The organism is Aquisalimonas sp. (genome assembly GCF_007120195.1).
Classification (GTDB): Bacteria; Pseudomonadota; Gammaproteobacteria; order Nitrococcales; family Aquisalimonadaceae; genus Aquisalimonas.
Window position 1 is genome coordinate 1 of sequence record NZ_SKOG01000223.1, and the last position, 55380, is coordinate 55380.

63 protein-coding genes (1 of these 63 only partly in view) are annotated in these 55380 nt (G+C 63.5%); 23 read left to right on the forward strand and 40 right to left on the reverse strand.

All coding sequences use genetic code 11. The features are described 5' to 3' along the window. From nqrM to QZT63_RS15810, 8 genes are all read right to left on the reverse strand, one after another. Positions 1-143: (Na+)-NQR maturation NqrM (gene nqrM / locus QZT63_RS20130; RefSeq protein WP_366637351.1), on the reverse strand; the 143-nt coding region annotated here is incomplete at its 3' end. Then, on the reverse strand, positions 143-1183 hold the full coding sequence (locus QZT63_RS15780; protein WP_290652450.1) for an FAD:protein FMN transferase: 1041 nt from the start codon (positions 1181-1183) through the stop codon (positions 143-145). The genes nqrM and QZT63_RS15780, both read right to left, overlap by 1 nt. A 1-nt stretch (position 1184) precedes the next feature. Next, a complete protein-coding gene (gene nqrF / locus QZT63_RS15785; protein ID WP_290652451.1) occupies positions 1185-2417 on the reverse strand; it encodes an NADH:ubiquinone reductase (Na(+)-transporting) subunit F in 1233 nt (410 codons plus the stop codon). Then, positions 2417-3037, reverse strand: coding sequence for an NADH:ubiquinone reductase (Na(+)-transporting) subunit E (gene nqrE, locus QZT63_RS15790; RefSeq protein WP_290652452.1), 621 nt, complete (start codon positions 3035-3037; stop codon positions 2417-2419). Before nqrE ends, nqrF begins: the two co-directional genes overlap by 1 nt. A 16-nt stretch (positions 3038-3053) precedes the next feature. After that, entirely contained in the window at positions 3054-3722 is a 669-nt protein-coding gene (locus tag QZT63_RS15795; RefSeq protein WP_290652453.1) for an NADH:ubiquinone reductase (Na(+)-transporting) subunit D, read from the reverse strand. A 10-nt stretch (positions 3723-3732) separates the two neighbouring features. After that, entirely contained in the window at positions 3733-4530 is a 798-nt protein-coding gene (locus tag QZT63_RS15800; RefSeq protein ID WP_290652454.1) for a Na(+)-translocating NADH-quinone reductase subunit C, read from the reverse strand. Between the two features lie 4 nt (positions 4531-4534). Further along, entirely contained in the window at positions 4535-5776 is a 1242-nt protein-coding gene (locus QZT63_RS15805; protein ID WP_290652455.1) for an NADH:ubiquinone reductase (Na(+)-transporting) subunit B, read from the reverse strand. Between the two features lies 1 nt (position 5777). Next, complete coding sequence (locus QZT63_RS15810; protein WP_290652456.1) at positions 5778-7124, reverse strand: Na(+)-translocating NADH-quinone reductase subunit A; 1347 nt, start codon at positions 7122-7124, stop codon at positions 5778-5780. A gap of 433 nt (positions 7125-7557) precedes the next feature. On the opposite strand from QZT63_RS15810, the gene QZT63_RS15815 reads away from it, so the two are divergent. Both QZT63_RS15815 and QZT63_RS15820 read left to right on the forward strand, forming a co-directional pair. Beyond that, positions 7558-8025 (forward strand): CBS domain-containing protein, encoded by a 468-nt coding sequence (locus QZT63_RS15815; protein WP_290652457.1) that lies wholly within the window; start codon positions 7558-7560, stop codon positions 8023-8025. 111 nt (positions 8026-8136) lie between these two features. Continuing rightward, a complete protein-coding gene (locus QZT63_RS15820; RefSeq protein ID WP_290652458.1) occupies positions 8137-8616 on the forward strand; it encodes a flavin reductase family protein in 480 nt (159 codons plus the stop codon). 48 nt (positions 8617-8664) lie between these two features. Here QZT63_RS15820 and QZT63_RS15825 read toward each other — a convergent pair whose 3' ends face one another. Next, positions 8665-9057 (reverse strand): hypothetical protein, encoded by a 393-nt coding sequence (locus tag QZT63_RS15825; RefSeq protein WP_290652459.1) that lies wholly within the window; start codon positions 9055-9057, stop codon positions 8665-8667. Between the two features lie 258 nt (positions 9058-9315). Here QZT63_RS15825 and QZT63_RS15830 point away from each other — a divergent pair, with 258 nt between their 5' ends. Next, on the forward strand, positions 9316-9495 hold the full coding sequence (locus tag QZT63_RS15830; protein ID WP_290652460.1) for a hypothetical protein: 180 nt from the start codon (positions 9316-9318) through the stop codon (positions 9493-9495). A gap of 127 nt (positions 9496-9622) precedes the next feature. After that, positions 9623-10744 (forward strand): GTP cyclohydrolase II RibA, encoded by a 1122-nt coding sequence (gene ribA, locus QZT63_RS15835; RefSeq protein WP_290652461.1) that lies wholly within the window; start codon positions 9623-9625, stop codon positions 10742-10744. Between the two features lie 11 nt (positions 10745-10755). On the opposite strand, the gene QZT63_RS15840 is transcribed toward ribA, so the two are convergent. The 4 genes from QZT63_RS15840 to QZT63_RS15855 form a co-directional block, all read right to left on the reverse strand. Continuing rightward, entirely contained in the window at positions 10756-11574 is an 819-nt protein-coding gene (locus QZT63_RS15840; protein WP_290652462.1) for a creatininase family protein, read from the reverse strand. 701 nt (positions 11575-12275) lie between these two features. Beyond that, positions 12276-13409, reverse strand: a complete 1134-nt coding sequence (gene ppk2, locus QZT63_RS15845; protein WP_290652463.1) for a polyphosphate kinase 2 — start codon at positions 13407-13409, stop codon at positions 12276-12278. 399 nt (positions 13410-13808) lie between these two features. Further along, entirely contained in the window at positions 13809-14093 is a 285-nt protein-coding gene (locus QZT63_RS15850; protein WP_290652464.1) for a hypothetical protein, read from the reverse strand. A 422-nt stretch (positions 14094-14515) separates the two neighbouring features. Next, a complete protein-coding gene (locus QZT63_RS15855) occupies positions 14516-15436 on the reverse strand; it encodes an SMP-30/gluconolactonase/LRE family protein (protein WP_290652465.1) in 921 nt (306 codons plus the stop codon). A 413-nt stretch (positions 15437-15849) separates the two neighbouring features. Between QZT63_RS15855 and QZT63_RS15860 the strand changes: the two genes are divergently transcribed. The 4 genes from QZT63_RS15860 to QZT63_RS15875 all read left to right on the forward strand — a co-directional run bounded on the left by QZT63_RS15860 (position 15850) and on the right by QZT63_RS15875 (position 19762). Further along, complete coding sequence (locus QZT63_RS15860) at positions 15850-16026, forward strand: hypothetical protein (protein ID WP_290652466.1); 177 nt, start codon at positions 15850-15852, stop codon at positions 16024-16026. A gap of 760 nt (positions 16027-16786) precedes the next feature. Then, positions 16787-17107: a hypothetical protein gene (locus QZT63_RS15865; RefSeq protein WP_290652467.1), complete on the forward strand. Its 321-nt coding sequence runs from the start codon at positions 16787-16789 to the stop codon at positions 17105-17107. 112 nt (positions 17108-17219) lie between these two features. Then, entirely contained in the window at positions 17220-18608 is a 1389-nt protein-coding gene (locus QZT63_RS15870; RefSeq protein WP_290652468.1) for a serine hydrolase domain-containing protein, read from the forward strand. A 317-nt stretch (positions 18609-18925) separates the two neighbouring features. Beyond that, positions 18926-19762, forward strand: coding sequence for a DNA alkylation repair protein (locus tag QZT63_RS15875; RefSeq protein WP_290652469.1), 837 nt, complete (start codon positions 18926-18928; stop codon positions 19760-19762). A gap of 244 nt (positions 19763-20006) precedes the next feature. On the opposite strand, the gene QZT63_RS15880 is transcribed toward QZT63_RS15875, so the two are convergent. Further along, positions 20007-20165, reverse strand: a complete 159-nt coding sequence (locus tag QZT63_RS15880) for a hypothetical protein (RefSeq protein ID WP_290652470.1) — start codon at positions 20163-20165, stop codon at positions 20007-20009. A gap of 672 nt (positions 20166-20837) precedes the next feature. Between QZT63_RS15880 and QZT63_RS15885 the strand changes: the two genes are divergently transcribed. From QZT63_RS15885 to msrA, 6 genes are all read left to right on the forward strand, one after another. Beyond that, a complete protein-coding gene (locus QZT63_RS15885; RefSeq protein WP_290652510.1) occupies positions 20838-21236 on the forward strand; it encodes an ABC-type transport auxiliary lipoprotein family protein in 399 nt (132 codons plus the stop codon). Beyond that, positions 21233-23296 carry an FUSC family protein gene (locus QZT63_RS15890; RefSeq protein ID WP_290652471.1) on the forward strand — a complete coding sequence of 688 codons (2064 nt, stop codon included), beginning with the start codon at positions 21233-21235 and terminating at the stop codon, positions 23294-23296. Before QZT63_RS15885 ends, QZT63_RS15890 begins: the two co-directional genes overlap by 4 nt. A gap of 374 nt (positions 23297-23670) precedes the next feature. Continuing rightward, entirely contained in the window at positions 23671-23880 is a 210-nt protein-coding gene (locus QZT63_RS15895) for a response regulator (protein WP_290652472.1), read from the forward strand. Further along, positions 23852-24826: a YHS domain-containing (seleno)protein gene (locus QZT63_RS15900; protein WP_290652473.1), complete on the forward strand. Its 975-nt coding sequence runs from the start codon at positions 23852-23854 to the stop codon at positions 24824-24826. The genes QZT63_RS15895 and QZT63_RS15900 overlap by 29 nt, the downstream gene beginning before the upstream one ends. A gap of 24 nt (positions 24827-24850) precedes the next feature. Continuing rightward, positions 24851-25393 (forward strand): peptide-methionine (R)-S-oxide reductase MsrB, encoded by a 543-nt coding sequence (gene msrB, locus QZT63_RS15905; RefSeq protein WP_290652474.1) that lies wholly within the window; start codon positions 24851-24853, stop codon positions 25391-25393. A 3-nt stretch (positions 25394-25396) separates the two neighbouring features. Beyond that, positions 25397-26038 (forward strand): peptide-methionine (S)-S-oxide reductase MsrA, encoded by a 642-nt coding sequence (gene msrA, locus QZT63_RS15910; protein ID WP_290652475.1) that lies wholly within the window; start codon positions 25397-25399, stop codon positions 26036-26038. 783 nt (positions 26039-26821) lie between these two features. Here msrA and QZT63_RS15915 read toward each other — a convergent pair. Next, a complete protein-coding gene (locus QZT63_RS15915) occupies positions 26822-28888 on the reverse strand; it encodes a M48 family metalloprotease (protein WP_290652476.1) in 2067 nt (688 codons plus the stop codon). Continuing rightward, a complete protein-coding gene (locus tag QZT63_RS20135) occupies positions 28888-29211 on the reverse strand; it encodes a diguanylate cyclase (RefSeq protein ID WP_366637327.1) in 324 nt (107 codons plus the stop codon). Before QZT63_RS20135 ends, QZT63_RS15915 begins: the two co-directional genes overlap by 1 nt. Positions 29212-29240: 29 nt before the next feature. On the opposite strand from QZT63_RS20135, the gene QZT63_RS15920 reads away from it, so the two are divergent. Further along, entirely contained in the window at positions 29241-29885 is a 645-nt protein-coding gene (locus tag QZT63_RS15920) for a DNA-3-methyladenine glycosylase (protein WP_290652477.1), read from the forward strand. Positions 29886-29904: 19 nt separating this feature from the next. Here the strand turns inward: QZT63_RS15920 and QZT63_RS15925 are convergent, their stop codons facing one another. The 7 genes from QZT63_RS15925 to QZT63_RS15955 all read right to left on the reverse strand — a co-directional run bounded on the left by QZT63_RS15925 (position 29905) and on the right by QZT63_RS15955 (position 37210). Beyond that, entirely contained in the window at positions 29905-30906 is a 1002-nt protein-coding gene (locus QZT63_RS15925) for an alpha/beta fold hydrolase (RefSeq protein WP_290652478.1), read from the reverse strand. A gap of 83 nt (positions 30907-30989) precedes the next feature. Next, a complete protein-coding gene (locus QZT63_RS15930; RefSeq protein WP_290652479.1) occupies positions 30990-31355 on the reverse strand; it encodes a nuclear transport factor 2 family protein in 366 nt (121 codons plus the stop codon). Between the two features lie 88 nt (positions 31356-31443). Beyond that, positions 31444-33102 carry an FAD-binding dehydrogenase gene (locus QZT63_RS15935; protein WP_290652480.1) on the reverse strand — a complete coding sequence of 553 codons (1659 nt, stop codon included), beginning with the start codon at positions 33100-33102 and terminating at the stop codon, positions 31444-31446. Positions 33103-33139: 37 nt separating this feature from the next. After that, complete coding sequence (locus QZT63_RS15940) at positions 33140-33571, reverse strand: nucleoside 2-deoxyribosyltransferase (protein WP_290652481.1); 432 nt, start codon at positions 33569-33571, stop codon at positions 33140-33142. A 59-nt stretch (positions 33572-33630) separates the two neighbouring features. After that, positions 33631-34209: a DUF2452 domain-containing protein gene (locus tag QZT63_RS15945; RefSeq protein ID WP_290652482.1), complete on the reverse strand. Its 579-nt coding sequence runs from the start codon at positions 34207-34209 to the stop codon at positions 33631-33633. Between the two features lie 102 nt (positions 34210-34311). Beyond that, complete coding sequence (locus tag QZT63_RS15950) at positions 34312-35424, reverse strand: extracellular solute-binding protein (RefSeq protein WP_290652483.1); 1113 nt, start codon at positions 35422-35424, stop codon at positions 34312-34314. Positions 35425-35449: 25 nt separating this feature from the next. Beyond that, positions 35450-37210, reverse strand: coding sequence for a chloride channel protein (locus tag QZT63_RS15955; RefSeq protein WP_290652484.1), 1761 nt, complete (start codon positions 37208-37210; stop codon positions 35450-35452). Positions 37211-37547: 337 nt separating this feature from the next. Here QZT63_RS15955 and QZT63_RS15960 point away from each other — a divergent pair, with 337 nt between their 5' ends. The 4 genes from QZT63_RS15960 to QZT63_RS20140 all read left to right on the forward strand — a co-directional run bounded on the left by QZT63_RS15960 (position 37548) and on the right by QZT63_RS20140 (position 39635). Further along, complete coding sequence (locus QZT63_RS15960; RefSeq protein ID WP_290652485.1) at positions 37548-37850, forward strand: BrnT family toxin; 303 nt, start codon at positions 37548-37550, stop codon at positions 37848-37850. After that, positions 37825-38100 (forward strand): BrnA antitoxin family protein, encoded by a 276-nt coding sequence (locus tag QZT63_RS15965; protein WP_290652486.1) that lies wholly within the window; start codon positions 37825-37827, stop codon positions 38098-38100. The genes QZT63_RS15960 and QZT63_RS15965 overlap by 26 nt, the downstream gene beginning before the upstream one ends. Before the next feature lie 368 nt (positions 38101-38468). Further along, positions 38469-39401, forward strand: a complete 933-nt coding sequence (gene pbpG, locus QZT63_RS15970; RefSeq protein WP_290652487.1) for a D-alanyl-D-alanine endopeptidase — start codon at positions 38469-38471, stop codon at positions 39399-39401. 24 nt (positions 39402-39425) lie between these two features. Further along, complete coding sequence (locus QZT63_RS20140; protein ID WP_366637335.1) at positions 39426-39635, forward strand: hypothetical protein; 210 nt, start codon at positions 39426-39428, stop codon at positions 39633-39635. Here the strand turns inward: QZT63_RS20140 and QZT63_RS15975 are convergent. Both QZT63_RS15975 and QZT63_RS15980 read right to left on the reverse strand, forming a co-directional pair. Then, positions 39562-39795 carry a hypothetical protein gene (locus tag QZT63_RS15975; protein WP_290652488.1) on the reverse strand — a complete coding sequence of 78 codons (234 nt, stop codon included), beginning with the start codon at positions 39793-39795 and terminating at the stop codon, positions 39562-39564. The two genes, QZT63_RS20140 and QZT63_RS15975, sit on opposite strands and share 74 nt — an antisense overlap. An 88-nt stretch (positions 39796-39883) precedes the next feature. Continuing rightward, on the reverse strand, positions 39884-40828 hold the full coding sequence (locus QZT63_RS15980) for a LysR family transcriptional regulator (RefSeq protein WP_290652489.1): 945 nt from the start codon (positions 40826-40828) through the stop codon (positions 39884-39886). Positions 40829-40949: 121 nt separating this feature from the next. Here QZT63_RS15980 and QZT63_RS15985 point away from each other — a divergent pair, with 121 nt between their 5' ends. Then, the gene (locus QZT63_RS15985) at positions 40950-41882 is read left to right on the forward strand and encodes a DMT family transporter (RefSeq protein ID WP_290652490.1); all 933 of its coding nucleotides are present in this window, start codon (positions 40950-40952) and stop codon (positions 41880-41882) included. Positions 41883-42039: 157 nt separating this feature from the next. On the opposite strand, the gene QZT63_RS15990 is transcribed toward QZT63_RS15985, so the two are convergent. After that, the gene (locus QZT63_RS15990; RefSeq protein ID WP_290652491.1) at positions 42040-42867 is read right to left on the reverse strand and encodes a DUF5602 domain-containing protein; all 828 of its coding nucleotides are present in this window, start codon (positions 42865-42867) and stop codon (positions 42040-42042) included. A 194-nt stretch (positions 42868-43061) separates the two neighbouring features. Between QZT63_RS15990 and QZT63_RS15995 the strand changes: the two genes are divergently transcribed. After that, on the forward strand, positions 43062-43463 hold the full coding sequence (locus QZT63_RS15995) for a DUF4168 domain-containing protein (RefSeq protein WP_290652492.1): 402 nt from the start codon (positions 43062-43064) through the stop codon (positions 43461-43463). A 251-nt stretch (positions 43464-43714) separates the two neighbouring features. Then, entirely contained in the window at positions 43715-44155 is a 441-nt protein-coding gene (locus tag QZT63_RS16000) for a DUF6789 family protein (protein ID WP_290652493.1), read from the forward strand. A gap of 16 nt (positions 44156-44171) precedes the next feature. Here QZT63_RS16000 and QZT63_RS16005 read toward each other — a convergent pair whose 3' ends face one another. The 12 genes from QZT63_RS16005 to QZT63_RS16055 all read right to left on the reverse strand — a co-directional run bounded on the left by QZT63_RS16005 (position 44172) and on the right by QZT63_RS16055 (position 52054). Continuing rightward, positions 44172-44489, reverse strand: a complete 318-nt coding sequence (locus tag QZT63_RS16005) for a cytochrome C oxidase subunit IV family protein (RefSeq protein WP_290652494.1) — start codon at positions 44487-44489, stop codon at positions 44172-44174. Positions 44490-44498: 9 nt separating this feature from the next. Continuing rightward, positions 44499-45194, reverse strand: a complete 696-nt coding sequence (locus QZT63_RS16010; RefSeq protein ID WP_290652495.1) for a heme-copper oxidase subunit III family protein — start codon at positions 45192-45194, stop codon at positions 44499-44501. 16 nt (positions 45195-45210) lie between these two features. Next, a complete protein-coding gene (locus QZT63_RS16015; protein WP_290652496.1) occupies positions 45211-45831 on the reverse strand; it encodes a cytochrome c oxidase subunit 3 in 621 nt (206 codons plus the stop codon). Beyond that, positions 45828-47597, reverse strand: coding sequence for a cytochrome c oxidase subunit I (ctaD, locus tag QZT63_RS16020; protein ID WP_290652497.1), 1770 nt, complete (start codon positions 47595-47597; stop codon positions 45828-45830). Before ctaD ends, QZT63_RS16015 begins: the two co-directional genes overlap by 4 nt. A 3-nt stretch (positions 47598-47600) precedes the next feature. Further along, entirely contained in the window at positions 47601-48749 is a 1149-nt protein-coding gene (locus tag QZT63_RS16025) for a cytochrome c oxidase subunit II (protein WP_290652498.1), read from the reverse strand. 131 nt (positions 48750-48880) lie between these two features. Further along, positions 48881-49450, reverse strand: a complete 570-nt coding sequence (locus tag QZT63_RS16030; protein WP_290652499.1) for an NAD/FAD-utilizing enzyme — start codon at positions 49448-49450, stop codon at positions 48881-48883. A gap of 230 nt (positions 49451-49680) precedes the next feature. After that, positions 49681-50106: a host attachment protein gene (locus tag QZT63_RS16035; RefSeq protein ID WP_290652500.1), complete on the reverse strand. Its 426-nt coding sequence runs from the start codon at positions 50104-50106 to the stop codon at positions 49681-49683. Between the two features lie 99 nt (positions 50107-50205). Beyond that, positions 50206-50484, reverse strand: a complete 279-nt coding sequence (locus tag QZT63_RS16040; RefSeq protein WP_290652501.1) for a hypothetical protein — start codon at positions 50482-50484, stop codon at positions 50206-50208. 47 nt (positions 50485-50531) lie between these two features. After that, a complete protein-coding gene (locus tag QZT63_RS16045) occupies positions 50532-50675 on the reverse strand; it encodes a hypothetical protein (RefSeq protein WP_290652502.1) in 144 nt (47 codons plus the stop codon). Between the two features lie 325 nt (positions 50676-51000). Further along, positions 51001-51387 (reverse strand): hypothetical protein, encoded by a 387-nt coding sequence (locus QZT63_RS16050; protein WP_290652503.1) that lies wholly within the window; start codon positions 51385-51387, stop codon positions 51001-51003. Positions 51388-51481: 94 nt separating this feature from the next. Then, positions 51482-51709, reverse strand: a complete 228-nt coding sequence (locus QZT63_RS20145) for a DUF2141 domain-containing protein (protein WP_366637345.1) — start codon at positions 51707-51709, stop codon at positions 51482-51484. Between the two features lie 219 nt (positions 51710-51928). Then, complete coding sequence (locus QZT63_RS16055; protein WP_290652504.1) at positions 51929-52054, reverse strand: hypothetical protein; 126 nt, start codon at positions 52052-52054, stop codon at positions 51929-51931. Positions 52055-52378: 324 nt separating this feature from the next. On the opposite strand from QZT63_RS16055, the gene QZT63_RS16060 reads away from it, so the two are divergent. After that, a complete protein-coding gene (locus tag QZT63_RS16060; protein ID WP_290652505.1) occupies positions 52379-52759 on the forward strand; it encodes a copper-binding protein in 381 nt (126 codons plus the stop codon). Here QZT63_RS16060 and QZT63_RS16065 read toward each other — a convergent pair. Together QZT63_RS16065 and QZT63_RS16070 are read right to left on the reverse strand one after the other, a co-directional pair. Then, the gene (locus QZT63_RS16065) at positions 52756-54912 is read right to left on the reverse strand and encodes a thioredoxin family protein (RefSeq protein ID WP_290652506.1); all 2157 of its coding nucleotides are present in this window, start codon (positions 54910-54912) and stop codon (positions 52756-52758) included. The two genes, QZT63_RS16060 and QZT63_RS16065, sit on opposite strands and share 4 nt — an antisense overlap. 84 nt (positions 54913-54996) lie before the next feature. Continuing rightward, on the reverse strand, positions 54997-55380 hold the 3' portion of the coding sequence (locus QZT63_RS16070) for a TlpA disulfide reductase family protein (protein ID WP_290652511.1). It continues 120 nt past the right edge of the window; 384 of the gene's 504 nt are visible here — the last part of the coding sequence; its start codon lies beyond the right edge, outside the window; it ends in the stop codon at positions 54997-54999.

Sequence of the window (55380 nt, forward strand, 5' to 3'; positions counted from 1 at the left end):
ACGTCACACTCCCCCTCCATGCCGGCCGCACCAAGCCCCCCGCAGGAGCCTCTCACCGGCTTATTCCCCAGGATGACGCCGATGGCCATACCGGCGAACAAGAGTCCGAACAGGACAACCGTTACGAGTACGGTGGTAACCATCAGTCAGTCTCCTCGTCGACATAAGGGGCGAACGCCGGTGTCATCCGTTCCTCGACCGTGTCGTCGTCCCGTACCAGCAACAATACTGCCACATCCTGCTCGCGCGCAAACGCGTAGCCCGCCTCCGGGCCCAATGCCATGATCGCCGTGGCCAGGCCATCTGCCTCCTTGGCGTTGTCGTGGAGCACGGTAACCGAGACAAGCTCCTGCGGTGTGGGATAGCCGGTACGGGGATCAATGGTGTGGGAGAACTCGCGATCCCCCTCACGGAAGAATTGGCGGTAGCTTCCGGAGGTGGCCACTGCCTTGTCGCCGGGCTGGATGACGCTTTGGATCGCCCGCTCCCCCGGGACGGGTCGTTCGATGGCGATGCGCCACCGCTCGCCGTCCGGCTTGCGCCCCCGCACCCGCATGTCCCCGCCGATATCCACCAGGTAGGCGGTGATGCCGCGCGTCTCCAGGCGCTCAGCGATCAGGTCCGCCGCGTACCCCTTGGCGATGGAGGACAGATCCAGGTAGACGCCACCGGGCTGGGTGAGCGCGCGGGTGTCCCTGTCCAGCGCCAGTTGCTGCCAGCCGACCCGCGCCCGGGCCGCCTCGATGGCATCCTCCGCCGGTGCCTCGCTGCGGGGGCCGTCCGGCCCGAAGCCCCATACGTTGACCAGCGGGCCCACGGTGGGATCGTAGGCACCGTCGGTCTGCTCGGCCAATTCCTTCGCCGCGAGCAGCACCACGGTGAAATCCGGCGGCAGGGTGATGGACTCACCCGGCGCCGCCCGGTTGAACCGGCTGATGTGGGAGTCTTCCCGGTAGGTGCTCATCTGCGCGTTCACCCTCTCCAGCGCCGCCTCGATGTCCGCGCGCACAGCGGCAACGTCGTCTTCGCCCGGCGCCGCCACAAACTGCACCGACCAGGTGGTGCCCATGCTGGCGCCCGACAGGGTCTGGACCTGCGGGGGCTGCCCACACGCGACAGCCAGCAGACAAATGGCCGGCAGCAGCACGACGCGCAGGCCCCGCATGCACCAGCGCACGGCCATGTCAGCCTCCGAAATCGTCCAGGAGAATATTCTCTGGCTCCACGCCCAGATCCGTCAGCATCTTGATCGCTGAGGCATTCATGATCGGCGGGCCGCAGAGATAGTACTCGCAGTCCTCCGGCGCCGGGTGATCCTTTAGGTAGTTGTCATACAGCACCTGGTGGATGAAGCCGGTGAGGCCCTCCCAGTTGTCCTCCGGCAGCGGGTCGGACAGGGCCAGGTGCCAGGTGAAGTTGTCGTACTGCGCCGCCAGCCAGTCGAAGTCCTCCACGTAGAACGCCTCCCGATAGGAGCGCGCGCCATACCAGAAGGTAATCTTGCGGTCCGTCTTGATGCGCAGGAGCTGGTCGAAAATGTGCGAACGCATGGGGGCCATACCGGCCCCCCCACCAATGAACACCATTTCCGCGTCCGTATCCTTGGCGAAGAACTCACCGAAGGGACCGAACACCGTGAGCTTGTCCCCTGGCTTGAGACTGAAGCAATAGGAGGACATCTTGCCCGGCGGAATGTCCTTGCTGGCACCCGGCGGCGGGGTGGCAATGCGGACATTGAACTTGAGGATGCCCCGTTCTTCCGGATAGTTGGCCATGGAATAGGCACGCACCAGTTCAGCGTCGCTCGAGCACTCCAGGTCGAACAGGTTCATCCGCTCCCAGTCCCCGCGGTATTCCTCGGGCACGTCGAAATCACGGAACTTCACATGGAACGGCGGGGCTTCCATCTGCACGAAGCCGCCGGCACGGAAATCCACTTCTTCTCCTTCCGGGAGCTTTAGCACCAGCTCCTTGATAAACGTCGCGACGTTGTCATTGGAAATCACCTCGCAGTCCCATTTCCGCACCTCGAAGAACTCCGGCGGCACCACGATCTTGAGGTCCCGCTTGACCGGCACCTGGCAGGACAGGCGATAACCCTCGCGGATCTCCTTGCGGGTAAAATGATCCTCTTCGGTGGGTAGAATGTCGCCGCCGCCCTCCAAGACCTGGCAACGGCACTGGCCGCACGTCCCCCCGCCGCCGCAGGCGGAGGACAGGAACACACCCTTGGCCGCCAGTGTGCCGAGCAGTTTTCCGCCGCTGGAGGTCTGCAGGCTCTTGTCGGGATCGTCGTTGATTTCGATGCGCACATCGCCGCTGCTCACCAGGCGCGAGCGGGCGACCAGGATCACCAGCACCAGCGTCAGCACGACCGCGGTGAAGGTGGCTACCCCGAACAGGATCTCGAAAATCATCAGAGCTGAACCCCGGCGAAGGACATGAAGCCCAGGGACATCAGCCCCACGACGATAAAGGTAATGCCCAGACCTTTGAGTCCGTCCGGCACATCGCTGTACTTGAGCTTCTCCCGGATGGCCGCCAGCAGCACGATGGCGAGCGCCCAGCCGACGCCTGCGCCGAAACCGAACACCACACTCTCACCGAAGCTGTAGTGGCGCTCCACCATGAACAGGCTGGCACCGAGAATGGCGCAGTTGACGGTGATCAACGGCAGAAAAATGCCCAGGGCGTTGTAGAGTGCGGGCACGTACTTATCCAGCGTCATCTCCAGGATCTGCACAATGGCGGCGATGACGCCGATGTAACAGAGCAGCCCCAGAAAGCGCATATCCAGGTTCTCCAGGGCGGCAATGCCGGTCCAGGCCAGCGCGCCTTCATCCAGCAGGTGCTGCAAGAGGAGGTTGTTCACAGGCACAGTGATGGTGAGTACCACGACCACCGCTATACCCAGCCCAAGCGCCGTCTGCACCTTTTTGGAGATGGCCAGAAACGTGCACATACCCAGGAAGAAGGCAAGCGCCATGTTCTCCACGAACACCGCGCGTATGAACAGGCTCAGGTAGTGCTCGAACACGGTCCGCTCCTCCCCGTCAGAACGCCTCACTGGTGCGCGAGTTCGGCGCAATCTTGAACGGCTGCTCCTCCACCTGCTCCGATTTCCAGGCGCGCAGCAGCCAGATGAAGCCGCCGATCAGGAAAAACGCGCTGGGCGGCAGCAGCATCAGGCCGTTGGTGTAATACCAGCCGCCCTCGGTGACCGGCTGCAGAATTTCCACGCCCATCAGCGTGCCGGAGCCGAACAACTCGCGGCTGACACCCACGAACAGCAGCACCACGGAGTAGCCCAGGGCGTTGCCGAACCCGTCCACCGCTGAGAGAAACGGCGGGTTGTTCATGGCAAAGGCCTCGGCACGGCCGAGGATGATGCAGTTGGTGATAATCAGGCCGACAAACACTGAGAGCTGCCGGCTGATGTCATAGGCATAGGCCTGGAGTACCTGATCGACCAGAATAACCAGCGAGGTAATGATGGTCATCTGCACGATGATACGGATGTTGGCCGGCACATGCGTGCGGATGGCGCTGACGAAAAAGTTGGAGCAGGTGAGCACAAAGATCACCGCCAAGCACATGGTGATGGTTGTCTGTAGCGTGGTGGTAATCGCCAGCGCCGAGCAGATGCCGAGGATCTGCAACGCGATGGGGTTGTTGTTAAAGATCGGCTGAAAGAAGACGTCCCTCGCCTTTGCTTCTGCCATGGTTACCTCCTCAAAGCGTCCTGGAACCCCGGGCGCCATTACGCTGGTACGCCTCGCGCATACGCTCCAGGTACGGACCAAAGCCGGCCTCACTCACCCAGAAGCGCACCAGATGATTAACACCATTGGCCGTGAGCGTGGCGCCGGACAAGCCGTCGATCTTGTGCTCCTCATCCGGTTCGCCGTCACCCACGGCACCCTTTACCACCCGGATGGCCACCTCACCGTCCTCGTCGAACAACCGTTTGCCTTCCCAGTTCTGCTGCCAGCGCGGATTGTCGATTTCGCCTCCCAGCCCCGGCGTTTCTCCATGCTCGAAAAACCCGATGCCGGCCACGGTATTGGCGTCAGGCTCCAGGGCGAGGAATCCGTACATCGTGGACCACAGGCCGTAGCCATGAACCGGCAGGATGATGCGACGCACCTCGCCGTCCTCGCCCCGGGCCAGAAACACCTCCGCAACCTGGGCCTGGCGGCGAATGCCTGCCGGATCCGGGCTCACCGGTCGGCTGAGTTCCGGATCGCGGGCGGCCTGCCGCTGGTCGTAATCATCAGGCTTGTCCACGTACTCGCCGCTGTCGATATCCACAAAGCGGCGTTCGACGGTCTCAAACGCCGCGCGCACGTCCATGCCGGGCTCGTACAGGCCTGCGGCCTGAAGAACGTGGATCTGGCGGTATTGCATGAAGTTCTCGTGCTGCAGCGGGCGCAGCCCGACAGCCGCTGTGGCGACCACCACCGCACACACCAGGCACACGAACAACGCCACCCGCAGGGTGTTGCCAATCGATTCCTTGTCCACGGCCATAACGCTAACCCTCCCTTCGCCGCATGCGCCGCCGGATGTTGGCCTGCACCACGAAGTGGTCAATCAACGGCGCACAGAGATTGGCGAACAGAATCGCCAGCATCACGCCCTCCGGGAACGCCGGGTTCACCACCCGGATCAGCACCACCATGACGCCGATCAGCGCCCCGAAAATCCATTTGCCGGCATTGGTCATGGAAGCCGATACCGGGTCTGTGGCCATGAACACCAGGCCGAAGGCAAACCCGCCCAGGGTGAGGTGCCAGTACCAGGGCATCTCGAACATGGGGTTCGTGTCGCTGCCGATGATGTTCAACGGCACCACCATTGCCACCATGCCCAGGAACACACCCAGCATGATGCGCCAGGAGGCGATCTTGGTGACCAGCAGCACCACGGCCCCCAGAGCAATCAGCAGTGTCGAGGTCTCGCCGATGGAACCCTGGATACCGCCCAGGGAGGTCTGCATCCAGGTCAGATCCACACCATTGACGCTCGCGGCAGGCTCCGTCAGCCCGACGGAGTAGTCGATTTCCCCCGCTGCGGCCAGGGCCAGGGGTGTGGCGCCGGAGAAACCATCCACCGCGGTCCATACCGCGTCGCCGGACATTTGCGCGGGATAGGCGAAAAACAAAAACGCGCGCCCCACCAGGGCCGGATTGAGGAAGTTCTTGCCGGTACCGCCGAAGATCTCCTTGCCCACGACCACACCGAAGCTGATGCCCACGAATACCATCCACAGCGGGATGGTGGGCGGCAGAATCAGGGTGAACAGGATGCCGGTGACGAAAAAGCCCTCGTTGACCTCGTGCCCGCGCTTCCACGCGAACAGCCCTTCCCAGATGAAGCCGCCCAGGTAGGTGACGATGAAGATGGGCACGTAGAATACGGCGCCGTGGAGAAAATTGGCGGCCGCGCTGGTGTAATTGAAGCCGGTGAACAGCATCACGACGTCGGTGCGCCAGCCGGGGATGGGATCGTAGCCGAACTCGGTGATCTGCAGGTTGGCCTGGTAGCCGGTGTTGTACATGCCCAGAAGCAGCGCCGGCAGGGCCGCGAACCAGACCGTCATCATTACCCGCTTGAGGTCGATGCCGTCACGCACGTGGGCGCTGGTGCGGGTGGTGTTGGAGGGGCTGTACAGCATGGTATCGAACATCTCGTAGAAGACGTAATACCGCTGCAGCCTCCCGCCTTCGTGGAAGTGCGGGGCGATCCGATCATCGATGAACTTCCTCAGCCCCACCTCAGCCCTCCACTTCGATGCGCGTCAGGTTGTCCCGCAGGATCGGGCCGTACTCGTACTTGCCCACGCAGACGTAGGTGCATAACGCCAGGTCTTCTTCCACCAGTTCCAGCGCCCCCAGGGCCTGGGCCATCTCCGTATCGCCCACAACCAGGTAGCGCAGGAGCTGCGTGGGCAGGATGTCGAGCGGCATCACTTCCTCATACTGGCCCAGTGGCACCATGGCACGCTCGCTACCGTTGGTGGTGGTGGTGAAGTTGAACCGCTTCCACGGCATAAGCCGCGACAGGTAGATGTTCAACTTCGAATGCCGCTCGATGCCGGGTGACAGGTATCCCAGCAACTTGCGCTCGTGGCCTTCGCGCAACACCGTGACCTGATTCGCCAGCCGACCCAGGAAAGCCGTGGGCCCCTTGCCGCGATGCCCGTTGAAGACCGAACCGGAGATGATCCGATTCTCGCCCGGTTCCAGCTCGCCGGCGGCCAGATCGTCCAGGGAGGCACCCACGCGGGTGCGCACCAGCCGCGGCTGCCTGACCTGCGGCCCGGCCAGCGCGACAACCCGGTCCGTGTAGAGCCGGCCGCTGGTGAACAGCCGGCCCATGGCAATCACCTGCTGGTAGCCCACCACCCACACCGTGCGGTTCATGTCCACTGGGTACAGGAAATGGATATGGGTGCCGGGGTTGCCCGCGGGATGCGGGCCGGCGAATGACTCCTCGCGGACCTGGTCGCTCGCGAAGGACGGCAGCGTCGAACCGGCGGCGCGGCAGACCCACACGGGGCCGTCGGTCAGGCGGCTGAGAACGGTCAGGCCATCACGGAAGGCACGCAGCTCCTCGCCGATGATGATATCAGGACTGGCGGCCAGCGGATTGGTGTCCATGGCCGGCACGAAGATCGCGTGCGGGGCGGAACCAGGCGTCGGAACCTTACCGAAGGGACGCGTGCGAATTGCCGTCCATTCGCCGGAGGCGATCAGTTGATCTTGCACCGTGCCCCGGTCAAGACGCGCCAGGGTCGCGGCGTTGTGCGCGGTAAACGGCTCCTCGCCCTCGCCCCCGGCGAGGTCGATCACCACCGACAGCAGCACCCGTCGCTCGCCGCGGTGGATGGCACTGACCCGACCCGCTGCAGGCGCGGTGTAGCGGACGCCTTCGACCTTCTTGTCTTCGAACAAGCCCTGCCCGCGCCGCACCTGATCGCCCTCCTGGACAAACATGGTTGGCTTCAATCCGGGATAGTCGGCCCCAAGCAATGCGACGGAGCGTACCTTCCGACCCCGTTCAATCTCTTGGCGCGGCGTACCGGCAATCGGTAAGTCAAGACCCCGCCTGATTCTGATCATGGTGTTCGCCCAAGGCGTAATCGCCTGGGCAGAGAGCTCTCTGGACGACTGGAAAACTTCAGGCTGGCGGCACTCGAGGCGCTTGTTGACGCCGCTGTGAACCACCGATAAACGACAAAATTGCGCGTTGCTCCTCCCTGGTCGCGCAGCACACCGCCGGGGCACCGGCACGGCGAATGAACTGCCTGGCGTTGAGAAGCCGCTGAGCGATTTCTCGCGACCACGACCACGACCGCGATGAATAACTCGCGCGCCCTGACAGAAAGTATTGCCGTAAGATGCCGCTGTTACCAGTGTAAACCGTTCTGGCGCCGCGCAAAGGTTCGGGTCATACGCGGCCGAGACGGCCCGCACCACCTGAACTATGCTTTCCGAGAGCGCACAACGAGAGTGACCACCAACGAAAACTCGCCTGTGAAGGGAGGACAATCCAATGGAGACACCTTTGACGGTCGTCCTGGAGGAAAAAGCGCGGCTTCTGGCAAGCAAGGGTGCCACCCTGTATAGCGTGTCACCGGACACCCCGGCCTCTGATGCCATCCGCATCATGTGTGACGGCAACGTCGGCTGCGTGCTGGTCCTCGAGGACGGCAAACTGGCCGGTATCTTCTCCGAACGCGACGTGATGCGCCGCATCGCCGACGCCGGCGTACCGCCGGCGTCGGCGCCGGTGCGCGACTTCATGACCACGAAGCTTTTCACTGTGCAGCCCTCCATCACGGTGGAGGAGGCGCTCGTCCATTGCACCGATCAGCGCGTCCGGCACCTGCCGGTTACGGAGGACGGAGAACTCCTGGGCCTGCTGTCCATCGGCGACCTGGTGCGCTTCGTGGTGCAGGACAAGGACCGCGACATCGCCGATCTCGTCGATTACATCCACGGGCATCAGATCCAGATCTGAACGCCAACCCGGCAAGGTAAGGCACCAGCTTCCGCACTTTCGGGGGCGATGCGTTGGCGCGTGTGCGCTCGGGGTAGCCTTGATGGCGTCCAGTGGACGCGGAACACATCCATGACGGACATTGACTCGGACACACTACGCAAAAGCCTGGGCGCCTTCGCCACGGGGGTCACCGTTGTGACCGCTCGTGACCCGGCCGGCAACGCCGTCGGCATGACTGTCAACAGCTTCACCGCGGTGTCCCTGGAACCACCGCTGGTGCTGTGGAGCGTGGCTCGCGGCGTCGGCCCCGTTGACGCGTTTAGCACCGCCAGCCATTATGCCGTCCACGTGCTACACGCCGACCAGGAAGCCCTTGCCGACCACTTCGCGCGGGACCGGGACGACAAGTTCGCCGACATCCCCTTCACCAACGGCATCGCCGGGCTACCCCTGCTGGACGATTTTACCGCCCGCTTCCAGTGCCGGGTGGAGCAGCGCCTCGACGGCGGCGATCATGTCATGCTGCTCGGGCGGGTGCTGGCGCTGGACCACCGGCCGGGTGAACCACTCATCTTTCATGCGGGTGGTTACCGGCGGCTCTCGATCTAGTGTCCTGTAACCCCTGACCCACACGCTTCACCGACGCATGACCTGAATCTACCGACCCGCGAGCAGGCTTTGGGGGTTTTCGATGGGCTGGTACTCACTCAACCGTGACAGCCCCACGACGCAACGGACGATTGTCCAGATCATCAGCGCCAGCAAGATGAGGAAACCCACACCGATAACGGACAACACCACCCCCAGCAGGCCCACCGCCAGGGAAAGCCAGAAGGTGCGAATCTGAAAGGTATAATGGGACTGCACCCATTCCGGAGCGCTATTCCGGTTCACGTAGGCGAACACCACGCCGATGAGCGTCGTAATGCCGCTGGTGAGAAACCCGACAAGATAGAGAATGTAGACAACCATGGGGATTTGCCGAAGATTACTCGCTACGGTTGTCTGAGATTCGTCGCTGCCACGCGTGGCGGGCTTATGTTCGCTCATGGACTCGTGCCTCCTGCATCGCGGATGCGTCAAGGCAGCGATTGTTGCAGGGCGGCGTCCAAACGCCAAGCCCGACCGAACGCGCCCTTCGGTTCAGGCGTTGCCCTGGTGTCCTGTGGAACCACGCCCCTGGCCGATGCACGCGCCGGCTCGCTGGAATGCATCGGGGCATTGCCGTTGCAGCGCCTGCGAGGCTCCGGGGCTGGCGAACCGACTGGATGCCGCGCAACGCGTCGCGACCGCGCTGGAGGACCTCCCTTGAACACCCACGCAGGCGCCGAGTGGCTCGCCCGGCGTGAATCGCCGGATCAAATGGCCCGGCCGGCTGCACTGCTACCGCCCCTGATGGCGTGGGTGCCCGCGGCCCGGCAACAGGCGCCGGCGCAACAGCGCCGGGGGCAGGGGCTGCAGCGTCGACCGGCTTCGGTTCGAAACTAACGCCGCGCTCAGGTGATAGCGATTGGCGCATATCCCCCGGCCAGTCACATGACGGAAACGGCCTGATTTCGTGGCACTATGTCCACCTGGGGTCTGGGTAGACTTGCACACGTATTGGACAGCGCATATGCAACAAGCGGAGCGCGCGATCTTTGACCTTCGCCGCGGCCAGCCGGTTCGGGTTGCCGACGGTGGCCCGGGCGTGATGGCGCTCGCGGTCGAAACTCTCACCATCGAGGCGCTGCAACGTCTGCGCACGCACTGTGGCGGGCAGACGGCACTTGTGATCACACCCAACCGGGCGCGCGCCCTTGGCATGGAGCCTGGAAACGCGCCGGCAATCCGGCTGCCGCTGCGCCCGGAGGTCGCCATCGCTGACATTCAGGCACTGGCTACCGTGGTCTCCGATATCGGCCACCACCGCGCCAACGTGGCCCTGGAACCTGCCTCCGACGCGGAATACGCCGCCATGTACCTGGCGCGTGCGGGCAAGCTCATCCCCGCCGTGCTGAGCATCAGTATTGCCGCAGCGGATGGCGATACCGTGGATCAACTCGAGGCAGACGGCACGATTCTGCGCATCGACGCGGAGTCTGCCCTGGCGGTGGCTGCGGCGCCGCGGCTTGAAGTTGTCCACGTCAGCGAAGCAAGCGTACCGCTCGCCGATGCCCGCACAACGCGGTTCATGCTCTTCCGTGAAGCCAACGGCCTACTGGAGCATGTGGCGGTGCTCATCGGGGAGCGGGCGCGATGGCCGGATCCATTACCCATTCGGCTGCACTCCTCCTGCCTTACTGGCGATCTCTTCGGCAGCCTGCGTTGCGACTGCGGCGAGCAGCTGCGCAACAGCGTGCGGGCCATCGACGAATCCGGCGGCGGCATTCTGCTGTATTTGGCCCAGGAAGGCCGGGGGATCGGCCTGGCCAACAAACTGCGCGCCTACACCCTCCAGGACGGCGGCCTGGACACGGTGGAAGCGGACTGTTCGCTGGGATTCGGCCCCGACGAACGCCGCTACGAAGCAGGGGTCGAAATGCTGCAGCACCTGAACGTCAAGCGCGTCTCGCTCCTGACGAACAATCCGCTCAAAATCGAAGCGCTGGAGGATGGCGGCATCACGGTGGTGGACCGCCAGCCGCTGCACGGCTCACTTAACCCGCACAACGTGCGCTACCTCAATACCAAGGCCGATCGCGCCGGCCACTGGCTCGATGAGCTGCTGTCACGGGCACTGCCCGCGGGGCGGTAGCTGCGGCGCGGTCAATCCCCTCGAGCTGGCGGGCTTGACAGGGCGTCCAGCGGGAACGCCCGGGTCTCCTCGATCAGGGCTGCGAGCACGCCGCCGTAGTGCGCGACCAGGCGTTCCCCGGTCGCCGCGTCACCCTGACCGGCATTCCCGACAACGCCCGCCGGATTGAGATCCCGGGCCATCCAGGCGAACGCTGCCGCGCGTCCCGCGCCAAGGTAGCGAAAGTCCCGGGCCAGCAGCTGCCCCAGAGACTCGAAGCGTCCAAGCTCGTCGGTGCGCACCTGCTCCGGGGCAAGGTGGCGCATCATCGCCACCTCCAGTGCGCCACCGTGAATCCCGTGCTGCAGCTCCTCGGCGTCCAGGCAGGGCGGATCGGGCTGCGGAAACCGGAAATAACTGGCCTTGACCACCAGCAGCCCGCTTTCGCGCCGCAGCCGCAGCGCCGCAAGATCCATAACGCCACTATTGCCACCATGGCTATTACTCAGCAGCAGGCGGCGCACGCCCGCAGCCGCCACTGCACGGCCGCATTGACAAACGCAGGCGATGAGCGTCTCGGGTTCCAGGCTGAGCGTGCCGGGAAAATCCCCGTGTTCCATGCTCGCCCCCACCGACAGCATGGGCAGCACCCACGCCGGGTAGTCCTTGGGCAACCGCTCGAAGGCCGCCGCCAGGAGACCCTGGCCGATGATGCAATCCGTCGCCAGCGGCAGATGCGGCCCGTGCTGCTCCACAGCGGCCAGGGGCAGGATCGCCACAGGATCCGTGCCGGGCAGCCGCCCGGCCTCCGTGGTCGTCATGTCCTGCCAGTAGCGCACTCTGCGGCTCATGGCTCACCCCCTCGGGCCATTCGGCCCATTGACCGCCCCGTCGCTTGACGCGGACCGTTTCACGCGCTCGCCTTGCCTGTGTCCATCCGACTGAAGACTCTGCCACAGGCAGTGGCGCTCACATGCACAATTTTTCTTCAGCACCCATCAGGCCGTGAGCACCACCGCTGGATCAACCCCCGCACCCGGACCCGCCCCCTCCGTGGATATAATCTGCGAGACAACAGCAGGGGCAGCGACACCGCCGTGACCCGCAGCAGCTCCGCTTCGACGACGGTCACTCGCCCGGAATGTGTGCCCGTAGCCACCAACCCCCGCACCACGCAGCGCTTGCCCTGTGCGCGGGCACCGCCGAGCGGTCAATTAGGCTGATGTTCGCTTCATTCGACCCGCGTTGCGTTTACCCAGCGGCGGATGGCAGGGCGTCGGCTGTCCGGCCGGAATGGGCTCGACAGTGACGCTGGCCAGCGAGGATATTTCGACGGAGAGCACGCAAGCGGGCAGGCTTTGGGGATGATGGCGGGGCGCGAAGCCCTTCACCACCCGGGGAGGCCCGGTCAACCGGTCGGGAAAAGGGTGTTTATCTCTTTATCCTTGCGATACCCATGGTCAATGGCACTACGGATCCGGAGATGCTGCAATTCTTCCGCAGTCGATTGCAAGTTCCAGAATAAGCGCTACGGCGGTGGATACGGCGGCGATCACAATGTCACTCTGTGCGTCGCGGCTCGACTGACAACCAGCGCGTCTAAAGTGCCTATTCGGTTGATGTCCTTGTTAGTATAGTCGAATTTGTTCAGCACATGACGCATTGCGTTTAATCTCGCACGCTTCTTACAATCTGACTTCACGACAATCCATGGCGATTCAGCTGTATCCGTATGAAAGAACATCGCCTCTTTGGCGACTGTGTACGCATCCCATTTATCAAGAGATGCCCGGTCAACAGGGCTCAGTTTCCATTGTTTCAACGGATGGGATTCACGCTCGACGAAGCGCCTTTTTTGCTCTTCTTGCGTTACCGAAAACCAGAATTTGATCAAATGGATTCCGGATCGAACCAGATTGCGTTCAAATTCAGGAGATTGGCGGAAGAATTCGCGGTACTCTTCATCAGTGCAGAAATTCATCACACGCTCAACGCCCGCGCAATTGTACCAGGAGCGGTCGAATAAAACGATTTCGCCGGCGGTTGGCAGGTGTTGTATGTAGCGCTGAAAATACCACTGGCCTTTTTCAACGTTGGTCGGTTTTTCCAGAGCAATAACATGAGCACCACGCGGATTTAAGTGCTCCATAAAGCGTTTGATGGTGCCACCTTTACCGGCCGCGTCTCTACCTTCAAATAAAATCACCACTTTAGAACAAGTCTCTTTGAACCAATGCTGCAGCTTCAACAGCTCAACCTGCAGATTGTATTTTTGTTTTTCATAGGTTTTACGGCGCAGTCTGTTCTTATAGGGGTAGGGGCTTTCCTGCCAGTTGAGCACCAGTTCATCATCAGAGCTCTGACCAAGCGCCGCTATTTTTTCAAACTCCTCTCGCAACAACACTTTACGAAGCATCGCTACATCATCTGGCGACGCGCCTTGTATTATGGAGTTCAGCTGAGTGCTCAGCTTTTCAACGGTTTGCTCATCGTGCGAGTCGGCGTGGCGGGCAGCAATATCACGCAATACCACTTCAAGCGAAGCCTGAGCAGAGCCCATCCTGTTTTTGCTGGTTTCTTCAGTAATCGCGGCTGGCGCCAAATCAGGCAGGGTGTCGCCTTCGCGAATGGCTTGCCTGTCTTGCGCATTTTTTTTTCGCCGTGGATCATCTGCTTTTTTTGTCACGCCTAACTCCTCTTTTTACGTACTATAGAGTATAGATAAATAGCACGGGACCGCTTTGATCAAAGTCATTTCGGCTACACGTCTTCCATGCTCGCCCCTACCGACAGCATGGTCAACACACACGCGGGATAGTCCTCGGGCAACCGCCCGAAGGTCGCCTTCAGCAGACCCCGGCCGATGATGCAATCCGCCGCCAGCGGCGGATGGGGCCGTGCTGCTCCGTGGCGGCCAAGGGCAGGATCGCCACTGGATTCACGCCGGGCAGCCCCCGGCGTCCGTGGTCGTCATCTCCTACGAGCAGCGCACCTGGCGTTAGCCACCAACCCCTGCACCAGGCACCCCTTGCCCCCGGCATCCAGCTACGCCAATGCGCCCAGCGCCGTGGTCAGCGCGGCAAATTCAGGCCTCCGGCGTCGTCAACGCGGGCGGCCTGGGCACGCGCATGGCGTCCATGCCCGAACAGCACACACCGCGCGCGCGGTGACCTCCGCGAATCGGGGCAAGGGCAAGCCGGCCAGTCCCGCCGATGAACCGCCAACGCCTGCCGAACGCCGGCCAGCGATGGCCTGGGCGCAACGCCTGAATCGCATCATCAACATCAACATCGAAACGTGCCGCGAATGCGGCGACGTCAGGGTCATTGTCTGCGTCAAAGACGCGGCCCCGGTGGTCCAGACGGAGCAACAATGTCGCCTCCATCGCCGGCAAGGCCGGCTTACCCCAGCTGTCCCATAATTCGGCCTAGAAATTCGCCGTTGTCGGCTTCACCAACGCGGTGGCCAGGGAGGTGGCCGCGGAGGGAATTACCGTCAACGCCCTATGCCCGTGTCTCGTCGGCACCGGCAAGTTTCCGGGGGGGGCGGAGGGCTGGCCGTCCGCTGGCGGCAGGAGGGAAAGAGCGAGGAAGCATCATGGGCCCGGCACCGGCAGACCCTGTTGCCGAAGGGCGCTGCGCAGACCCCGGAGGACATGGGGCAGGCAGCCGTGTATCTGGCCTACGCACTCCAAGTCACCGGGCAGGCAATTGCCGTGGACGACGGATTCTCACTCTGACTCCCCGGGTGAGCCCGGTCCAGGCCCTGGTACCCGGACCGGCAACGGGCGTCTCAGTCGGTCAGCCAGTAGCTGGTCACGACGCCGTCAATCATCTGGGGCAGGATCACCAGTCCTCTGTCTTCGACCACCAGGTGATCGGCGAGGCCCTGGCCCAGCTCCAGCAACGCCTCGAACTCGCCGGTCGGCCGGATGCGGTAGAGAACGCCGGACATCCAGTCGGTCACCAGGTAGTTGCCGCTGCCGTCCGGCTGGACGCCGTCCAGGTGGCCGACCGGAGTGCTGTCACCCAGGCTGGTCACCGTGCCATCGTCCAGGTCGACCGTCTTGAGGTGTCCCGGTATTTTCGTCTCGAAGCCGTCGGTGATTACACCCCAGGAGGCGACGATCAGGCGATCCTCCTCCACCAGCACGCCGTTCGGCCCCTCCAGGGCGGCATCATCCACCCAGCGCTCGAAGGCACCGTCGCGCAACCGGTAGATGGCGTCGGTCATCATGTCGGAGACATACACGGTACCGTCCGGACCGGCAGCCACGTCGTTGAGGAACACCGAACCTTCGCCGGCGTGCCGGGCGACAATCTCGCCGCTGGCGAGATCCACTTCTACCAGCTCCTCGATATCCGCGGCATACAGGCGGTCGCCGACGATATCGATGCCCTTGGGCGCGTTCAGTCCGGTCGCCCATTCCAGGGTCTCAATGCTGCCGTCGAGGTTCAGGCGCGTGATGAAGCCCTCCCCGTTCTTATCGCCGGGATCACCATTTACGTTGCTGACGTAAAGCTGCTCGTTCCCGGGGTGGTAAACAATCGATTCGGGCTGCTTGAACACGGCCTCGGTGGTCCAGTGTTCCTCCAGTTCCAGCCGATCGGCCTGGGCCGTCCCCACCAGCAGTCCGGTCAAGCACAGCAGGGCGCCACTGCGCAGTGTCCGGGCTACGGAGCGGGACGAGTCGATGATCTGCTTATGGAACATCGGATCGCGCCTCCTTGAGCAGGCGTATAGGCAGTATAAACCACGTTTTAAGCAGCCGGTGGTCTCTCCTCATCCGTGTCGGCATCTGCGGGCAGCGGTCACTGCGACTGGTCAATCGGCTCTGAGTGGCGTCACGGCCCTCCAATCCACCCCCGACGACGGGTTCGCCGGCGCGCTCTTCACGAGCCCCCTCCCACTCGGCCAGCCGCGACCGTGGCCGGGTCGCAGACGGCACAGCCCAAGGGGCCTCAGCTCTGGGTCATCCCCTCTCGTCGAACACCCCCCGTTGGGGCGGCGCCCGGCCCGGCGGCCGCATAGAGGCTTCGGACCAGCCGGCCAGAGCGGCCGATAAGCCGCCAACGCCCACCGAACGCCGGGCAGCGATAACCTGGGCGCAACGCTCAAGGCGCGTCTTGCACATCGACATCGAAACCTGTTGTGACAGCGACGGCGCCGTCGCAGTCATTGCCTGCGTCAAAGCCCCGGTGGTGATTCACAACATCCGCACCCACCTGAACGAAAAGGCCGCTCCGGAACCACTGGGCCTGTTGCTCTCGGCGCGGGCACCGCCGAGCGGTCCATTTGGCTGAGGTTCCCCTCCGAGATGGGCACATCGGCGCGCACGTCGCCACTGAGGGGTCGTATGCTCTCGCGCTGGCGCCATCGCCTCCATGACCTTGTGCTTGAGCAGCCATGCGATGCGGTAGGAGACTCCCAGATGGCGGCGCAGCTCCAGCGCCGCCGTGTTCGTCTTCGACTGGGTGATCAAGCCGATCGCCATAAACCAGGTGTCCAACGGCAGGTGATTGCGCTCCATCATCGTGCCCACGCGCAAGCTGCACTGATACTGGAAAGCCCGGCACAGCCAGTCGGGTTGGTCGCGGCGCCGAAACGTATGGGCGTCACACCCACCGCAGCGCGGGCACACGAAACCCTGCGGCCAGCAGCAGCTGCGCCAAGGCCGCTCCTTACTGTGCTTCGGTTTCGCAGGCAGCCATGAATCCGCTCAGCGACAGGCCGGGCTGTGTCTGAATGTCATGAACTGCCATGGATCGGGCCACGAGGTATCATGTGCACACACATCCAAGTGTACAAAGGCACGGCACTCGGGCGTGCGCCGACAGCCAAGTTGAACCAAGCATATAATCAGGGGGATGCCTATTGATGGCTCGGGCGAGATTATTATTGGGAAAGCTGGACCGCCTCGTTGGGCAGCTACCGCATTTGATGAAGCCAAGTGTCTTGCAATGGTGGTCAGGCAGACTCACAAGTCATTCCAGGAATTACTAACACGATTGGATTCCGCGATTGCGGATGCCGTTGAAGAACAGTTATTTGTGGACAGAATCAATGGATAGCTTGCAAAATCTCGTACATGACTGCGACCAGATTCCGAGGGCTGGTGTGTCGATCCTTTCTGGCGCCGCCTATTTTGAGATTGAAAATCTTGGTTGGTGCCTGTTTGTTGAAAGGCTGGCAACAGAGGATGACTTGGAAAAAAACCATCATCTTGAAGAAATCGGTGGAACCATTCGGACAACTGCAATTGAAATCAGGTACTGTCCATATTGCGGAGTAGAGCTCCATGATGCGGGGTCTCGGAGTTCACCGGACGAGTTTGGCTATTTTGTCCATATCGATTCATCAGGCTGGTTGAGCCGGCGCCGCTAACACCGAAAAAAAACATAATGGGAGGTGGGTATGGCTACTGCGAGAGCCCGGTGCATGAGGGATACTTTGGAACGGAATTGGACTTGATTTTCGCGAACATCAGGGTTCACGCATGAACAATCAAGAACTGCTGAACTTGATCGACGAACTCGCCAACGAGTTCGGTGTTCCGGGTGTTGCCGCCGGTGTATGGCACGCGGGCAGGACGACTTACGCCCGTCATGGGGTGACCAGCATCGAGAACCCGTTGCCGATCGATGCTGGCACGCTGTTTCAGGCAGGCTCGATCGGTAAGACGTTTACGGCCACCGCGCTGGCTCTGCTGGAGACTGAAGGGCGCGTGGAACTTGACGCGCCGGTGCGCCGCTATGTGCCGGAGCTGCACTTGGCGGATGCGACGGCAGCCGCACAGGTCACGTTGCTGCAGCTCCTGAACCATACCGCGGGCTGGGAAGGCGATTTCTTTCCGGATACGGGCGAAGGCGATGATGCGCTGGCGCGTTTCGTGACTCAGCTGAACGAGGTTCGGCAACTGACTCCGCCGGGCACAGTGTTCTCGTATAACAACGCGGCGTTCTGCCTTGCGGGCCGGGTCATCGAGAACGTCACCGGTGACACCTATGAGGGCGCGATTCGCAGGCTGATACTGCAACCTCTGGGGTTTCGCGAGTCGTTCTTCTTTCGCGACGAAGTCATGACGCGTCGGTTCGTCGTCGGCCACAAGCCTTCGGAAGGCGATGCGTTGGATGTCGCGAGGCCGTGGGCGCTGCCGCGCAACGGCGCGCCGGCCGGTGGGATCGTCACCAGCATCGCAGATCTGCTCACCTGGGCCAGATTCCATTCCGACGATGATCGTAGCGCGCATGGCTTGCAGCAGCTGAGCAGTTCCGGTCTGCGTGCCATGCGCGATCCCACCGTGCATATGCCAGGCTGCGCGTTCGGCGATGCATTTGGTATCGGCTGGTTCCTGAGCGACCTCGGCGGCACCCGGCTGGTGAGCCATGGCGGCAGCACGAACGGCCAGGAGGCCAGTCTGGCGTTTCTCCCTGAACATGACTGGGCGCTTGCGCTACTGACCAATGCAAGTCCCGGTGGTATGGCACTGAACCAGGTGGCCCAGCGACGCGTGCTTGCGGCTTGTACCGGGATCGTCGAGGAGCAACCCCAGCCTCTGTCGGCAGCGCCCGAGGTGCTCACTGCGTATGCGGGGGAATATGGCGCCCGCGGCATGCGTTGCATGGTGGCTGTCGGCGAGGCCGGAGATCTCGTGTTCACGCTGCCGAATGATCCGGAACTGCTCGTACTCATGTTTGAGAACGGCGAAGTGCCGCAATCGACACCAACGGTCCTGCGTGCCGGGCTTGTGAGTAGGCAAGCGGATCGCTTCGTGCTCGCGGCCGGTCCCGTACAGGGCGTCACCGGATACTTTGATCGTGACGGTGATGGCCGCGTGCGGGCGCTGCATCTGTTCGGACGCTGGCTGCCGCGCGTGGGCACATGATGTTCAATACAACTGACGCATTGCCGACCATGTCCCGCCGGACGGCAGCGTCTGCTCTCCACTCATAAAGAGCAACAACACGCCGTCGAATTGTACAATATGGCGGTCAACAGCGAGCATCGCCGCATAAGGTGTTGCCGCCGCGCTGATCTGATCCTTTATTGAGTGCTGCGAGAGCGATGGTGTGCGACTTATTTGGGCGGGTACCGACGTTGCGAACACCGCGGCGCGGCGCACGTTCGAGGCGACTGACGCGGAAGTGGAGGGTGACCCCTACACGGAATAGTGAGTGGAAGCTTTTGCGCTAAGCGTGTTGCGTGGAAGTCGATCAGGATGCCCAACACGCGCATACAGCGCGACGCGGGCTGATGGAATGCGTTGTGCCGCAGCGCACGAAGGATGGCGTTATGCTGAAAGTTGTGCTCACTGAGCTCGAGCAGAACCTGGACCTCGCATACCGATCTCGTGTGCAAAAACATTTCAATATGGATGTTCAAGGATTCATGGGTGTTCCCACACCTGTGGTGCGCAAGATTGCGGCCAGCACCCTGAAAGACATAAAGCCTGCTCCATTCTCGGATGTCCTGGTCCTGTGTGAAGAATTGTTAAAAACAGGTGTGTATGAGTGCAAGATCATTGCATTCGATTTGGTTTTCCGGCGCCGGAGGTCATTAGAGGTTCACCATTTTAGCGTTCTTGAAAGATGGCTTTATACTTATGTCAATGACTGGACCGATTGTGATGATTTGTGTACACATGCGCTAGGTTTTCTGATCGCGGAGAATCCAAGCTTGGCCGAGAGCAGCTTGCGATGGACACGCTCAGGCAATCGCTGGGTGCGTCGCGGTTCAGCAGTTAGCCTGATCTATGGTCTGCGCAGAGGATTCTTGTTGGATGCGGCCCTGCAGTCAGCGGAACGACTACTGAAAGACTCGGATCCCTTGGTTCAAAAGGGCTATGGCTGGATGCTGAAAGAAGCAAGCAAGTGCTGTCCCGAGAGGGTCTTTGATTTTGTTATGAAGTCCCGATGGGAAATGCCGAGAACCTCACTACGATATGCCATCGAGAAGCTTCCCGAGGGACAAAGACAAGAAGCTTTAGCGAAAAGTGAACAACAAGGCCATCCACTTGAGGCTTCTACGTCGCGCAACTGATAGCTGACGTTATGCGACCGCGGTGACGACGCTCCGATTCATGTCGTATGAAGAATTCCCAAAGGGCTTGAGAAACCTGCTGTCTTGGTCACCGCATACAGGCCGGATCCGGCTCGGTGGGACGACAATTTCGTGACGAGGAAATAATCATGGCGAAGCGGGTTAAGAAGAAGTATGTGCATGAGGGCAAGTATGTTGCCGAGCTCGAAGTATCGCTGATTGAGGACGACACGCAGTGGTCTCCCTACCTGACATCGACGATGCATACAAGCTGGACGACGTCCGGGATGCCCTTCGCCAGGGCAATCTCGATGCCGCTGCACGGAATGGCCGAATCTACCAAATGCGGCAGGTAGCCCATCAGTAGCTGCATAACACGGCGCGTGAGGCGACGCTCGCACATACCGCGCGCCTCCCTCAGCTATGCGTTGGGCGCATCACCAGGAACTTGCCCCTCTCCGAGACTCACTGTGCATTGCGTACAGCCTTCTATCCGCTGCGCGCCGACGCCCGAGAGGCCCTGGCTTCAGCGCCATAACTAGAATTGCTGCGTTACTCCCTGGCCCATACTCAGAATTCCTGCACCCGGGAAGGACCGGTTGACCGGTCCGGAAAAGGGTGTTTATCTGTTTATCGTTATACGCAGAGTGCAGTTCCCGAATCGCGGAAATGCCCATTCAGCGTGGGGATAAGCGAACGCCTTGTCGGTACGGTCGCGCACCTGATTGGACGTCCCCCGGTGCAGTGGACAGTCCGGCGCTATGAATTGGCGGTGGGGGGCGCGACAACGCGGATCTGGCAAGCGCCCCAATTCGCGCCTCCCGCTTGGTCGGCCATTCGGATGGTGAACCCGTTTCGACACATGCTGGGTACGCGTCCGACGACCACCGATCGCGGCGGGCGACTCATGGTCTACCGCGGTCGCGAGGGACACGGGAGTTGATATCGTCGGTGTACTGGCCGTCCTCGATAGGGAGGTCGACGGCGGCATCGAGCCGCTCCGGCGGTAAGGACGCGGGCCGTTCGGCTCGCCTCGCTGAGAATTGGGCGGTAACTCAGGAGCGACGGCAGCGTGATGCAGATCAGCGCAGTCGCCGTCATCGATGCGCGCAACAACCTCTGGGCGGAAGAGCGCCATACCCAGCTGCGGCGCAGCCTCGGGCGCCAGCTCGCGCGGCGAATGCTCGAGGTGCGCGTCCTCGACCAGGGCGATCCCTATCCGCCGCCTGGTGACCTCCGGCGCCTGGGGACCGGGGGTTCGACGTTCCAGAGCCGGCATGACGGATTTTCCGTCGTCGGTGGCCAATGGCGCGTACGCGACGGTGACGACCGCCTCCTGGCAGCGTGCCAGTGCCCGGTGGAGTACCCACTCGCGGCGGACGGCCATCAGGCGGTAGTTAAGAGCCTCATCCCGGCATGGCGCAGCGTGGCGGTCGAACTCGCGCCGGCGGTTAAGCGAAGCTGGCCACCGTGACAACGCGTGGCCAGTGGGTTCGTGCCCACCTGACGGACCGGGGCGCGCTGGCGTTCGCGACGCGCACCCTGATCGCCATGGCTCTCGCGATGGCTGCGGCGACCATGTTCGAGCTGGAGCACCCCTACTGGGCCCTGATTTCCGCGGTGTTCCTGCAGATTCGCCCGGAGACCGGCTTCGTCATCGAGAAAGGCATCTGGCAGATCCTGGGCACGCTGGCAGGCGGCGCGGTCGGCGTGGCAATCCTCATGTTCCTCATGCCTTATCCGGCGCTTGCGGTCATGGCACTTGCGATTTGGGTCGGAGCCAATGCCACGGCCTCGGCATTGCTGCGTCGTCTGAACGTGGTCTATGGCTTCGCGATCGCGGGCGTTACGGCCGTAATTGTTGTCACGTTGACCATGCTCGACGCCCCGGCGGCGGATGGCGGGGCAGTGTTCCGGATTGCCGAGGAGCGGGTCAGCGAGATCATCGTGGGCGCAGTGTGCGCGACCCTCGCTGCGAGCGTGCTGTGGCCGGTGCGAGTGAAGCAGGCACTGATGGACCTCGCGCGGAGCGGTATCAATGAGCTGTTTGACTATCTGGATCTGGAGCTGACGGCAGAGAGCTCCGGTGACCAACGCCATCGCAGCGCCGACACTGTGCTGCAGACGATCGTCGCACTGAGTGATGACGCCAGTGCTGCCCTGTTCGAAGGCCCGGAGGGCCCAGGCCGCACACGCGCCGTGAGTCGGCTGTGCCAGAAGGCGCTGGCGCTGATGGCCACCGTCCAGGTGTTCGGCCGCTTCCGGCGGCGCCACCCGGAACTCGTGGGTAGTGAGCTGGACGCAGCGCTCGACAGGCTCCGGCAGGGCATTCAGCAGATGCGGGCCACCAACTCCGAGGCGCGAGCGCGGCGCATCGCCCAGGCCCTCCGGCGCGAGCTCCAGGAGACACCGGCCGAGGGGGGCAAAACGACTCCGGTCCAGCGCATGCTCTTTCGCCTGATGCGCATGATGGTCGGTGACCTCATCGTCGTGCTGCGCGCCAACCACGCCATCGAAACCAGCGATCGCGCGCTGCTGAAGGCGCCGGCCCTGGCGCCGTACCGCGATCCATTGATTGGCGCGGTGACCGGGGGGCGCACGACCCTACTGTTCCTGATCGGGGCCGGAGCGTGGCTCGCGTCCGGATCTCCGGCTACGGTGGTGCTGATGATCCTGCCGGTGATCTTCTCCATCATGTTTGCCCGCCTGCCATCGCCGCCCGCGGCCATGCGGCGACTCCTCGTCGGCGCGCTGATCGCGGTGCCGGTGGCATGGGCGGTCGCGCTCGGGCTGATGGCGCAGGTACCGCAAGGTCTGGCACCGGCCATGGCGATCTTTGGAGTACCGATGTTCGTCGGACTAATGGCGATCTCAGACCCGGACACCCGCCACTACGGCATCGGCTTCGTCATCCCGTACATCCTGCTCATTCAGCCGGGCGGCGACATGACGTTCGTAGCCGGGGAATTCGCCAGAATGTCCCTGGCGATACTTGTGTCCCTCGCTCTCGTCTATCTGGTATTCCGGCTGATCAACGAACCGGGTGCGCGCATAATGCGGCGCCGCCTCGTGGCGAGCACGGCGCGCGACATCCAGCGCCTCGGCGAGCCCCATCGTGCCGAGGGCGAGGACTGGTTCGACGCGCGCATGGCTGAGCGACTGATGCGGCTGTCGGCATACGACCGGAGCTTGCCCGAGCGCGAGCGACATCTCACCGACCTGGGGCTGACCGGCCTCAACCTCGGCCATTCCGCCCTGCGCTTACAGCGCCAGCTCGCGGACGACGACAGTCCCGAGGTCCGCACCACGGCCCGCAAATGGCAGCGATCGCTGGCCCACGCCTACCGGCGCGCCAGCCGCGGCCGCCAAACCAGTGCCTTTCGGCAGCGCAGCGCACACCTGCTCTCCGCCCTGGTTGACTCCGGCAACATTGACGCCGATGGCCGCGCGCTCATCGAAGGGGCGCTCGAGCGGCTGGCATTGACACTCGAGCGGTTGGCCAAGACAGTGCCATCCGCTTCATCGTCGAGGTGAGCGGGTTCATCCGGACGCCGGAAAGCTCCGGGCTGGCAAAGCCGTGCGGGCTCAGTGGCTGCGCCGGTTAACCAGACGTTATGTTCCCTTCGCCCCCCAGCCGCGGTAGCGTAAAGCTATAAGGAGGTAGTTGCGAATCCTACACTTCGTGATTTACCCGTGGAACGGCGGATTCAGCTTGTTAAGGGGTTGTGGCGCTCGCACGACCTATCCTCATTCGTCAGGACGCGTTCTGATTATCAGGGCGCGTAAGGAATTTCGACGCATGCAGGCCATGGGTGCCCTCATACCACGGCCTCCAGGTACCGCGGTCAGTGCCGGTCGCGGTGGGGGGCGGGTACGCGAGTGGATCGGCAAACGATGTAGGACTGCCCTTGAATAGACAGCCGATCCTGATTGTCGAGGACGAACCGAACATCGCCGGTCCGATCGAGACGTACCTCAAGCATGCCGGGTTTGCGACGATCCGCGCAGCCGACGGCCGCCGGGCTCCAGACCTGATTCGCGATGAGAGCCCGTGGCTGGTGATGCTCGATCTACTCCTGCCCGAAATTGATGGCTGGTCGGTCGCGCGAGCTTGTTGAGCGGGTCCGGGCCATACTCCGACGTTACGAGGCCGAGCCCAGGGAAAAGCAACCGGCGGTTCTTCGCGCCGGGGGCCTCGAACTGGATCCGGGGCGCCACCGGGTCAGCCGTGGCGAGGAGGAGATCGAGCTGACGCTGATAGAATTCAGGCTGCTGCATGCCCTGATGAGCGCCCCCAGCCACGTGCAGACCCGCGAGGCTCTAATTGCACGCTTGTACGATGACGAGCCCGACGTAATTGACCGTGTCATCGACGTGCACGTTGGCAAGCTACGGCGCAAGCTGGAAAACGACCCCTCGTTGCCGCGGCTGATCCGCACCGTGCGCGGCGTCGGCTACCGTTTCGCCCCGGAGGACGCTGACCCGGACAAGCTCTCGCGCATCCTGCGCAACCTGCTGGAGAACGCGTGCCGGTTTACACCACGCGAGGGGCGGATCATCATCTCCGGGCGACACAGCGGTGATCGGGTACGCCTCGAGGTTGCCAACACCGGCGCGACGATCCCGACAGCCGATTTGCCCCACATCTTTGAGCGTTTCTACCGCGTCGAACGTGCGCGTTCCCGCGAGACAGGAGGGGCCGGCGTCGGAAAGGACGGTGTGGCGCTGGGCGGCACCGACCCGGTTGCCTATTTCGAAGTCGGAAAACCCGCACAGGGCTCCGTGGATTACAACCATGAATGGCGCGGTGCACTGTGGCATTTCGCGAATACCGAACACCGAGGCATGTTCGCCAAGAACCCGGAGGCCTGCGCGCCGCAGTGCGGGGGATGGTGTGCACGGGCGGCCGCGCGGGGCGATGCCGCAAAGTCGGTGCCGGAGGCGTGGAAGATTGTCGACGGCAAGCTGTACCTCAACTTCAATCAATCCATTCAGCGCCGTTGGGAACGCAATATCGAAGAGTATATCGCCGCTGCCGACGAACACTGGCCCGATATCTTCTGACATGCGGACGCCCAGGAGGAAAGCATGCAGCGTCGCGACTTTCTGATACTCACGCTCGGAACAGGTGCAAGCCTGTTGCTGCCGGTGGGCGCAGCCATGGGCCGCGCCGAGGTGCGCGAGTTCCATCCCGTCACTGATCGGGCATGGGATCTTGGGCTCCTCACGCACGAGCCGGCGTTCTGGCGCGCGCACGTCTCCGATGCCGCATGGGACATCCTGTTCCGCGACGGGACGGAGCGCCCCTTCTCAAGCCCGCTGGACGAGCTCTACGATGACGGCACCTACGTCTGCGCGGCCTGTCACCTGCCGCTGTTCAGCTCCGACACCAAGTACGACAGCCGCACCGGCTGGCCGAGCTTCTACCAGCCCTTCGCGGGTCACCTCGGCACGAAGGAGGATCGCAAGCTCTGGATGGTGCGCACGGAATACCATTGCATCCGTTGCCGGGGGCACCAGGGTCATGTCTTCGAAGACGGCCCCGACCCCACTGGCGAGCGCTGGTGCAACAACGGGCTCGCCCTGCGTTTCGTGCCGGCCGATGAGTCACTGCCACAACTGCGAGGCTGAAGAATGAATCGAAACGTGATTTCAATTCGGGGACTGCTGTCGATCCTTTTTTTGCTGCTGGCCGGCCTGCTTGCTCCTGCAAGCGGTTTCGCCGACGACGAGGAACGAGCCACAGCCCTGTTCGCGGGCGGCTGCTTCTGGTGCGTCGAAGAGGCGTTCGACGCGGTCGACGGCGTAGTTGCCACCACGTCCGGCTTCGCGGGCGGGCATGTCGAGAATCCATCCTATGAACAGGTCGTCGCCGGCGGCACCGGCCACTACGAGAGCGTGCTGGTCGAGTACGACCCCGCGCAGGTCTCGTACGAGGAACTGCTCTACGCTTTCTGGCGCAATGTCGACCCGCTCGACGGCGGGGGACAGTTCTGCGACCGGGGCGACCACTACCGCGCGGCCATCTTTGCCGGCAGCGAGGACGAATACCGGGCGGCCCGGGCATCAAAGGAAGAGCTGGAGCAGTCCGGGCGCTTCGAGGAACCGATCGCCACGGAGATACTCGACCGGAGCACGTTCTACCCGGCCGAGGAGTACCACCAGAACTATTATCAGAAGAATCCGCTGCGTTACCGGTTCTACGTGACGAGCTGCCGTCGCTATGCGCGCCTGGATCAGGTCTGGGGAGACGAGGCCCGGCCGGGGAAGAACTAATCGTCCGCCACACAACGCCGGGACGCCGCATGAGGGGGCAGGCGTCCATCTTATCACCCGCTTAGCGGCGCGAAGCCGACGCGAGCAGGACTGGACGCTGACGGCCCGGAAGATCGTCGCATGGAAGCGTCGGCGAAAACAGGGCTGCAATGACGGCCTGAAGCCGGAGAATGGCGGTGAAACGGCGAAGAGCGAGGCCATCCCATCGGCGGTTGAGAAGGTCCGGCGCAAGGAGGACGAAAAGCGCATGCGCGGCCGGAGACAGGGTCGCGATCGTGGCCGGTAAGTGCGCAGGGGGAGGTGATCAGGGCAGAAAGCACCGGCAGCTGCGGCCGCCCTTGATTGTGCGTTCGGGAAATCTTCAGCCGTCGGTTAGGGCCGTATGCGCATCGGCAAGTGTGATCATCACCGTCAAAGGATCGACCGGCGAGGCCTGAAATCCGCAGCGCTCGTAAAACCGCCTCGCGTCCTCGGAAATCGCATGGACCAGGATCGCCCTGATCCCCGCGATATCGGCTGCCTGCATTGTGCGCAGAATGGCGTCTCGCAGAAGCGCCCGCGAGGCCGCGTCCCTGAAAGTCTGCGTCGATGGCGAGACGGCCGAGCACCATCACCGGCCCAGGGTGCGGCATGTATTGTGGGCACTTTGTGTCTACATGCCGGATGTGCGGTCGCCCGCCCGGACGGCGTCCGAGCGCTCACAGCTTCAGCGCCCAAGCGTGTGCAATGGCTTTTAGGGCGGCGGGTTGCCCGCGTTGCCGGCGCCGGCGCCCAAGCCCGCCATCAGGCCGGGAGCACCGCCGCTGGATCAACGCCCGCATCCGAACCCACCCCTTCCGTGGGTAGAATCAGCGGCACCGGCAGGTGCAGCGACACCGCCATCACCCGCAACAGTTCCGCCTCGGCGACGGTCACCTGCCCGGCATGTGTGGCGGTAGCCACCAACCCCTTCACGAGGCAGCGCTTGCCCTCGGCATTCAGCTGCGCCAATGCACCCAGCGCCGTGGTGAGCGCGGCAACCCAGTCCTGCGGCGTCGGCAACGGAGGCGGTCTGAACACGAGCATGGCGTCCATGCCGGCCTGGTAGGCGCTATGGGCAGCGTCAGCGTCCTCCGGGTGGCCATGACGGGCGAACACAGCCAGCGCGGTCGCCGCGCTGGGCAGGCACTGATGCAGGGCCCGCGGGCGACCCCGCGCCCTCCGGCCGGGCCGGATTAAATCCTGCAACTGAACTTGCAACAACCGCGCCAGGGCGTATTCGTGTACCGCGATTTGGCCATCGGCCCGGACCACACGCCCCACCGCGGCGATCAGGCGACGCACATCGGCCACAGACTGCTCGCGCAGCGCCGGGAAGGCCAGCTCCAGCAGCGGCAATCGGTGCTGGGGCCGGACCACGCGCCCATACTCTGCCAACAGGTGCACCGTCGACGCCCGCACCTCTGCTCCCATCATGTCGCCGACGGCGTCCAGCTGCCGCTGGCGGATCGCGAACTCTTCCGAGAGCAGCAGGTAGAGCACCAGCGGGATCACCTCCTCCGGGGCGTGGGCAGCTGCGTTCAATCGCTCCGGCACACCGGCCAGCAGGGCCCGGGCCTGGTGGATGCGGGCATCGCCCGCCTGCCCGGTCGCGGCCAGGGCGGCGAGCAGTGCCGCTTCACTCAGCGTCCCATCCACCTCGGCGCCAAACCGCCCCACGGTCTGACCATCCGTCCCCGCCGACAGCGGCGCCCGGGCGGCCTGATACTCCGCGCGGTGGTGCTCGCGCATGTCATCGAGCATGGCCTCCCGGACTGCGGCGAGCTCGTTGGCCTGAAACCCGGGGTCGAGTTCGCGAATGCGCTGCATCACCGGCGGATGAGTGGAGAACAGGGGCAACCACGCGTCCGCGAAACCCAGCCCAGGCGCGAAGAGCATGTGGCTGACTTCGCGCCGGCTCGGCGCCAGCAGCGCGGAGCCCAGCCGCCGGCCAGCGGCGATCTTCTTCAGCGCACCCGCAAGCCCTTCGGGCTGCCGGGTGAACTGCAGCGCGGCGGCGTCCGCGAGCCATTCCCGCTGCCGGACGATGGCCGCCTTGATCAGGCGGCTGCACAGAACGCCGAGCAGCCCGATGCTGTAGAGAACCACGCCAAAGAACAGGGTGTCCGGCGCCCGCGCAGACCGGGTGTCGCGCGCCGAACGGCTGTGGGCGCGGCGGTGAGGTGGGCCGCTTAGGTAGGACCCACCGGTGATTGCCAGCACCTCGAGGCCGTGCACAATGGCAATGAGCCGCATGTTCAGGCGGGTATCCCCATTGACGAGATGGCTGAACTCATGGGCGACCACACCCTGGAGTTCCTCCCGGTTGAGCTTCTCGAGCGCCCCGCGGGTGACCACGATCACGGCATCACTGGGTGAGAAGCCCGCGGCGAACGCGTTGATCCCGGGCTCCTCGCGCATGATGTAAACACCTGGAACGAGGACCCCCGCGGCCAGCGCCATCTCCTCGACCACGTTGCGTAAGCGTCGCTCCGCATAATCCGCGGTATTCACCTTGACTGGCACCGCCCCCAAATCCAGGGCGACCACACGCCCCCCGGCGCGCAGCTTCAGGGACATGCGCAGCATACTGACACCGAGCGCGAGCACAATCACGGCTGTAACGACGGCGAGCACCACCGCGGCATCCGCCAGGGCCTCCATAAACGAGACCCGCCCGCGCGCACCCAGCAGCAGCTCCGGATACAGGCTCACCAGCACTCCGGCATTGATCAGGGCGATCAGACCGGCAACCACAATGACAAACAGCACCACCAGATAGCGGGACCGGCGTTGGGCCTGCTCCTGGCGCTCGAAGAAACTGGTCGGCATCAGCAACTCTCCCTGGACTGAGCCGCAACCGCGCTTCCAGCAGATCGATTTCCGCTGCTTCGCACGCTCCATGGCTCCCGTTCGCCGCGTTCGCCGGCGCGCTGGCGCAACACTTGCGCACCGACACGATGCCCGAATCGCTCAATGATGGCCTTGAACTCGTCCACACTTGGCACGATCAGTAACAGTGATTCGTCATCACGTGCGGCTCTGGCCGCCCCATCGGCCAACTGCTGACTCACCTCGCGGCGGTCCTGCAAGCCGGTGCACTGCGCTGTGCCTGCGAAGGCGCGGCGGCTGCCGTGCATTGCGTGTGCTGGCATACTTGGCGAAAGCTCATCCAGGGAAACCCATGAGCGACAACCTGCAAGACCAGCCCCTGCCTTACAACGCGGATGCCGCACAGAGCGAGCTTGCGCAACGCGATCCGTCGCTCGCAGCGATCATCCAGGAGGTGGGGCCCTTGACGCTACGGCTGCGCGATACGCAGGATCCGTTTCTCGGGCTCCTGCGGGCGATCGTCTACCAGCAACTGAGCGGGCGTGCTGCCGGCACAATACATGGGCGGGTCAAGGCGCTGTTTGCCGAACACCATCCGACACCGCAGGCTCTGCTGGCGCTGCCCGAGGCCCAACTCCGCGGTGCCGGGCTGTCGGCGGCAAAAACGGCGGCGGCGCGCGATCTGGCACAGAAAACGGTTGCCGGTGTTGTGCCGAGCGGCCCGGCGCTGGAGTCGCTCGACAACGACGCCATCATTGAACGCCTGACCACCATTCGCGGCATCGGGCGGTGGACCGTGGAGATGCTGCTGATCTTCAATCTCGGGCGCGCAGACATTCTGCCGACCAACGACCTCGGCATCCGCAAAGGCTTCATGGTGACCTACAACACCGACGCGCTGCCGAAACCGGCTGCGCTGCGCGAGCACGGCCAGCAGTGGGGACCCTGGCGCTCCGTCGCCAGCTGGTATCTCTGGCGCGCGGCTGCGTTACGATGAGCCCGGCAAGCGACCTAGATCAATGGCACAAGACGTCTCTGGCCCCTTGACGATCCACCTCGTGACCGGACGGCAGCTCCCCGTCGACATCCGCGAGCCAGGCGTTGATGTCCTCGTGCACCTGTTCCGCCTCGGTGTAACGGGTGAGCATATGGTAGCCGCCCGGGTATAACACCATGCGCCACGGTCGTGTTTGCCTATCGGGCAGGCGCCGGAGCATGAGGCAGATCGGCTCCGCGGGAATGATTTCGTCCTGGTCACCATAGAGAATCAATGTCGGTCCTGGAAGCGCCTGACTGGCCTGCAGCGCGCTATCCATGAGGTCGGACAATCCCTCGATCGTGTCGATGCGGGCCTCACGCTGCACCATCGGGTCCTCACGCAGCTCCTCCAGCACGGCCTCGTCATCGGTGGGCGCGATACCAAGCCCTTGGGCGAGGTCCGCGGACAACCGCATGCCGGGCGTGATGGTCTCCCCGAGCCAGAGACCGAACTGCTGATACCAGGGCATGACTTCCTCCCCCCAGACCGCCGGGGCAATCAGGATGCTGCCGCCCACAGTCGGCGCGTCTTCGTGGGTCAACGCCAACATGGTCACGGCGCCGCCCATACTCTTGCCGACCAGAAACAGCGGCTGCTCGGGGTAGCGCTCCTGCAAGAGCCGCGCGGCAACCATGGCATCGTCGACGAGTCGCTGTTCTCCGGCCCAGATTCCGCGGGGCTCGGTCGCGCCGAAACCGCGCTGATCGTAGGCGTAAAGGGCTACACCCTGCGCTTTAAACCCATCCGCCAGGACGTCGAAAGCACCACCGTAGTCATTGAAACCGTGTAAGGCGAGCACCACGGCGCGCGGGTCGTCACCGGGAAGCCAGCGGTGCAGGGGTAGGTAGTAGCCGTCAGCGGCGATGATGTGATCGGCTGCCAACACGGGCGTCTGCGCGCCCGGCCCGATGGGCCGCTCGGCAGGCCGGGCACAGGCCACGACCAGTAACGCCACAATGAGAATCAACACACGCAGCATGGGTTGAATCAATAATCCTCGAAAATTTCGGGGCCATTCCCGACGACAGTGGAGTAGGCCATGGGAGTATTCCACCGGTACGATTATTCCGCCAGTGGGAACATGAGCCGATAGGGATGGGCATCGAATATCACCTCGATGCGTGTAATGCGACCGGCTTCCACCGTGGACCAGTGCACCAGATCCACGGTGAACTTCTCGGAAAGCTGCACGTTGAACACGAGAAAATGGCAGACGTCCGGGCCGTCCACAAACACCTTGCGCACGCGAAAGCTGTGCACGATGCTGCTGCTCATAAACGACTGGTTGACCAGCGCGTCCGCGCTGTCGAGCGTGCCAATCGGGCTGCGGTAGTGAAAACCGGAATCCGCCAAGTGAGTCCGCGCCCGCTCATAGTCGCGCTCCTGGAGGGCCTGCAGGTAGGCATCAACCACTGCTTTCGCATTCATGGCACCACCGCAACGTCCCCTAGCCCCTCTAGTTTACCTCGCGCTCGCCGCGACGTCGTCTCCACTGCACGCATGGCTCCAACCCCCATCACCCAAGCCCGGCGGCAACAGCCCGGCCGGCGATAAGGCCGGAGAACAGGCAGCCGCCGAGAAAAGTTCCCTCCAAGGATCGGTAGCCGTGCATGCCGCCACCACCGAACCCCGCCGCCTCACCCGCGGCAGACAACCCCGGCACCGGTTCACCCCCGGCACCCAGCACCCGCGCCTGCAGGTCCGTCTCCAGGCCACCCAGCGTTTTACGGGTCAGCAGGTTCAGCCGGACGGCGATGAGGGGCCCGTGCCGGGGATCCAGGATACGGTGCGGCCGGGCAGTACGGATGAGCTTGTCGCCGAGGAAGCGGCGGGCGTTGTGAATGGCCATGATCTGGAAGTCCTTGGTGAACTTGTTGGCCAGCTCAAGGTCCCGGGCAACGATCCGGGCCTCCATGTCCCGCGCATCCAGTACATGATCGCCGCTCAGGGTGTTCATGCCCTCCACCAGCGCATCCAGGTTGTCACGCACCACAAAGTCGGCGCCCTGCTCCTTGAACGCCTCGACCGGGCCGGTGGCCTTTCTGCCGACGGCGCGGCGGGCTGTCATGCGCCAGCTGCGCCCGGTAAGGTCCGGGTTCTGCTCCGAGCCGGAGAGGGCGAACTCCTTGCGGATGATGCTCTGGTTCAGCACAAACCAGCTGTAGTCGTACCCCGTGGACAGAATGTGGGTCAGCTGTCCGAGGGTGTCGGAGCCGGGATACAGCGGTGGCGGAAAGCGGCGGCCGAGGGCGTCGAACCATAGGGACGACGGCCCGGGGATCACCCGGATGCCGTGGCGCGGCCAGATCGGGTTCCAGTTCTGCAGGCCCTCCGTGTAGTGCCACATTCGGTCGCGGTTAATAAGGTGCCCGCCAGCGGATTGCGCAATGCCCCACATGCGGCCGTCGACGTACGCCGGCACCCCGCTGACCATCCGCTTGGGCGGCTGCCCCAGTCGGGCCGGCCAGTGTCGCCGCACCAGGTCGTGATTGCCGCCGATACCGCCGGCGGCCACGATCACGGCCTGTGCGTTGAAGCTAAAGGATCCGCGCTCGGCGCGGGAGGTGCTCGCCCCGCGCCGGGCGTGGTCCGCCGCCAACACGGCACCGCGCACCCCGTGTACCGTGCCGTTGGTGCTCAGCAGCTCATCCACCCGGTGGCGAAAACGCAGCCGAATCAAACCATTTTCCTCAGCAGCGCGGACGCGCCGCTCGAACGGCTCCAGCAGTCCGGGACCGGTCCCCCAGGTGATGTGAAAGCGGGGTACAGAGTTGCCTGGGCCGGTGGCGTCATAGCCTCCACGCTCGGCCCAGCCCAGCACGGGAAAACTGCGGTGCCCCATGCCCCGGAGCCAGGCCCGTTTCTCGCCGGCGGCGAAATCCACATACGCTTCGGCCCAGCGCCGCGGCCAGGCATCCTCGTCGCGATCGAAGCGGGCGCTGCCCTGCCAGTCCTGCCAGGCGAGGTCGCGGCTATCGCGAATGCCCATGCGCCGCTGCTCGGGAGAGTCCACGAAAAACAGGCCGCCAAAGGACCAGAAGGCCTGCCCACCCAGGCTCTGTTCCGGCTCCTGATCGACGATGATCACCCGCCGCCCGGCGTCGGCAAGCTCCGCCGCCGCCACCAGACCGGCCAGCCCGGCACCCACGACGATGACATCCGCATCCAGCTGCATTGTGGGCCCCTCCCCCTGTGTCGCCCTTGGGGATAGCCTACAGCGCGTTCAGTGCCTCGGCGACTTGATCGGCGAGCACGTCCAGCTCGTCGACCGGGTGTAGTAGCAGCGTGTTGCAGACGTTGGCGAGCATTAGATTCAGGCCGCGGTCCTCCAAGCCCCGAACATCCGTGCGGATGCCGATGATGGGCAGCCCCCTGGCGTAGGCGTAACCCAGCTCCAGGCTGGTGCCGGAATCGGCGTCTGGGCCCTCAAGGATGGTGACCACCACGTCGCTGGCATCGATCATGGCGAGGCAGTCTTCGAACATCCGCTTGGACCAGTCCTCCCGGTGCAGAAACTGTTGGGCGCGCTCCTGCGGCAGGATGAACTCCACACCCTCGAGACGCCGGCCCACCGCCTCGGTCAGCTCGCGGTTGAAGCGTCTTTCGGCCAGAGTGAACAGGGCACCGGCAAGGTAACAGCGCATGGTTGTACTGTCTCCAACACGGATCTCAATGTGCAAGGGGCCCACTGACCCGCCACGGTTTAGCCGCCGGATCTTGCCTGATGCGCCAGCAGCCCGCGGGCCTCGTCGTAGGAGAGTCCACGGATACCGGAGTGATCCATGGATACCCCCAGGGAGTAGCCCAGGGCATACGCGAAGACCCGCTGGTAGAACGGAAAGCGGGACTCGTGCACCGGCAGGGCGTCATCAAGGGTGTCAGCGGCTTCCAGAGCGCGCTCGAAACGCGCACGTTTCTCTTCCAGCTCGCGCATGAATACGGGATCTCCGGCCACATCATCCGCCAGCATGAGCGTCCAGGTCATGTCCTCGTGCAAGCGGCATTCGCCGATGTAGCGTCCGTAGACAATCGGATGCCACTCCTGGGGCGGAACAGGCGAGAGGCGAAAACGGCCTTCCTTGCGATACATCCAGTAGGCGCGACCAGGTACCGGTTTGAAGTTGAAGTCGCTCTCCAGCACGAATAACGACGTGAACAGCTCCACCGACACCTGCCCGATGTGCTTTGGCGGCACGGTTGCGACCGCGCGCTGGTTTTCCGTCAGCGCAGCCAGAACCGGCGCCTGGCCCTTGCCCTGCGGGTTGGGATTGTTCTCATGCATAACGCGTTGATTCGAGCTGATGTCGCATAAAGCGGTAGCCCGAGAGCCTAACCCAGGGGGCTGGAATTGTCACCGCTAGACGGTTGGCCCTTGCACGGCCGCTTACCCGCCGTCATTCGTCTCGCCACGACCCTCAAGCCAATCACGGAAACGCTCGTTGATACGGGCATGCACTTGGGCATACCACGTCTCGTCCTTGCGCACGGCGCGGTGGGCGTTCAACGGGTGGGTGGGGACGTGCAGGCGCATGTCGATACCCGTGGGCTTGTGGGTGGTGACCTGTTCGGCCGCTGAGCGACGCACCGGGCCGTAAGGCAAATGCCGGGCGAATTCAACCAGGCGGTCCGTGCGCGTGGCAAAACGGATAAACTCGCGGGCGAGGTGGGGATTGTCGGCGCCGTTGGGTATCACCCAGGTCTCGAACTCCTGGATCTGGCCGTCCCAGAGAATGTCGATGGGCGCTCCCTGGTTCACGATGGCGTCGAAGAAGCGGCCGTTGAATCCGGACGCCATGACCACCTCACCGTCGGCGAGCAGTTGCACGGGCTCCTCGGCCCCTTCCCACCAGTGAATCGCCTCACCGAGGCTGTCCAGTCGCCTGAGCGCAAGGCTTAATCCGCGCTCGGTACTTAAAAGGCCATAGAGCTCTTCCAAGGGAACGTTGTAGGAGAGTAACGCCCACTCCAAATTCGCCGCGGGGGTGCGCTGCAGCGCCCGCGGCCCCGGGAAACCCTCGATGTCAAACAGATGCTTGATGGATGTCGGCCGGTTTCCGGGAAACGCAGTGCGGTCATAGGCCACCACGGTCGCAAACACAGTATGGGCAATGGCGCACTCGGTGAAGGCGCCCTCGAAGAAATCCTGCCGGGGCGCCGTGCCGTCCGGGGCGGGGTCCAGAAGCTGGGCATCAAGCGACTGGAGCAGGCCCTGCGCGCAGGCGGCCCGGGCGTCGCTCATGGTCATGTCGATCACATCCCACGGCGGCCCGTCGCCGTGTGTAGCCTCGCGCAGCGCCTGCAGCCCGCCGGCATACGCGTCCACGCTCACGGGGATGCCGGTGGCCTCGGTGAAGGGCTCGAACAGGGCTTGCGTCTGTGCCGCCTCGTAGGCTCCACCCCAGCTCAGCACGCGCAGCCTCGGTGTGTCATCGGCGGTATTCTCCCCCGCATGCACGACGCCCAACACAAGCGCGGCGGCCATCAACAGCGCAGACAAACGGCAACAGTCCCGCCAAACATGCCTATCCTGAGCCATGTTCCTCACGCCTCAGCTCCTCGGTCTGCTTCAGGTAGGCCCGCGTCAGTGCGGCCTCATAGATCACGCCACGAAATGCACGTGACTCCAGGTCATCGACCACCGCAATGGCCTCTCCGGCGAAGGTCTGCAACTCGGCCATGGCGGTCCACACGGACGCGCCCTCCGGGAGTACCGGACGATCAGTGTCGGTCAGCGCGGCGACCGGACGCGCCCCACCGCCATCCTCCCGCACTGCCTCCAGGCAAGCCAGTGTCACGGTCCCCCGATACCGCCCATTGCGCGCCACGACGTAGGCCTCCCCGTGGCCGGCATGACTCACAATCGCCACCGCCTCGGCAACAGTGGTATCCGGACGCAGCTCCACACAGTCGCGGGAGACGAGGGGTGTGATGTGCAACGCCTCCAGCATGGCGCGGCCCCGCCCCGCCGCCAAGTCCAGGCCACGCTGGCGAAGCTGGATATCAAACAGCGAACGACCGAACAGCTGGGCGCCCAACGGGTTGGCCAGAGCGATGCTCGCCAATGCCGCCGTGGTGAGCACATAGTTGCCAGTGAGCTCGAAGACAATAAGCAGGCTGGTCAGTGGCGCGCCAATCACAGGCGCGGTGACAGCAACCATTCCGCAGACGGCGTACACCGCCAGGCTCGCGCCCTGATCGCCGACCACAAGACCGACGAGCGAGCCGCACAGGGCGCCGAAGAGCGTGCCCACCACCAGCGCCGGGCTGAATACACCGCCGCCAAAGCCCATGCCGATGCATACGGCCGTGGCCAGGAGCTTGAGCACCAGCACCAGCGCCAGCTCGGCGCCACCAAACGCGCCGTCAATGGTAGCCAGACGCAAGGTCTCCTGCCCCATACCCAGTATGTCCGGCACCCACAATGCCGTGAGTCCCAGGGCGGCGCCCGCAATGGCCGGCCGCACTGCCGGGGGAAGCGGCATGCGCGCAGCCATGCGCCCCACGCCGAGAATGGCGTGCACATAAGCGCCCGCCACCAGCGCACCCAGGGCACCGATCACCAGAAAGGCTCCGAACTCCCAAGCCTGGGGCACACCGGTCTCCGCCACGGAGAACAGCGCGCCGCGCTCGAAGACCACTTCCGCCAGCACATAGCCGACAATGCTGGCCGCCGCCACCGGGGCGAAGGCGCGCAGCGCATAGTGGCGCAACACCACTTCGTGGGCGAATACAATGCCGGCGAGCGGGGCGTTGAAGGCGGTTGCAATCACCGCGGACACCCCGGCGGCGATGGCGATGTTGTCGTCTGTGCGGCCGGCGTGCAGCAGGCGCGCCGAGAGCGAGCCAAGCGTCCCGCCCATATGCACCAACGGCCCGTACTGCCCCACCGACGCGCCGCACCCAAGCGAAACCAGCCCACTGCAGGCGGAGAGGAGGCCGGCCCTGGCAGGCAGCCGGCCGCGGCGGGTCTGCACGGCAGCAATCACATCGGCGGGGGAATGCGGGCGGCCTTCAGGAATCAGGCGGTGCATCAGGCCAACCGCGAGGCCGCCGGCGGCCGGCACGGTAATCGTTGCCACCACCAACCAGGTGGGGTCGGGAAACAGCATGCGGCTGCGCGGCGAGATGAGCAGTACATCGTTGAGCCATTCGACAATCGCCACGAACCCCAGCGCACACAGGGAGGCCGCACCACCCAATACGGTTCCCAGCAGCGCCAGGAGCAGCACGTCCAGCACCCCCGAAGGAGCATGCCGGGACTGTTGGTGATCGCGATGCCTCATTGCATAGGCTTAGGCGGCAAACCCACTCACGGCAAGCCTAGTGTCCTGTCCCGAGGCGCTCGCCTGCTGCTGCAGCCCACTATCGCACCGCCGCCCGGCCGAGACGGTGCGTTTCCTGTCGCCGCCTGAGGGCATCGAGCGCCTGGGGGCACTGGCGCTGACGCCGCCGGCACCGCCTGCGCTACTGCGGCGTGCTCGCCCTCTCGGGCCGTGCGGGCCAACTTGCCTTTCGCTCCGGGCAAGCATGCGGATCAAGGCAACGCTTGATCCTTCTTGATCAATGGGATAAACGTTGACGGACGTATAGACAAACGCCTATATTCGAAGAGTGAGCGCAATGCGGATCGCGGGCTTCGACTGGGACGACGGCAACCGTGAGAAATGCCAGAAGCACGGCGTTTCCTGCGCGGAAATCGAGGACATGTTTTCCCGCGCACCGGCCATCCTCCCCGATCCCGCGCATTCCCGCGACGAACAGAGATGGCGGGCTATCGGGCAAACGGTTCAGGGCCGCTATATCTTCATTGTCTTCACTCTGCGCCCCGCCGATGCCGAGGTGCCTTTCCTTCGGCCTATCAGCGCCCGGCACATGCATGAAGAAGAGATCCAGCACTATGAACGCCAGCAAGGACGATCTTAAGCCACTGCCCGAGCTTCGGAGCGACGAGGAATCCGAGCGCTTCGTCGAAGAGGCCGACCTGTCCGAATACGACCTCTCGGGCTTCAAGCGCGTGCATTTCGAGTTCGAGCCGAAGAGCGCGCAGATCAACATGCGCCTGCCCGAAAATCTCCTGAAGGCCATCAAGGCGCAGGCCAAGGCGCGCGGCATTCCCTATCAGCGCTATATCCGCGAGACCCTGGAACAGGCGATCCACGACCCCAAACGGTGAGCCCGCGCCAGGCCCCACAGCCGGCCCGAGACACCAAGGATTACCCGCACCGGCTTCGCATGAACGTCTGCGACTTCATTCCCATGCACCCGGTCCGCACATGTCCCGCTCCTACCGCGCGGTCCCCTGGCCGAATCGCTTCGGCGAGGTCGCGCCAGTGCACCAGGAGGGAGCGCATCTGCACGAATGGGCAATGCAGAACTCACATTCCGACACTCGCCTCCAGGCCGGCGTACGGTATCCTAATGTTCTGCTCAGGAGTGCGTGTCATTTTCGCGGCTGGCGCGTCCGGGGCAGAACACTACCAATGGGGCCATGCCAAAAAAAACCACGGGCATAGGGGGTAGCGCTGGTTGGGCACGCATACCGTGACACTTGCCACAAGGTGGCTGGGACGGCTCATCTGCGCGATGGCCTGTACTGCCGTATTGGCTCTGCCTGCAGGCCGTGCGGGCGAATCCGGCATTTTCCCCGAGCGGGATCGCGAGCCGTTACAGCTCGCCTCCGTTCACGCTACCATTGGCCCGCTCGAGGAGGAGAGGGTGTGGTTCGGCAAACGGGCGGATGACGTGACCTCCGTGGCCTCGCTCACCAAGCTGATGACCGCCATGGTGGTGCTGGACTCCGAGCGACCCCTGGACGAGTGGCTGACCATCGTCGAGCGCACGCATGAGGTGGAGAAAAACGCCTATACACGCATGCGCATCGGCTCGGAACTCACACGCGCGTCACTCCTGCGCATTGCTCTGATGTCCTCCGAGAACCTGGCCACGCATGTGCTCGCACGCCATCATCCCGGAGGGCGGGAGGCGTTCATCCAGGACATGAACGCCAAGGCCCGCTCACTCGGGATGACCTCAACGCGGTTCGTGGACTCGAGCGGACTTTCCGCAATGAGCCGCTCCACAGCCTCGGACATGCTGAAGATGGTGCGCGCGGCGTACCACTATGACCACATTCGGCGGTTTTCCACCACACCCCATCACACGGCGCGGTTCCGCGCTCCGCGTTACACGCTGGGCTACGGTAACACCAACCCACTGATCAACCACCCGCGGTGGGACGTCCAGGTAAGTAAGACGGGTTACATTGCTGAAGCGGGGCGTTGTCTCGTCATGGTGGCGGAGGTGGACGGCCACCCAGTCGCCATGGTGTTCCTGAATTCCCACGGTACCCGCAGCCCCTTGGGAGACGCCGGGCGCACACGCCGCTGGCTGACCACCGGGGAAGGCGGCGTCGTGGCGGCCGCAGCGCGGAAATACGAGCAGCAGCAGGCGGAGCGACTCGGCGGCGACAGGTAGCCCAACTTAGCGGATTCGGCCTCGATGACGGCGGTCCTGCGCCGGCTCGGCTACCCGATGAACCGCAAGCGGGTGCAACGGTTGATGCGGCAAAGGTCTCGGCCACAGACAGGCCGATCGTCAGGCCCAGCGCCGCCCCGGCGGGTCTGCACGGCAGCAATCACATCGGCGGGGAATGCGGGCGGCCTTCGGGAATCAGGCGGTGCAGCAGGCCGCCGGCGGCCGGCACGGTAATCGTTGCCACCACCAGCCAAGTGGGGTCGGGAAACAGCATGCGGCTGCGGGGCGAGATGAGCAGCACATCGTTGAGCCATTCGACAATCGCCACGACCCCCAAGGCACACTGGGAGGCCACACCACCCAATACGACCCCCAACGGCGCCAGGAGCAGCACGTCCAGCACTCCCGAAGGAGCACGCCGGGACTGTTGGTGATCGGGATGCCTCATTCCATAGGCTTAGGCGGCAAACCCACTCAGGACACTAGCCGCGGCGCAGCCCCGAGGCGCTCGCCTGCTGCTGCAGCCACTCCTTGAGGGCCCGAATTCCAGGCTCATTGCGACGGCTGGTCTTGTAAGCAAAACGGAACTCGTCCCCGGTCTTCACCGTGTAGCAGGGCAGAATCACCATGTCGGGGTGGTCCGTTGGGTCGATCATGTAGTCGTTGGTGAGCGCGATACCCTGGTGATAGCGGGCGGCGGCATGGGCCAGGAGCATGTGGCTGAAATGCTGCATGCGCGCGGACGCCGGCAGGCCGCAGCCCCCCGCCGCGAGCCAGACGCGCCAATCCTCCGCCGGCTGGCCCAGGATGCTCGAGGCAGAGAGCAGCGGATACCGCGTGAGCCAGGCCGCGTCGATGCGCGCTGGCGTTTCGGTGTCGATCATGCCGGCTTGTTGCAAGTCGCTGCGCATGGACTGCCAGAATTGGCGGCTGCAAATGGGGAAAAGCCGCTCCGAGTAGAGCAGATCAGAGCTAAACCCCGTGTGGCGGCCTTGAAGGGTGATGAAGGCGTCGGCAACACGCTCCGAGAGTGCCGGCGAATGGTCCGTCATCTCCAGCATCAACTCGAGCGCTGGGTGGCGGCGCTGCAGGTCGGGCAGGCGCGGGATCAACCAGCGCACGGCAAAGGAGCTAAATACCGCCAAGCGCAGCTGGGTGTCACCGCGCCCCTGGAGCTTCTCGCTGGCGCGCTCGATCTGGGTCAGCGCAGCGCTCACTGCCTCCAGGTATTGCTGCCCCTCCTCCGTGAGCGCGAGCTTGCGACCGCCGCGCACAAACAGTGGCTCCCCGAGATACTCCTCCAACTGCTTGATACGGTGGCTGACTGCGCTCTGACTCACGCGCAGCTCCTCTGCAGCGCGCGAGAAGCTGTTGAGACGGGCGACCGCCTCGAATACAGGGAGTGCCTTCAAGGGCGGTAGTCGCATTATTCAATAATCTAATAGCTTGCCAATATTCATCATTATACAAGATTTTCCGCCGCCCCTAGGATGCCCTCCAATCCCGCCGGCAAGCGGCACCTGCAGACAGGCAAGGAGGGCACACATCATGACCGGGCGGACGGTGCACAGCGCGATCATCCTGTTGGTCATCGGCAACCTGTTGGCGATCTTCTCTGACGCCATCATCAAGTGGCAGGGCGGGGAGATTCCGGTTCTGCAATTCGTTTTCATGCGCCTGCTGTGCACACTCGCTGTGCTGGCGCCGTTGCTGCCGCTCATCGATCGCGACAACCTCTTCCGTGGCACCCGCATCCACCTGTTGCGCGCCCATATCAGCATCGTGGGCGTATTGTGCATGGTGATCGCCCTGACCAATCTGCCCCTGGCCACGGCCAATGCGTTGTTTTACGCCGCGCCGCTGCTCGTCATGACCCTGGGTGTGGTGATGTTCCGCGAGCGCACCACCCCGTTGAGCGTGCTGGCGGTGATCAGCGGATTCGCCGGCATCCTGATAATCCTGCGGCCCCTGGAGTTCACCTGGCAAGGGGTGAGCGCCCTGGGTGCCGCGGCGGCACTGGGCATAAACGCGCTGTTGGTGAGAAAGCTGCCCCGCGGGCAGTCGATGGTCCACACGCTGGTGCTGACACACGTCTACGGACTGCCCGCAGCACTGGCGCTCATGCTCTGGGAGGGCGCAGCCTGGGATTGGGGGCTGATGATCGCCGCGTTCGGTTCCGCCCTCTTTATCCTGGGCTACAGCGCGACGGTGCTGCTCGCATACCGGCACGTGGCGGCCAACCGGGTAACCAGCGCGGAGTACACCGGCCTAATCTGGGCGATCGGCTTTGGCTGGCTGTGGTTCGGGGAAGTGCCCGACTTGTGGTTTTTCGCCGGGTCTGTGCTCATCGTCGGCCCACTGGTGCTGTTGAGTCTGGCCGAGCACCGGGGACTGCGCCGGGACAAGCGCGAGTTGCCCAGTCCTCCGCGACCGGCCCCGGCGGAGCATCAGACCGATCGCCTCGTGCGGGTCCACGAATAGGCCGCGGGATCCTGTGGCCCTGCCGCGACGACTGACACGCGCTCCCGGGTCAGGACGCAATCGATTAGGCCATTGCAAGGGACAAGCACAGGCATGCGGGGGAATGCAATCAGCGGGACCGGGGCAGGCGGCCAACCGCCTCTGCCCCGGTAACTCTCTACCGCCACTCCAGGTCGTTCAGAGCGATTCGGTAACTGCCCTCGCGTTGGTCCCAGCGAACGCTATAGGCACCCGGGTAGTAGCCTTGCGGATCATAGCGCTCGGCGACCGGCACGGCGAACGAGTTATCGGGCTGCTCTGACAGCATGTCCACGGTGACCATGGGCTCAAAGAAAATCAGCCGCCCGTCCCAAGTGCCGTACAGGAAGGTCTGCACGAAGGGCTCCGGGTCGTGCGCACGCAGCTCCGGTGCGTCCGCGTGTACCAGATGCACGCCCATCATGGGCACTGGCGGCAGACCGGGGTCCAGGTACCCTGAGGGGATGAACTCCGCCGGGGGAAGCCTGCCGGCCTTGTCCAGGAAGGCGGGATCCTCGGGGTGAATGGCCCGCCGCTCCTCAGGGCCGATGGTGTAGAAGTGCACGTCAAAATGGGGTTTGTCGTAGACCCCTTCCGGCTTGTGTCCCGCCGGATTCCAATCCAACGTCACGTGCTGGAACGGGGTGGGATTTGCCGCCGGCATCTCCAGGACATATTCGAACGTGCTGCGCCCATCCGGCATCGTCACGCCGCCATGCGCGCCGTTCGCCGGCACCGACGCCGTGAAGGCCTCGTCGATCTCCACGCCCACTTCGCTGGGCACACCGTTATCCATCACCACATAGGTTCGCGCGGAACCTTCCTGCAACGACAGGGCAGGGCCATAGAGCGTTTCCGCCGAAGCGGAGGCCAGGGCCACCATCATTGCGCCACCGACACACACCGGGGCGATGCGCCGGGCCCGAGCACCGGCGCGCCCACGACTCGGATCGCGGGTAAATTTCATGGGAAGAAACTCCAGGGGGGACGGCCGCGTCAGCCCGGTAACCCGCTGGCTGCCGGGCGCTCTTCCGGGAAGCCGTCATTGCCGGGTGAGCGATTAATGCTAGCCGAGTCGAATGGGCAATTCAAGCCGTCAGGCTTCCACAAAAGGGCGAAAGATGGCATGTTCGTCGGCGGTATCCATACGGGAGCAAACCGATGAACACAGCATGCCGTTTTACCCTGTCGTTGCTGCTGGCACTGGCCATGGCAACCGGGCTCGCACTCACAACAGCAATTGCGGGGGAGCACGACGACATTTACGAAAACGAGGTTGCCAGCAGCACTGACCTGACCAGTGATGACATCAGCGACGCGGAACTGGAGGGTTTTCTGCTCGCCGCGGAGCAGGTGCAGGATATCCGGGCGAGTTACGCGGAGATGATCCGTGAGGGCGACTCGGGGGAGTGGGGGGAACTACGCCAGGGTGCCGTGGATGACATGACCACCGCCATCCAGTTCAACGGGCTCGACGTCGATACTTACCGGGCCATCGGGTATCTGTACCAGAATGACGACGAGGTCAAGCAACGGCTAGACGCCATGGCGGCGGAGATGTAGATCGCCAAACATCCCATCGGCGGCGCATGCCGGCCTATTCAGGGTGGGCACCGGTCGCGTGCTGCGCCTATTGCTCAGGCATGGGCGAAGTCCGAGCGTATACTCCGACCCGGATTCCGAAAGGCCGCGATGCTCAATGACGATGGGTCGCTATACTCCCAGGGGAGGCTGGCGGCGTATCGGGGGGAGCACCGCTATACTGCGGGATTCATTCAGCCGACACACCACACAACAGCAGGAGGATCGGGCACATGGCAGACTTTGGCAGGGGTATCATGGCGGGCTTAGTCGCCACGCTGGTGATCTCGTTGATCATGATTATGCGGCAAGCGGCAGGAATCATGCCCTGGTTCGATCCCATCGAAGTCATGAGTCTCACCGCCCAGAACCTGTTGGGCATGCCGCACAGCGTCGCCGGCGGCTGGGTCTTGCACATCGGCATCGGCAGTTTGATATGGGGCGTGCTCTTTTCCGGGCTGGCAGACATGCTGCCAGGCAAGAGCTACACCAGGCGGGGGCTGCTCTTTGGTCTGCTGGCGTGGATACTGGTGATGATGACCGTATTTCCCATGGCCGGGTCCGGGTTTTTTGCCATGGGCTTTGGTGTGATCGCACCCATTGCCACGCTGATCTCGCACCTGATCTTCGGCGCCGTGCTGGGCGCGACCTACGGCTGGCTGAGGACGCTGTAGCCGGGATACCCCGGCTTTACTGGCCGAAGTACAGACTCCGTAACAGGGAGATGTACCCGCCCTCGGCGACGAGGAAGAATATCAGGATCAGCAGCACTATGGGGGGGGCAAAGACGGCATAACGCAGCGATGCCCGCTCCCATTGCATGTGCATGAAAACCGCGATGATCAGCCAGGCCTTGAGCATCATGAACAAGATGACCAGAAACCAGCGCAGGAATCCCTCCACCTCGTTGTAGTCCACCAGATAGGAGAAAAAGCTCAATACAAACAACCAGCCCCAGACCTGAAGGTACAGGCCGATCGGATGTTGCTGCCCCTGTGTCTCGGCCATGGCATCACCTCAAAGCAGGTAGAAGAATGCGAAGATGAAGACCCACACCAGGTCCACGAAGTGCCAGTACAGGCCGGCCACTTCAACCGGCTCATAGTTGCCACGCCGGTCATAGTCCCCTTTCAGTACCTTAATGGCGACGGTCAACAAGTAAATCACGCCAATGGAGACGTGCAGGCCGTGGAAGCCGGTGATCATAAAAAAGACCGCACCGAATTGCGGTGCCCCCATGGGATTCTCCCAGGGGCGCACGCCCTTCTGAATGAGGTCCGTCCACTCGTAGGCCTGCATGCCCACGAAGCTTGCGCCCAGAAGCACCGTGAACAGCAGAAAAAGCGCGGCCATTTTGCGGTTACGGCGGTAGCCGAAGTTCACCGCCATGGCCATGGTGCCGCTGCTGGTGATCAGGATGAACGTCATGATGGCGATCAGCAGCAGCGGAAAATCGTGCCCCATGATGGTGAGCGCGAAGACCTCGCCGGTGTCCGGCCAAGCCTCCTGTGTGGTGAGCCGCACGGCCATGTAACCCACCAGTAACAGCGTGAACACGAACACGTCGCTCAGCAGGAAGATCCACATCATGGTCTTGTTCCACGAGACCTTCGGAAAGGCCTCACGGTCCGCCGACCAATCATTCACCAGGCTTCGCCACTCCCCGGACAGGGTCTCGGGTTGTGCGTTCTCCTCTAGCCTCCGCTCGACCATCTGCGGTTACCTCTGTTTACGAGACCCAGAACAGCACGCCGAATAGCAACAGCCACACCACCAGCAGGAAATGCCAGTAGATGGCACACAGCTGAACGTACAACTGCACGGACGCGACGTCCGCACCGCCCGTCAAAGCGGATCGGGTCTTGGACCAGGCCACGAGGCCCGCTATCAGGTGCAGCCCGTGGAGGCCACTCATCAGGTAGAAGAAACTATTGGCCGGGTTCGCCGCCAGATAATAGCCCTGCTCCTGCAGGTGGAACCAGGCCCAGAGCTGGCTGCCAAGGAAGGCAACCGCTAGCACGCCCGTCCCCAGCAACCCGCGGCGGATATCATGGATATGCCCCAGAGCCGCCGCCCGGCGTGCCACCTCAAAGGCAATGCTGCTGCCCACCAAAAGTACCGTGCTCAGCCACACCTGCCAGGGCAAGGGTATGGGCTGCCAGTCCCCCACATGCCGGCGCATCATGTACGCGGAAATGACCAGCGCAAACATGGAGGCAAGCGGGAGCAGGAAGATGAGCAGCCCGCGCATTGCTGCGCGGCCCCGCCCTGCCGGCCCCTGCCAGGAGCGGCCGTCACCGTCAGGGTCCAAGGTGCCACGGGACGGGTCGTACTTTACCCAATGACTCATGAGTGCCCCTTCTCCCCGGGCTGTTCGGGCCCGTGACCATGTCCCTGACTCGGCCCGCGTTGCGGCTCGGTCTGAGGGACGAAATCCGCGGACGCACCAGGGACGTTGTAGTCGTACGCCCAGCGGTGCACCTCGGGCACCGCTGGGCCCCAGTTGCCGTGCCCGGGCGGTGTTTGCGGCGTCTGCCACTCCAGGCTGGTCGCGCCCCACGGGTTGCCGCCGGAGGGCCTGCCGCGGAAGGCGCTCCAGATCATGTTGTAAAGGAAGAGGATCTGGGCCGCGGCCACCACCAGGGCGACGATGGTAATGAACGTGTTCAGGTCCAGCGCCGACTGCGGAATGAACTCGTAGTCGTAATCAAAGTACCGCCGCGGCATTCCCAGCACTCCAAGGTAGTGCATCGGGAAGAAGATCACGTAGGTGCCCAGGAAGGTAATCCAGAAGTGCAGCCGGCCCAGGGTGTCATTCATCATGCGGCCGGTGACCTTCGGGAACCAGTGGTGGATCCCCCCGAACACCACCAGAATCGGCGCCACACCCATGACCATATGGAAGTGCGCCACCACGAAGTAGGTATCCGCCAGCGGAATATCCACAATCACGTTGCCGAGGAACAGCCCAGTCAGCCCGCCCACCACGAAGGTGACGACGAAGCCGATCGCGTAGAGCATGGGGACGGTCAGGTGGATGTCTCCCTTCCACAGCGTCAGGATCCAGTTATAGACCTTGATCGCCGTGGGGACGGCAATAACCAACGTGGAGATTGCGAAGAAGAAACCAAACGAGAGATTCATCCCGCTGACGTACATGTGATGGGCCCACACGAAGAAGCTCAGGCCACCGATAATGACGATCGCCCACACCATCATGTGGTAGCCGAAAATGTTCTTGCGCGCGTGCGTGCTGATGAGGTCGGAGACCAGCCCGAAGGCGGGCAACGCCACGATGTAGACCTCCGGGTGCCCGAAAAACCAGAACAGGTGCTGGAACAGCAGGGGGCTGCCGCCCTCGTGCGGTAACTGCTGGCCCATGGCGATGATCGCCGGCATGAAGAAGCTGGTGCCCATGGTGGCGTCGAGCATCATCATGACGGCCGCGACGAACAGTGCCGGAAACGCCAGCAGCGCCATAATGGAGGCGACAAAGATCCCCCAGACAGTCAGCGGCATGCGCATCAGGGTCATGCCTTTGGTCCGCGCCTGCAGCACGGTGGTGACGTAGTTCAGGCTGCCCATGGTGGCGGCCACGATGAATATGGCCAGGGATAACAGCATGGTGAGAATGCCCCAGTCCGCCCCCGGGGTGCCGCCGGTAATCGCCTGTGGCGGGTAGAGCGTCCAGCCCGCCCCTGTGGGCCCGTCAGGCACGAAGAAGCTCGCCATCAGCACCAGCACGGAGACCAGGTAGAACCAGTAGCTGAGCATGTTCAGGTACGGGAATACCATGTCCCGCGCGCCCACCATCAGGGGGATGAGGTAGTTGCCGAAGCCCCCGAGGAACAGCGCAGTGAGGAGGTAGATCACCATGATCATGCCGTGCAGGGTCATGAACTGGTAATACGACGAGGCATCCACAAGCCCCGAGTCCGGGAACCCCAGCTGGATGCGCATCAACCCCGAGAGCACGAGCGCGACCAGCCCCACCGCAATGGCGGTCAGGGAATACTGGATCGCAATGACCTTGTGATCCTGGCTCCAGACGTACTTGGTAATGAAGCTCTGCGGCTCGTGGTGCTCGTGGGCATCAGCGGACGCGACAGTAACCATGGCTTACCTCTCTGCGTTAGTGTCCGGTGCGTCCGGGTTATTGTTCTCGTCATCCTGCAAGCTACGGATATACGCCACCAGGGCGTCGAGCTCGTCATCGTCAAAATCGTAGGCGGGCATGGCCGGCGGATACCCCTTGGTCAGCTGTGCCCTGGGGTCGGTAATGGATCGACGGATGTATTCCTCGTCGGCGACCACCGTGGAGTCATCCTCCAATGTGACTTCCCGGCCGTAGAGATTCAGCCATGTGGGCCCGACATCACGCGAACCGTCATCGCTGTGGCAGGCCATACAGCCCTCCGAGGTGGCCAGCTCCCGCCCCCAGCTCACCTCGTCGTCCTCATCGCGGTCGCCCAGCGCCGCCAAGTGCTCGCCGAAGGTCTGCTGCTCGCCCAGCCAGTCCTCGAACGCCTCCCGCTCCATCACATTCACGGTGGCGCTCATGTTGTAGTGCCCGACGCCACAGTGCTGGGCGCAGAGCGCCTCGAAGGTACCGGTGCGCGTGGGCGTGAACCAGAAGGAGGTGACCATACCGGGGACCATGTCCATCTTGGCGCGGAACTCGGGCACGAAGAAGCTGTGGATTACATCCCTGGCCCGCATTACAAGCTCGACAGGCTGATCGACCGGGAGGTGCAGATCGCCACCCGCCGGGATGACAATGTCGTCCTGGCTGGCGGGATCGCCCGGATCCAGGCCGAGCGGGTTGTCCGAGGTCACGTGCTCGATACTGGTGCGTCCCAGCTGGCCGCTCTCCCCGGGGTAGCGAAAGGCGAAGCGCCACTGCTCGCCCACCACCTCCACCCGCATTGCGTCGTCCGGCGTCCGGGTGAAGTCGTAGTAGTACACCAAGCCGGGCGCGAGCAGGGCAACAATTCCGACGGTGGTGAGGCCAAGCAGCCACAACTCGAGCCTGCGGCTATCCGGCGAGTACTGCGCCTTGCGACCCGGGCGATGCCGGTAGCGAACGATGGCGAGCACCATGAACAGCGTCACCGCGACGAACACGACGCCGGTGATGGCAAAGGAAATATGGAGCATGGCATCCATGGACTGCCAATTGGAACCGAGTTCGGTTAGCGTCCATGGGGTGAGCAAGTGGAACGCGACCGAACCGATGACGATGATGGTCAGGATGATTGCCAAAACCATAGACACAAACCCCGATGCGCTGTAGAGGCACCTCTGGATAGCTCGTTGATGGCCGTGCTCGCACACAGCGCGCAGCGCGGACCTGTCAACGGCCGCATCACTATACGTCCATTACGGCAACAACGAATTGACTACGGGAAAGTCTGCGTGAAGAAACGCTTCACGCGGTACTGGAACGTAATGATCCAGTGCGGAGCGCCACCACCCGTACCGGCCCGCTGAAGACTGGGATGTCTCTTGACCGCCCGCTCCACGATCTCTTCCTGGCCCGGTTCAAGGTCGACGAAGAACACGTGCTTCTTGTCCTTCAATGCCCTCTCGAAGCGCTCGAACTGAACATTGGGTGTTTCGATTCCCCGCAGTCCACCTTCCCAAGTGAAAAACCCGAGCAGCACAATCGCCAGGAAAATGAATGGCACCCAGCCGGCCGGCGTATCCGTCCAGCCCGTCAGGGCGGCCACGACAAGCACCACGATCGCGAGGCATGCGCCAACAGCCGCACCGATCAGGCTGGAGTGGACCACGTCTCTCTTCATCAGGTCGGTCACGGCGTGAAGGTGATGATGGTGCTTAACGCCGCTTTCATTGTTGGTCAGCACGTGGATCTGGGGCGTCACGATGCCTTCTTGCTCGAGTTCTTCCTCCAGACGCTCCAGGTCGTCCAGGTCGTCACTGATGAAGAAGTAACGCGTGGTTTTCATATGCATTTCTCCTCTACTACCACCCGCCGGATGAACGGCCACGGTAACTCGTTCTGCCATGGCCAGGACGACCCAGGCTTCAAGTTTTCCCCCCAACCTGCAGGTTAGCCGCTTTTGTGGAACGCGTCACGGCAGCAGATGGTATAGCATGACCTGGGAGCAGCCCGCCACAAGCGCGACCGGCCAGCAATAACGCACGCGAGTGGCGATGCCCCCGGGGTGGCCGCGGGCTAAATCGCGAGGCTCTTCTTAATTTGTTCGATCGAAGCACCCGTGAGGTCCTTGTCCACCGTGTGCGTCACCAGCCCGGCGGTCTTATCGTCCAGCCCACCACGCAGACGCCCGAGAAACCGCGGCTCCGCCGCAATCACCAACTGCTCCGCCTGGCCCTGGGTGCGGATCTTCTGGAGCCGGCTGGCCACTTCACTGGCAAAACGCTGGGCATACTTCTCCGTGGTTTCCGTGCGCGGATCCATTCGCCGGACCTTCGACTTGGTAGATTCATGCTGCGCCCCCGGCCCCTGCTCTTCCAAATCACCGGCATGCTGGCGATTTTCCGGGTGCTCCAGGCGTTCGGCTTCTTTCACGGGTCCGAGCCCGTCACGAAAGAAAATCCGCGCCTCGGAAGCATTCGCCACGACGATGCACTGCTTCATCGGCAATCTCCTCTGCTGCCTCGTCTTCGGTCCCTGCTCGCAAGCTTGATGGCCACTGAACCGACTTTCAACCCGGGCGGTGCCAGCGAGGCGAGTGGATCAGCGGTGATCCACCCCAGTGCGTCGGAGGTATTCCTTCTCAGTGGATGCCCAAACGATCCAGCCCCAGACCATGCCGCCCATGGGGAACATCACCAGGGCGAGGAGCAGATTCGGCAACGGCTCGAACTCCGGTGCAATCAACCACATCACCATGGTCCAGACCAGCGCGGTGGACACCCCCCAGGCCAGTGCGCCGTTCACCAGAATAAACCGTCGCTTTCCCTTCTGCCGGGTTTCGCCCCAATGGGCCAGCCGCTGTTGTCTGGACGTAATCACTGCCGCCTCCGATACCACCTCACTCGCGTCCTTCTCACCAGTCTAATTCATGCAAGCCATCGCGGCCTTCGATCAACGACAGCAACGCCCCCCGCCCACAGATGATCGGTGTTGAACCAGGCATGGCGCAGGCCAGCGACACCCAACCGCTGGTAGACAGCGAACGCGGCAATGACGATGGTGGCTGCCATGGCGAGCGCGTGCACAGTGAGAGCCCCAGCACGCCAGCGGTCATCCCAACGCGGAACCGCTGGTGGTGGCCACGTACGAAGTGATAGGCCCCCTTCATCGCCGGCGAGCAGGACTGTGGCATTTCGAGGGTATGCGAGAGGTTGCCCACACCCCGATGCTCGGCTGTCAACTGATCGATGACGCCGGCCACTGGGTGCGACGTGGGCAACCCGAAGCGGTGAAGTGGCGATTGCTGATTTTCTTCAGGGTCCCATTAAGGAACCCACGGTGAACGATGGGATCACCTCCTGATCGTTCACCGTGGGATGGCCGTTTTCCTCAGGCTCAGCGAACATCCCCGCCCGAGAGGTCACCCAGAAAGTGCTCGCCGTCGGCGACCTCCGGCCCGGCGCGATAGGACAGCTCCCAGGAGCGATACCCGAAGTCGCGCAGGCGCGCCTCGTTCTGCGTCAGTTCGGTCTCCCGATCCAGGCGCTCGAAGGTGTACCGAGCCACCACGGTGGAATCAGGGCGCTTGTAGCCCCACTCAACCAGCCGCTGCTCGGTCAGGCTGCGGGCTTCCCGGGTTTCTCTCTCAACCACGGTAGAAGGCTGTATCTGCGCTGGCGCAAAACCATACGCGACTACACGATCGTGGGTGGCATCTGCCGCAAGCGGCCCCGCTGATGCACCAACAATGGCAATGGCTGCGATCAAGTGACGAGTCTTCATGGCAAGTACCTCTTAGCGTCTATGTTTCGAGTTCGTGGCAGGCTCCTAACCTCCCTGCCCTTGATGCTCAGTGTACGTAGCACTCACTAATCCACTATTGGCGAATGTGCTTAAGTAACTTCCACATAAGAAAAATCCCTCCAATGCATGGCTGAGCTCCATTGAGCTGGATCGTCATCCGTGTGGCGTCGCCGTCCACGGCGAAGGCGGCATCGTTGACGTCCGGCGGCCCCATGCTGCCCAGGGCATCGCGGCTGAAGCCGTAGGGCTCCGGAGCTCTGCCGCCTGGGCGCTTGCCAGGGCCAGCCCCCAGCCCCTGCACCGCCGCCGCGGCGGTTCGTGCGTGATCCGATCATTTCGTCCTCCTGGGCGTTCACGTGCGTGTCATCGCCCACGAGTGTTGCGCGCACGCTCGCGATGGGCATTGGTTGTGCGATGGATTGCAGAGGGTTGCGATGGACAGTGAATGGCGGCGATGGACGGCAGGCGCCTTCAGTCGCGGTGGGGACCCCCGGAGCCCGGCCGGAGATCCCCGAACAGGTCAGGCGTTGTGATCTCCTCCCTGAACCTCGCGGTACGGGACCATGAACCGCTCGACCAGCGCGTCACTGCCTTCGAGGATGGCGTCGAACACAGCGCGGGTGGTTGGCCTCGACTTCGCCGCCATCCCGGTCGTGCGGCGCAGAGACAGCTTCACCCGCGGGGTCAGAGGTGATGCATCAGGCGACGACGCTCGAGCGCACCCTGACCGGCCTTCGCTGCGACCACCACCGCGGGACTGCAGCGTGTTCGGCACTTGCGGCTCGGTACCGTAACCCACGGCCCAGTAGCGGAAGTGCTGCTGAAGGTGCCCCGACTTTGGCGGTCTGCCTCAGCCAAGCCGGCCGGGTCCGTGCAGGGAGCCGAGTCCGTTTCCCGATCCATTCGCATTCCGGTATGGTCGAATGGATGCAGGCGGGCACGCCTGCTCCCACCAACTGGAGATGCCGCCATGCCCAGCCGACCCCAGAACGCAGCTAACTCTTCGGCCAACACAAGGCCATTGCGCCTCATTATACCGATGGCCGTGTGCATGCTCCTCGCCGCCTGCGCTGCCGGACCCAATGGTGCGGATCATGACCACCAGTATGACTCCGCGACGACCTCCCATGAGCTGACCGGCACCATTGTCGCCATCGATGCGGACAGCAAAGTCTGGTATGTGAACCACGAGGAAATACCCGGCTACATGGATGCGATGGTGATGCCGTTCCAGGTTCCGGACGACCAGTACTGGACCGAGGAGCTCAGCGTTGGCAAGACCATTACCGGGACCATAGTCGTGGCGGGTGACGACCACCGGCTGGAAGATATTGAGATCCAGAACGACTAATCATTTGACCCCGGGCTCTGCACGTTCTCCAGCGCTCCACGCACCACGCCCGGGCTCAGGAACTGCGGCAAAACCACCGGTTCCATCGGGTCGCCCTGGGCATCACGCCCCGGGAACAGGACGTACAGCGGGATGCCCTTGCGCCCGAAGCGCTCGAGCAATGCCTGGATCTCAGGGTCGGGCCGCGTCCAATCGGCCTCCATGCGCACAATGTCTTTCTCCCGGAAGGCTTTGGTCACCGAGGGGGCACTCAGGGCACCCCGCTCATTGGCGATGCAGCTAATGCACCAATCTGCTGTGGCATTCAGGAAAACGGGCTCACCGTCCTGCACCAGTGCCTCCAAGCGGTCCGGGTCATACGCAAGCCACGTGCCCTCAGCAGCTGCCTCGGCCACCGTCCCTCGCGGGCGTGGCTCCTCTGCATCCGGCACCCACAACAACGCCACCGCGGTGATAGCCGCCGCAACTGCGAGTCCCTGGCCGACGGCACGCGGACCTGGGCGCGTCGCCACTGTCTCGATCGAACGCAGCCATACCACGAAGACGATGAGCAACAGGCCTGCGAGCACGACGGCCATGCCCATGGCCCCGGTCTGTCCGCCGATCACCCACAACAGCCAGATCACAGTGAGATACAGCGGGAACGCCAGGGCCTGCTTGAACACCGTCATCCACGGGCCAGGCCGCGGTAGCACCCGGGCAAGCCCTGGGACCACGACCAGCACCACAAACGGCAGCGCCATCCCCACGCCTAAGGCAATGAAGACGAGTAACGAATGCACCGGTGGCTGGACCAGGGCGTAGGCAATCGCCGTTCCCATGAAGGGTGCGGTGCAGGGGGTCGCGACCACCGCGGCAAGGGCTCCCGTGAAGTAGGAGCCGCCGTAGCCGCCGGATTCCGTCAACGACTGTCCAACCCCCATCAGACGGTAGCCGAAACTGAGCAGCCCGGAGAAGTTCAAGCCCAGCAGGAACAGGATGTACGCAAGCAGGCCCACAAACCACGGCGATTGCAGCTGGAAGCCCCACCCGCCAACCATTCCGGCCTGGCCCAGGACATACAGAACCCCGCCAATGACGCAGAAAAACGAAATCACACCGAGCGCGTAGAACACGGCGTGAATCCGGTGCCGGGTATCGCCGAGCTTGACGGACTCCATGATCATGAGGGCCTTGATCGACAGGATGGGGAACACGCACGGCATGAGATTCAGCAACATGCCACCGGCCACCCCCATCAGCAGCACGGTGAGTAATCCGAATTCGGAAAGCGCCCCCGCCTGGACCCCGGCGGCCACCGTTGGCTGCCCATCACCAACAGCTTCACTGATTTCGTAGCCCCGGGTTTCGCCCGGAGACTCCACCACCAGCACGCCCTCCAGCCGATCCACATCCTCCTCCGCGCTGGCGTCCAGTGCGTGTCGGAGCCGAATGCGGTCGGCGGAAATATCGGTGGACGGCGTCGCGTCGATATCCAGCACCCGGGCTTCATAGGGGAAAAAGCGCACGCGCTCGGCGCGCTCGAAATCCCGTTCCGGGCTCGCGAGGACCAGCTCCAGCGCCTGGTCCTCGACTTGGACACGTTGCTCCCACTCGGGTATCTGCCGGGGCAGCTGCTCGCGGGTGCGCTCGAAGAGTTCGCGTCTCGGCGGCTCAGCGGCCTCGGCGGGTGCTGCGGCGACAGGCAGCTCCAGGGAAAACGCCCCGTCACCGAGAATGCAGATATCACTGCACACCGCCCAGGAGATCTCCGCGCCCACGCTTACTGTGTCACCGGGCTCCAGATCGTCATCCGGCACCACGCGAGAGAGAAGCAGCACGTCGCGGTAGTAGCCGTAACTGGTGACACCCTGCGCCTCAATGACGTCTGGCAACGGCCACTCCGTGCCACCAACGTGCGCCTTGTCGGAAGACTCCCATTGGATGCTCGTGGCCAGGCCGGCTGCACCTGGGTTACGCCAGTACGTCCCCCAGCCCTCGTCCGGGCGCAGGTGCACACCGACCCAGAAGGGCTCTCCGGGCGCGAGCGCATCGGAATCACTGATCAGATCGACGTTGATCCGCTCGAAGCGCTCTGCCTGCGCGGCAGTGGCGGTCAGCGCGAGGAGCGCTAAGGCGCCGAGCAGGCGAATCATGTTGCTGGTATGGCGCATGATCCTGCTTCGCAATCGCCAAGAGCCTGTCAATCCATCACAGCGGTAGAATTGCATCTCATACGGCGCTCCCCATCATGGCTCTCACTGCTTGACCCCGGCGATGCGCTCGCGCATCTCGTCGCCGTCCCAGTCAGGGTCGCCGACCACTTTGTAATGCACCCGTCCCTGCGCATCGAGTATAAAGGTGGTGGGTAGCGTACCCACCGCCCAGGCGTCGGTCGCGACACCGTCGGGATCCGGCAGCAGCGTGAACGAGAGGCTGATCTCCTCCCTGGCCTCCAGGAACTCCTCGATGTCCACCGCCCACTGATTGACCGCGATGGCCACCACGTCGGTTGCAGGCCCGTCCGGGTCGGCGTGCAGGCGCTCGAGGGCTGGCAATTCCCGCACGCAGGGCGCACACCACGTGGCCCAGAAGTTAACCACCAGGGCGCGGCCCTCAAAATCCTCGAGACTGCGCTCCTG

Bases quoted from the DNA above. Each gene is read 5' to 3' on its own strand.
- QZT63_RS15780 (WP_290652450.1), bottom strand. From the start codon at position 1,183: ATGGCCGTGCGCTGGTGCATGCGGGGCCTGCGCGTCGTGCTGCTGCCG.
- nqrF (WP_290652451.1), bottom strand. From the start codon at position 2,417: ATGATTTTCGAGATCCTGTTCGGGGTAGCCACCTTCACCGCGGTCGTG.
- QZT63_RS15795 (WP_290652453.1), bottom strand. From the start codon at position 3,722: ATGGCAGAAGCAAAGGCGAGGGACGTCTTCTTTCAGCCGATCTTTAAC.
- QZT63_RS15800 (WP_290652454.1), bottom strand. From the start codon at position 4,530: ATGGCCGTGGACAAGGAATCGATTGGCAACACCCTGCGGGTGGCGTTG.
- QZT63_RS15810 (WP_290652456.1), bottom strand. From the start codon at position 7,124: ATGATCAGAATCAGGCGGGGTCTTGACTTACCGATTGCCGGTACGCCG.
- QZT63_RS15815 (WP_290652457.1), top strand. From the start codon at position 7,558: ATGGAGACACCTTTGACGGTCGTCCTGGAGGAAAAAGCGCGGCTTCTG.
- QZT63_RS15820 (WP_290652458.1), top strand. From the start codon at position 8,137: ATGACGGACATTGACTCGGACACACTACGCAAAAGCCTGGGCGCCTTC.
- QZT63_RS15825 (WP_290652459.1), bottom strand. From the start codon at position 9,057: ATGAGCGAACATAAGCCCGCCACGCGTGGCAGCGACGAATCTCAGACA.
- ribA (WP_290652461.1), top strand. From the start codon at position 9,623: ATGCAACAAGCGGAGCGCGCGATCTTTGACCTTCGCCGCGGCCAGCCG.
- QZT63_RS15840 (WP_290652462.1), bottom strand. From the start codon at position 11,574: ATGAGCCGCAGAGTGCGCTACTGGCAGGACATGACGACCACGGAGGCC.
- QZT63_RS15855 (WP_290652465.1), bottom strand. From the start codon at position 15,436: ATGTTCCATAAGCAGATCATCGACTCGTCCCGCTCCGTAGCCCGGACA.
- QZT63_RS15865 (WP_290652467.1), top strand. From the start codon at position 16,787: ATGGATAGCTTGCAAAATCTCGTACATGACTGCGACCAGATTCCGAGG.
- QZT63_RS15870 (WP_290652468.1), top strand. From the start codon at position 17,220: ATGAACAATCAAGAACTGCTGAACTTGATCGACGAACTCGCCAACGAG.
- QZT63_RS15880 (WP_290652470.1), bottom strand. From the start codon at position 20,165: ATGTGCGAGCGTCGCCTCACGCGCCGTGTTATGCAGCTACTGATGGGC.
- QZT63_RS15885 (WP_290652510.1), top strand. From the start codon at position 20,838: ATGCAGATCAGCGCAGTCGCCGTCATCGATGCGCGCAACAACCTCTGG.
- QZT63_RS15900 (WP_290652473.1), top strand. From the start codon at position 23,852: ATGGCTGGTCGGTCGCGCGAGCTTGTTGAGCGGGTCCGGGCCATACTC.
- msrB (WP_290652474.1), top strand. From the start codon at position 24,851: ATGCAGCGTCGCGACTTTCTGATACTCACGCTCGGAACAGGTGCAAGC.
- msrA (WP_290652475.1), top strand. From the start codon at position 25,397: ATGAATCGAAACGTGATTTCAATTCGGGGACTGCTGTCGATCCTTTTT.
- QZT63_RS15915 (WP_290652476.1), bottom strand. From the start codon at position 28,888: ATGCCGACCAGTTTCTTCGAGCGCCAGGAGCAGGCCCAACGCCGGTCC.
- QZT63_RS20135 (WP_366637327.1), bottom strand. From the start codon at position 29,211: ATGCCAGCACACGCAATGCACGGCAGCCGCCGCGCCTTCGCAGGCACA.
- QZT63_RS15920 (WP_290652477.1), top strand. From the start codon at position 29,241: ATGAGCGACAACCTGCAAGACCAGCCCCTGCCTTACAACGCGGATGCC.
- QZT63_RS15925 (WP_290652478.1), bottom strand. From the start codon at position 30,906: ATGCTGCGTGTGTTGATTCTCATTGTGGCGTTACTGGTCGTGGCCTGT.
- QZT63_RS15930 (WP_290652479.1), bottom strand. From the start codon at position 31,355: ATGAATGCGAAAGCAGTGGTTGATGCCTACCTGCAGGCCCTCCAGGAG.
- QZT63_RS15935 (WP_290652480.1), bottom strand. From the start codon at position 33,102: ATGCAGCTGGATGCGGATGTCATCGTCGTGGGTGCCGGGCTGGCCGGT.
- QZT63_RS15940 (WP_290652481.1), bottom strand. From the start codon at position 33,571: ATGCGCTGTTACCTTGCCGGTGCCCTGTTCACTCTGGCCGAAAGACGC.
- QZT63_RS15945 (WP_290652482.1), bottom strand. From the start codon at position 34,209: ATGCATGAGAACAATCCCAACCCGCAGGGCAAGGGCCAGGCGCCGGTT.
- QZT63_RS15955 (WP_290652484.1), bottom strand. From the start codon at position 37,210: ATGAGGCATCGCGATCACCAACAGTCCCGGCATGCTCCTTCGGGGGTG.
- QZT63_RS15960 (WP_290652485.1), top strand. From the start codon at position 37,548: ATGCGGATCGCGGGCTTCGACTGGGACGACGGCAACCGTGAGAAATGC.
- QZT63_RS15965 (WP_290652486.1), top strand. From the start codon at position 37,825: ATGAACGCCAGCAAGGACGATCTTAAGCCACTGCCCGAGCTTCGGAGC.
- QZT63_RS20140 (WP_366637335.1), top strand. From the start codon at position 39,426: ATGACGGCGGTCCTGCGCCGGCTCGGCTACCCGATGAACCGCAAGCGG.
- QZT63_RS15980 (WP_290652489.1), bottom strand. From the start codon at position 40,828: ATGCGACTACCGCCCTTGAAGGCACTCCCTGTATTCGAGGCGGTCGCC.
- QZT63_RS15985 (WP_290652490.1), top strand. From the start codon at position 40,950: ATGACCGGGCGGACGGTGCACAGCGCGATCATCCTGTTGGTCATCGGC.
- QZT63_RS15990 (WP_290652491.1), bottom strand. From the start codon at position 42,867: ATGAAATTTACCCGCGATCCGAGTCGTGGGCGCGCCGGTGCTCGGGCC.
- QZT63_RS15995 (WP_290652492.1), top strand. From the start codon at position 43,062: ATGAACACAGCATGCCGTTTTACCCTGTCGTTGCTGCTGGCACTGGCC.
- QZT63_RS16000 (WP_290652493.1), top strand. From the start codon at position 43,715: ATGGCAGACTTTGGCAGGGGTATCATGGCGGGCTTAGTCGCCACGCTG.
- QZT63_RS16005 (WP_290652494.1), bottom strand. From the start codon at position 44,489: ATGGCCGAGACACAGGGGCAGCAACATCCGATCGGCCTGTACCTTCAG.
- QZT63_RS16010 (WP_290652495.1), bottom strand. From the start codon at position 45,194: ATGGTCGAGCGGAGGCTAGAGGAGAACGCACAACCCGAGACCCTGTCC.
- QZT63_RS16015 (WP_290652496.1), bottom strand. From the start codon at position 45,831: ATGAGTCATTGGGTAAAGTACGACCCGTCCCGTGGCACCTTGGACCCT.
- ctaD (WP_290652497.1), bottom strand. From the start codon at position 47,597: ATGGTTACTGTCGCGTCCGCTGATGCCCACGAGCACCACGAGCCGCAG.
- QZT63_RS16025 (WP_290652498.1), bottom strand. From the start codon at position 48,749: ATGGTTTTGGCAATCATCCTGACCATCATCGTCATCGGTTCGGTCGCG.
- QZT63_RS16030 (WP_290652499.1), bottom strand. From the start codon at position 49,450: ATGAAAACCACGCGTTACTTCTTCATCAGTGACGACCTGGACGACCTG.
- QZT63_RS16035 (WP_290652500.1), bottom strand. From the start codon at position 50,106: ATGAAGCAGTGCATCGTCGTGGCGAATGCTTCCGAGGCGCGGATTTTC.
- QZT63_RS16045 (WP_290652502.1), bottom strand. From the start codon at position 50,675: ATGGCAGCCACCATCGTCATTGCCGCGTTCGCTGTCTACCAGCGGTTG.
- QZT63_RS16050 (WP_290652503.1), bottom strand. From the start codon at position 51,387: ATGAAGACTCGTCACTTGATCGCAGCCATTGCCATTGTTGGTGCATCA.
- QZT63_RS16055 (WP_290652504.1), bottom strand. From the start codon at position 52,054: ATGGCGGCGAAGTCGAGGCCAACCACCCGCGCTGTGTTCGACGCCATC.
- QZT63_RS16060 (WP_290652505.1), top strand. From the start codon at position 52,379: ATGCCCAGCCGACCCCAGAACGCAGCTAACTCTTCGGCCAACACAAGG.
- QZT63_RS16065 (WP_290652506.1), bottom strand. From the start codon at position 54,912: ATGCGCCATACCAGCAACATGATTCGCCTGCTCGGCGCCTTAGCGCTC.